At 70.9% G+C, this 56,679-nt stretch carries 47 protein-coding genes (2 of these 47 cut by a window edge); 22 read left to right on the top strand and 25 right to left on the bottom strand.

The genetic code is table 11. The features are described from left to right. Positions 1 to 793, bottom strand: the 5' portion of a protein-coding gene (locus ACNNMR_RS42800; RefSeq protein WP_420000170.1) for an ABC transporter permease. 155 nt of this gene lie to the left of the window's left edge; the window shows 793 of its 948 coding nt (coding positions 1-793); its start codon is at positions 791 to 793; its stop codon lies beyond the left edge, outside the window. A 4-nt stretch (positions 794 to 797) separates the two neighbouring features. After that, a complete protein-coding gene (locus ACNNMR_RS42795; protein ID WP_420000169.1) occupies positions 798 to 2,348 on the bottom strand; it encodes an ABC transporter substrate-binding protein in 1,551 nt (516 codons plus the stop codon). 187 nt (positions 2,349 to 2,535) lie between these two features. Here ACNNMR_RS42795 and ACNNMR_RS42790 point away from each other — a divergent pair, with 187 nt between their 5' ends. Next, complete coding sequence (locus tag ACNNMR_RS42790) at positions 2,536 to 3,564, top strand: LacI family DNA-binding transcriptional regulator (RefSeq protein ID WP_420000168.1); 1,029 nt, start codon at positions 2,536 to 2,538, stop codon at positions 3,562 to 3,564. Between the two features lie 29 nt (positions 3,565 to 3,593). Beyond that, on the top strand, positions 3,594 to 4,985 hold the full coding sequence (locus ACNNMR_RS42785; protein WP_420000167.1) for a sulfatase-like hydrolase/transferase: 1,392 nt from the start codon (positions 3,594 to 3,596) through the stop codon (positions 4,983 to 4,985). On the opposite strand, the gene ACNNMR_RS42780 is transcribed toward ACNNMR_RS42785, so the two are convergent. From ACNNMR_RS42780 to ACNNMR_RS42765, 4 genes are read right to left on the bottom strand one after another with little or no spacing between them, the layout of a single operon-like run. Further along, positions 4,986 to 6,995, bottom strand: coding sequence for an aldo/keto reductase (locus tag ACNNMR_RS42780; RefSeq protein WP_420000166.1), 2,010 nt, complete (start codon positions 6,993 to 6,995; stop codon positions 4,986 to 4,988). It abuts the gene before it with no gap. Between the two features lie 38 nt (positions 6,996 to 7,033). Next, positions 7,034 to 7,870, bottom strand: coding sequence for a carbohydrate ABC transporter permease (locus ACNNMR_RS42775; protein ID WP_420000165.1), 837 nt, complete (start codon positions 7,868 to 7,870; stop codon positions 7,034 to 7,036). Beyond that, entirely contained in the window at positions 7,860 to 8,879 is a 1,020-nt protein-coding gene (locus tag ACNNMR_RS42770) for a carbohydrate ABC transporter permease (RefSeq protein WP_420000164.1), read from the bottom strand. Before ACNNMR_RS42770 ends, ACNNMR_RS42775 begins: the two co-directional genes overlap by 11 nt. Further along, complete coding sequence (locus ACNNMR_RS42765) at positions 8,880 to 10,160, bottom strand: ABC transporter substrate-binding protein (protein WP_420000163.1); 1,281 nt, start codon at positions 10,158 to 10,160, stop codon at positions 8,880 to 8,882. A gap of 230 nt (positions 10,161 to 10,390) precedes the next feature. Between ACNNMR_RS42765 and ACNNMR_RS42760 the strand changes: the two genes are divergently transcribed. Next, positions 10,391 to 11,431, top strand: a complete 1,041-nt coding sequence (locus ACNNMR_RS42760) for a LacI family DNA-binding transcriptional regulator (RefSeq protein WP_420000162.1) — start codon at positions 10,391 to 10,393, stop codon at positions 11,429 to 11,431. Positions 11,432 to 11,526: 95 nt separating this feature from the next. Continuing rightward, complete coding sequence (locus ACNNMR_RS42755) at positions 11,527 to 12,705, top strand: DUF6777 domain-containing protein (protein ID WP_420000161.1); 1,179 nt, start codon at positions 11,527 to 11,529, stop codon at positions 12,703 to 12,705. A gap of 3 nt (positions 12,706 to 12,708) precedes the next feature. Here ACNNMR_RS42755 and ACNNMR_RS42750 read toward each other — a convergent pair whose 3' ends face one another. The 5 genes from ACNNMR_RS42750 to ACNNMR_RS42730 all read right to left on the bottom strand — a co-directional run bounded on the left by ACNNMR_RS42750 (position 12,709) and on the right by ACNNMR_RS42730 (position 19,551). Beyond that, on the bottom strand, positions 12,709 to 13,866 hold the full coding sequence (locus tag ACNNMR_RS42750) for an alpha/beta fold hydrolase (protein WP_420000160.1): 1,158 nt from the start codon (positions 13,864 to 13,866) through the stop codon (positions 12,709 to 12,711). A 125-nt stretch (positions 13,867 to 13,991) separates the two neighbouring features. Then, positions 13,992 to 14,843 (bottom strand): formate dehydrogenase accessory sulfurtransferase FdhD, encoded by an 852-nt coding sequence (fdhD, locus tag ACNNMR_RS42745; RefSeq protein WP_420000159.1) that lies wholly within the window; start codon positions 14,841 to 14,843, stop codon positions 13,992 to 13,994. Between the two features lie 6 nt (positions 14,844 to 14,849). Further along, a complete protein-coding gene (locus ACNNMR_RS42740; RefSeq protein ID WP_420000158.1) occupies positions 14,850 to 15,740 on the bottom strand; it encodes a 2Fe-2S iron-sulfur cluster-binding protein in 891 nt (296 codons plus the stop codon). After that, complete coding sequence (locus ACNNMR_RS42735) at positions 15,737 to 17,632, bottom strand: NAD(P)H-dependent oxidoreductase subunit E (RefSeq protein WP_420000157.1); 1,896 nt, start codon at positions 17,630 to 17,632, stop codon at positions 15,737 to 15,739. The genes ACNNMR_RS42740 and ACNNMR_RS42735 overlap by 4 nt, the downstream gene beginning before the upstream one ends. Then, the gene (locus tag ACNNMR_RS42730) at positions 17,632 to 19,551 is read right to left on the bottom strand and encodes a molybdopterin oxidoreductase family protein (protein WP_420000156.1); all 1,920 of its coding nucleotides are present in this window, start codon (positions 19,549 to 19,551) and stop codon (positions 17,632 to 17,634) included. The genes ACNNMR_RS42735 and ACNNMR_RS42730 overlap by 1 nt, the downstream gene beginning before the upstream one ends. Positions 19,552 to 19,702: 151 nt before the next feature. Here ACNNMR_RS42730 and ACNNMR_RS42725 point away from each other — a divergent pair, with 151 nt between their 5' ends. Continuing rightward, the gene (locus ACNNMR_RS42725) at positions 19,703 to 20,917 is read left to right on the top strand and encodes a molybdopterin molybdotransferase MoeA (protein WP_420000155.1); all 1,215 of its coding nucleotides are present in this window, start codon (positions 19,703 to 19,705) and stop codon (positions 20,915 to 20,917) included. A 118-nt stretch (positions 20,918 to 21,035) separates the two neighbouring features. After that, the gene (locus ACNNMR_RS42720) at positions 21,036 to 21,725 is read left to right on the top strand and encodes a GntR family transcriptional regulator (protein ID WP_420000154.1); all 690 of its coding nucleotides are present in this window, start codon (positions 21,036 to 21,038) and stop codon (positions 21,723 to 21,725) included. Positions 21,726 to 21,788: 63 nt separating this feature from the next. Here ACNNMR_RS42720 and ACNNMR_RS42715 read toward each other — a convergent pair whose 3' ends face one another. From ACNNMR_RS42715 to ACNNMR_RS42700, 4 genes are all read right to left on the bottom strand, one after another. Next, positions 21,789 to 23,180: an OFA family MFS transporter gene (locus ACNNMR_RS42715; protein WP_420000153.1), complete on the bottom strand. Its 1,392-nt coding sequence runs from the start codon at positions 23,178 to 23,180 to the stop codon at positions 21,789 to 21,791. A 120-nt stretch (positions 23,181 to 23,300) separates the two neighbouring features. Then, a complete protein-coding gene (locus ACNNMR_RS42710; protein WP_420000152.1) occupies positions 23,301 to 25,448 on the bottom strand; it encodes an acetate--CoA ligase family protein in 2,148 nt (715 codons plus the stop codon). A 4-nt stretch (positions 25,449 to 25,452) separates the two neighbouring features. After that, positions 25,453 to 26,682, bottom strand: a complete 1,230-nt coding sequence (frc, locus tag ACNNMR_RS42705; protein WP_420000151.1) for a formyl-CoA transferase — start codon at positions 26,680 to 26,682, stop codon at positions 25,453 to 25,455. Positions 26,683 to 26,693: 11 nt separating this feature from the next. After that, the gene (locus ACNNMR_RS42700; protein ID WP_420000150.1) at positions 26,694 to 28,385 is read right to left on the bottom strand and encodes a thiamine pyrophosphate-binding protein; all 1,692 of its coding nucleotides are present in this window, start codon (positions 28,383 to 28,385) and stop codon (positions 26,694 to 26,696) included. 157 nt (positions 28,386 to 28,542) lie between these two features. On the opposite strand from ACNNMR_RS42700, the gene sucC reads away from it, so the two are divergent. From sucC to ACNNMR_RS42665, 7 genes are all read left to right on the top strand, one after another. Next, positions 28,543 to 29,679, top strand: coding sequence for an ADP-forming succinate--CoA ligase subunit beta (gene sucC, locus ACNNMR_RS42695; protein WP_420000149.1), 1,137 nt, complete (start codon positions 28,543 to 28,545; stop codon positions 29,677 to 29,679). A gap of 2 nt (positions 29,680 to 29,681) precedes the next feature. Next, positions 29,682 to 30,557, top strand: coding sequence for a succinate--CoA ligase subunit alpha (gene sucD, locus ACNNMR_RS42690; RefSeq protein ID WP_420000148.1), 876 nt, complete (start codon positions 29,682 to 29,684; stop codon positions 30,555 to 30,557). Then, entirely contained in the window at positions 30,554 to 30,994 is a 441-nt protein-coding gene (locus ACNNMR_RS42685) for a carbonic anhydrase (RefSeq protein WP_420000147.1), read from the top strand. The genes sucD and ACNNMR_RS42685 overlap by 4 nt, the downstream gene beginning before the upstream one ends. Continuing rightward, positions 30,991 to 32,538: an aldehyde dehydrogenase family protein gene (locus tag ACNNMR_RS42680; protein WP_420000146.1), complete on the top strand. Its 1,548-nt coding sequence runs from the start codon at positions 30,991 to 30,993 to the stop codon at positions 32,536 to 32,538. The genes ACNNMR_RS42685 and ACNNMR_RS42680 overlap by 4 nt, the downstream gene beginning before the upstream one ends. Before the next feature lie 120 nt (positions 32,539 to 32,658). After that, positions 32,659 to 34,311 carry an FAD-binding oxidoreductase gene (locus ACNNMR_RS42675; RefSeq protein ID WP_420000145.1) on the top strand — a complete coding sequence of 551 codons (1,653 nt, stop codon included), beginning with the start codon at positions 32,659 to 32,661 and terminating at the stop codon, positions 34,309 to 34,311. A gap of 10 nt (positions 34,312 to 34,321) precedes the next feature. Continuing rightward, on the top strand, positions 34,322 to 34,783 hold the full coding sequence (locus ACNNMR_RS42670; protein ID WP_420000144.1) for a universal stress protein: 462 nt from the start codon (positions 34,322 to 34,324) through the stop codon (positions 34,781 to 34,783). A 54-nt stretch (positions 34,784 to 34,837) separates the two neighbouring features. After that, on the top strand, positions 34,838 to 35,056 hold the full coding sequence (locus ACNNMR_RS42665) for a dodecin (protein WP_420000143.1): 219 nt from the start codon (positions 34,838 to 34,840) through the stop codon (positions 35,054 to 35,056). 19 nt (positions 35,057 to 35,075) lie between these two features. On the opposite strand, the gene ACNNMR_RS42660 is transcribed toward ACNNMR_RS42665, so the two are convergent. Further along, entirely contained in the window at positions 35,076 to 36,131 is a 1,056-nt protein-coding gene (locus tag ACNNMR_RS42660) for a hypothetical protein (protein WP_420000142.1), read from the bottom strand. A 107-nt stretch (positions 36,132 to 36,238) separates the two neighbouring features. Further along, a complete protein-coding gene (locus ACNNMR_RS42655) occupies positions 36,239 to 39,400 on the bottom strand; it encodes a BTAD domain-containing putative transcriptional regulator (RefSeq protein ID WP_420000141.1) in 3,162 nt (1,053 codons plus the stop codon). A 130-nt stretch (positions 39,401 to 39,530) separates the two neighbouring features. On the opposite strand from ACNNMR_RS42655, the gene ACNNMR_RS42650 reads away from it, so the two are divergent. Continuing rightward, positions 39,531 to 40,280 carry an SDR family oxidoreductase gene (locus ACNNMR_RS42650; RefSeq protein WP_420000140.1) on the top strand — a complete coding sequence of 250 codons (750 nt, stop codon included), beginning with the start codon at positions 39,531 to 39,533 and terminating at the stop codon, positions 40,278 to 40,280. Positions 40,281 to 40,340: 60 nt separating this feature from the next. Further along, positions 40,341 to 40,928, top strand: a complete 588-nt coding sequence (locus ACNNMR_RS42645) for an NAD(P)H oxidoreductase (RefSeq protein WP_420000139.1) — start codon at positions 40,341 to 40,343, stop codon at positions 40,926 to 40,928. Positions 40,929 to 40,979: 51 nt separating this feature from the next. Here ACNNMR_RS42645 and ACNNMR_RS42640 read toward each other — a convergent pair whose 3' ends face one another. Together ACNNMR_RS42640 and ACNNMR_RS42635 are read right to left on the bottom strand one after the other, a co-directional pair. Further along, positions 40,980 to 41,870 (bottom strand): NAD(P)-dependent oxidoreductase, encoded by an 891-nt coding sequence (locus tag ACNNMR_RS42640; protein ID WP_420000138.1) that lies wholly within the window; start codon positions 41,868 to 41,870, stop codon positions 40,980 to 40,982. A gap of 76 nt (positions 41,871 to 41,946) precedes the next feature. Next, positions 41,947 to 42,819 (bottom strand): Fpg/Nei family DNA glycosylase, encoded by an 873-nt coding sequence (locus ACNNMR_RS42635; protein WP_420000137.1) that lies wholly within the window; start codon positions 42,817 to 42,819, stop codon positions 41,947 to 41,949. A gap of 40 nt (positions 42,820 to 42,859) precedes the next feature. Between ACNNMR_RS42635 and ACNNMR_RS42630 the strand changes: the two genes are divergently transcribed. Further along, on the top strand, positions 42,860 to 43,561 hold the full coding sequence (locus ACNNMR_RS42630; protein WP_420000658.1) for a helix-turn-helix domain-containing protein: 702 nt from the start codon (positions 42,860 to 42,862) through the stop codon (positions 43,559 to 43,561). On the opposite strand, the gene ACNNMR_RS42625 is transcribed toward ACNNMR_RS42630, so the two are convergent. Next, positions 43,543 to 43,935 (bottom strand): VOC family protein, encoded by a 393-nt coding sequence (locus tag ACNNMR_RS42625; RefSeq protein WP_420000136.1) that lies wholly within the window; start codon positions 43,933 to 43,935, stop codon positions 43,543 to 43,545. The two genes, ACNNMR_RS42630 and ACNNMR_RS42625, sit on opposite strands and share 19 nt — an antisense overlap. Before the next feature lie 9 nt (positions 43,936 to 43,944). After that, on the bottom strand, positions 43,945 to 44,904 hold the full coding sequence (locus ACNNMR_RS42620) for an NAD(P)/FAD-dependent oxidoreductase (protein ID WP_420000135.1): 960 nt from the start codon (positions 44,902 to 44,904) through the stop codon (positions 43,945 to 43,947). Positions 44,905 to 44,966: 62 nt separating this feature from the next. On the opposite strand from ACNNMR_RS42620, the gene ACNNMR_RS42615 reads away from it, so the two are divergent. From ACNNMR_RS42615 to ACNNMR_RS42600, 4 genes are all read left to right on the top strand, one after another. Continuing rightward, a complete protein-coding gene (locus ACNNMR_RS42615; protein WP_420000134.1) occupies positions 44,967 to 45,380 on the top strand; it encodes a MerR family transcriptional regulator in 414 nt (137 codons plus the stop codon). A gap of 101 nt (positions 45,381 to 45,481) precedes the next feature. Continuing rightward, a complete protein-coding gene (locus ACNNMR_RS42610) occupies positions 45,482 to 46,627 on the top strand; it encodes an NAD(P) transhydrogenase subunit alpha (protein WP_420000133.1) in 1,146 nt (381 codons plus the stop codon). Further along, positions 46,624 to 46,914, top strand: a complete 291-nt coding sequence (locus ACNNMR_RS42605) for an NAD(P) transhydrogenase subunit alpha (RefSeq protein ID WP_420000132.1) — start codon at positions 46,624 to 46,626, stop codon at positions 46,912 to 46,914. The genes ACNNMR_RS42610 and ACNNMR_RS42605 overlap by 4 nt, the downstream gene beginning before the upstream one ends. Continuing rightward, positions 46,911 to 48,323, top strand: coding sequence for an NAD(P)(+) transhydrogenase (Re/Si-specific) subunit beta (locus ACNNMR_RS42600; protein ID WP_420000131.1), 1,413 nt, complete (start codon positions 46,911 to 46,913; stop codon positions 48,321 to 48,323). The genes ACNNMR_RS42605 and ACNNMR_RS42600 overlap by 4 nt, the downstream gene beginning before the upstream one ends. Positions 48,324 to 48,341: 18 nt before the next feature. On the opposite strand, the gene ACNNMR_RS42595 is transcribed toward ACNNMR_RS42600, so the two are convergent. After that, positions 48,342 to 48,578 carry a hypothetical protein gene (locus ACNNMR_RS42595; protein ID WP_420000657.1) on the bottom strand — a complete coding sequence of 79 codons (237 nt, stop codon included), beginning with the start codon at positions 48,576 to 48,578 and terminating at the stop codon, positions 48,342 to 48,344. Between the two features lie 255 nt (positions 48,579 to 48,833). Between ACNNMR_RS42595 and ACNNMR_RS42590 the strand changes: the two genes are divergently transcribed. Next, on the top strand, positions 48,834 to 49,427 hold the full coding sequence (locus ACNNMR_RS42590; RefSeq protein ID WP_420000130.1) for a TetR/AcrR family transcriptional regulator: 594 nt from the start codon (positions 48,834 to 48,836) through the stop codon (positions 49,425 to 49,427). Between the two features lie 129 nt (positions 49,428 to 49,556). Continuing rightward, positions 49,557 to 51,794 (top strand): MMPL family transporter, encoded by a 2,238-nt coding sequence (locus ACNNMR_RS42585; RefSeq protein WP_420000129.1) that lies wholly within the window; start codon positions 49,557 to 49,559, stop codon positions 51,792 to 51,794. Positions 51,795 to 51,890: 96 nt separating this feature from the next. On the opposite strand, the gene ACNNMR_RS42580 is transcribed toward ACNNMR_RS42585, so the two are convergent. The 3 genes from ACNNMR_RS42580 to ACNNMR_RS42570 all read right to left on the bottom strand — a co-directional run. Then, a complete protein-coding gene (locus ACNNMR_RS42580; RefSeq protein WP_420000128.1) occupies positions 51,891 to 54,392 on the bottom strand; it encodes a S8 family serine peptidase in 2,502 nt (833 codons plus the stop codon). Between the two features lie 117 nt (positions 54,393 to 54,509). Beyond that, the gene (locus ACNNMR_RS42575) at positions 54,510 to 56,051 is read right to left on the bottom strand and encodes a PQQ-dependent sugar dehydrogenase (RefSeq protein WP_420000127.1); all 1,542 of its coding nucleotides are present in this window, start codon (positions 56,049 to 56,051) and stop codon (positions 54,510 to 54,512) included. A gap of 144 nt (positions 56,052 to 56,195) precedes the next feature. After that, positions 56,196 to 56,679, bottom strand: partial view of an ROK family protein gene (locus ACNNMR_RS42570; RefSeq protein WP_420000126.1) — the end only. Its footprint extends 677 nt past the window's final position; only the last 484 of its 1,161 coding nucleotides appear in the window; its start codon lies beyond the right edge, outside the window — the gene reads right to left on this strand; it ends in the stop codon at positions 56,196 to 56,198.

The following is a 56,679-nucleotide window of genomic DNA, read 5'->3' as shown; positions in this document are numbered from 1 at the left end:
CCGGCCAGGCGAAGATGGACTCGACGATGACGGCGCCGCCGAGCAGGTGCCCGATCTGGATGCCTAGCACGGTGACGACGGGGCCGACGGCGTTCGGCAGCCCGTGCCGCAGGACCAGGCGCTTCGCCGACAGGCCGCGCATCCGCGACGCGAAGTAGTGCTCCTCGTGGAAGACCCGCTGCAGTGAGGCGGTGAGGAAGCGGGCCAGCACGGCGGCCGCGGGCAGCGCCAGGCAGATCGAGGGCAGCAGCAGGAACTGGACGCCCGCCACCGGGTCGTCGAACACCGAGACATAGCCGCCGGGTGGCAGCAGCCGCAGGCCGACCGAGAAGACGAGCACCAGGATCACGCCGGTGACGTACGGCGGCACGGACAGCATGACGACGTTGATCCCGTTGAGGAGGGTCCGTACCCGGCCCGTACGGGCGAGCGCCTGGGCGAGGCCGAGCGGGAAGGCGAGGAGGACGGCGAGCAGGAGCGCGCAGACGGTGAGGGTGCCGGTGTTGCCGAGGCCGCGCATCACCAGGTCCGAGACCGGGACCTTGCTGACGAAGGACGTCGCGAAGTCGCCCCGGAGCGCGTCACCGAGCCAGGAGAAGTACTGGACCGTGAGCGACCGGTCGAGCCCCATCTCATGCCGGACTCCCGCGATCACCTCGGGTCCGGCGTCCGGCCCGGCGACGGTGGCGGCCGGGTCGCCCGGGGCGAGCCGCAGCACGGCGAAGACCGGGATGGTGGCGAGCAGCAGCACGATCACCGCGGAGGGCAGCCTGCGCAGCACGTAGCGGAGCATGCGATCAGCTCCCCGCCAGGTAGGCGTCGTCCAGGATCAGGTCGTTGAACATGTTGTAGCGGTAGCCCTTCAGTGACCGGCTCATCGCGTACGTGCCCGAGCTGCTGACCAGGTCGATGACGAACTGCTGGTCCAGGAGCAGGTCGGTGACCTCGCGGTGGACCGCCGCGGCCGCGTCGGCGTCGGTGGCCTTCCAGGCGCGCTGGGCGAGGTCGCGGTAGCGGGGGTCGGTGAAGTTGGAGGCGTTCTTCTCGGCGTTGAAGGGATACGCGCCGTTGAGGAGGGTGGCCGGGTTGAGCTGGCCGAAGCCGTGGCCGTTGATCCACAGGCCGGGAAATGAGGCGGTGTTCAGGCGCTGCTGGAACTCGGCCGGCTGCAGCGGCTCGATGCGGGTCTCCAGGCCGATCTCACGCAGCCCGTCCTGCACGATCTCGGCGATCGAGCGCGGGCCGCCGGGTTCGTTGCCGTTGATGGTGAGCTGCAGGCGGGCGCCCCGGGCCCCGGCGTCGGCGATGAGTCGGCGGGCGCGTTCGAGGTCGCGGTGGTAGTGGCCGGCGGCGCGGCGGTCGTACGCGGGCGAGGTCGGCGTCCAGGGGATGGAGGTAATGACGCCAACGCCGGCGGTGCCCATGTCGCGGATGCGGTCGCGGTCGACGGACCAGGCGATGGCCTGGCGCACCCGCTTGTCGTCCAGCGGCTTCCGCTTCACATTGCAGCCGATGTACTGGCCGTTGTCGCGGGTGGCGACCTCGACCAGGCGGAGCCGGTCGTCGGCCTTCACATTGCGGCCGTTGCTGGGGTTGAGGGCGTACGCGAGATGGGTCTGGCCGCTCTGCAGGGAGGCGACGATGGCCTGCTGCTGGGTGATGATGCGCAGCTCGACGTCGTCCAGGTATGGGCGGCCTGGGCGCCAGTAGCGGGGGTTGCGGGTGAAGCGGGCGGCGACGCCCGGGTCGTAGCCGGCGAAGCGGAAGGCGCCGGTGCCGTTGAGCTCCTTGCCCGCTTCGAGTTCGGGGAGCGACTCGTGATCGAAGATCAGCATGATTTCGCACAGGTCGAAGAAGTTGCTGATGCCGTGGGCGAGCCGGAGCGTGATCTCGTGCCGCCCGGTGACCTCGGCGTCCTTGATGACGGCGGCGGCGGAGGCGAGCTGGCCCGGCACGCCCTTCTTGCTCGCCTGGTACGCGATGTTCTCGGCGACGTCCTCAGGGCCGAAGGGCCGGCCGGAGTGGAAGCGGACGTCGTCGCGCAGCCGCAGCACGATCGTGCGGCCGCCGTCGGATATCTCCCAGTCGGTGGCGAGCTGGGGGCGCGGCTTCAGGGTCTTGTGGTCGTACTCGGTGAGCGTGTTGAAGACCAGCCGGGGCCAGGCGATGTTCGGGGTGTTCTGCTGCCGCAAAGTCGGCAGGTTGAAGTCCTGGACCTGCGCCATCTTCAGGCTGCCGCCGCGATGGCGGGTGCCGCCGCCGCTGCTTCCGACCTGCCGGGCGACGGGCGTGCATCCGGCCACGGCCGCCGCGGCGGCGCCCAGGAGCAGACGTCGCGAAGGCTGCATGAGGCCTCCTCCACCTCGGTGTGAGCGAGCTTCGAACACCAAAGCAGCGGGGTGGTTTTGCTGGCAATACCCGTGAAGGTAATCGATTAACTTCGCAGCCGTTCTGAGGCCGAAATCCCTGGTTTTGAGGGGGTACGTACTATGCGAACTCTTGACGGCTCGGGTCGTCGTCGGTTAAACGAATAAGGTGCACAAGCCAGTTAAGCGGGCCCGACCCACCGCGCGGGACGTCGCGGAGCTCGCCGGGGTCTCCGTCGCCACCGTCTCGCATGTCGTCAACGGCCGTGGTGGCCGCTTCGGCGACGCCACTCGCGACCGCGTCCTGGCCGCCGTGAGCGAGCTCGGTTACGCGCCCAACAGCTCGGCCCGCGGCCTGCGCAGGCAGCGCACCGACCAGGTCGCGCTGCTCGTCGGCTCGATCGGGGTGCCCGCGAACGACCGCCTGGCCGCCCAGCTCCACGAGGCCGCGGACGCCGCCGGATACGGCGTGCTGACGCTGCTGGTCGACTCCGAGCTGCGCGCCCGGCACGCCCTGGACCTGCTGCACCGCGGCATCGCTGACGGCGCCGTGATCTCCGACCCGTACCACTGCCTGGACGGCGACCGGTTGCCCGCCCTCGCCCGCAGCCACCTCTCCATGGTCGTCATGGACAACACCGTCACGCCCGACGGCTTCGACGTGCTGCGCATGCGTGAGCTGGAGGCCTGCGCGGAAGGCCTCGACCAGCTGATCGGCGGCCGCCGGCGGCGGGTCGCCTTCATCGGCCACCAGTCCGACCTGCGCGACACCGGCCGCCCCACCGAGCGTTACGCCGCCTACGCCCAGGCGCTGGAGCGGCACGGCCTGGAACCGGACGAGCGGCTCGTCGTGTCCGGCGCCGACGACCGCTCGCAGAGCTACTGGGCGATGACCGGCCTGCTGCAGCTCGCCCACCCGCCCGACGCGGTCTTCTGCGCCTCCGACCGGGCGGCGGTGTCGGCGATCTGGGCCGTACGGGACGCGGGCCTGTCCGTGCCGACGGATGTCGCCGTGCTCGGCGCCGGAAACATCAAAGAGGGCCTGATCACCCGCCCCGCACTGTCCACCGTCGGCCTGCCGCAGCTCGACTTCGGCGAGGTGCTGCGGCTGCTCTTCGAGCGGCTGGCGGCGCCGGAGCCGCTGCCCGGCCGCGAGGTGGTGCAGGAGTGGGCGTTCATACCCCGAGGTTCTACGTAACACCACGCAACACCACGAAAGGACACCGCATGCCGTCCAGGCGCCCGAACGTCATCGTCGTCTTCACCGACCAGCAGCGCTGGGACACGACGGGGGCGCACGGCAATCCGCTCGGCCTGACCCCGGAGTTCGACCGGATGGCCCGTACCGGCACGCACGCGGTGCAGGCCTGCACGCCGCAGCCCGTGTGCGCGCCCGCGCGGGCGGCGCTGCAGACGGGCCAGTACCCGACGACGAACGGCGTCTTCCGCAACGGGATCACCCTGTCCGAGGACTCCCGCACCCTCGCCCACCACTTCGGCGACGCGGGCTACGCCACCGGCTACATCGGCAAGTGGCACCTCGCGGACGGCGACCCGGTGCCGGCCGATCAGCGCGGCGGCTACGACCACTGGCTGGGCGCCAACACCCTCGAGTTCACCTCGGACGCGTACAAGACGGTGATGTACGACGAGGACGGCGAGCCGGTGCGGCTGCCCGGCTATCGCTCGGACGCCGTCTTCGACGCGGCGATACGTTTCGCCGCCGATCATCACGAGGAGCCGTACTACCTCTTCTGCTCGCTGATCGAGCCCCACCACCAGAATGAGGTCGACTCCTACCCGGCGCCCGACGGCTACGCCGACCGCTACCAGGGCCGCTGGATGCCGCCGGACCTCGGCACGCTCTCCGCCGAGGGCGGCACCGCGCACCGCCACATGGGCGGCTACCTCGGCCAGATCCGCCGGGTGGACGAGGGCCTGGGCCGGCTCTTCGACGCGCTGCGCAGCATGGACCTCCTCGACGACACGATCGTGGCCTTCACCTCCGACCACGGCAGCCACTTCAAGACCCGCAACTCCGAGTACAAGCGCTCCTGCCACGACGGCTCGGTCCGGGTGCCTCTGGCGGTCCGCGGCCCCGGCTTCGAGGGCGGCCGGGCGATCGACACACCGGTGTCGACGGTCGACCTGCCACCGACGCTGCTGGACGCGGCCGGCCTTGGGGTGCCGGAGGAGATGCAGGGCCGCTCCTTCCTGCCGCTGGTCCGCGACCCGGGCGCCGAGTGGCCGGACGACGTGCTGATCCAGGTGAGCGAGTCGGAGTGCGGCCGGGCGCTGCGGACCGGGCGGTGGAAGTACTACGTCAGCGCCCCCGGCGTGGACCCCTGGGAGGAGTCCGCGGCCGGGAGCTACCGGGAGGCGGCGCTGTACGACCTGGCGCACGACCCGTACGAGCTGGACAACCTCGCAGGCCTCGCCTCCCACCGCGAGCTCGCGGACGGGCTGCGGGACCGCCTCGTCGCCCGGATGGTCGCGGCGGGCGAGGCGGCGCCGGAGATCGAGCCCGCGCCCGTACGGACGCATCCGCAGCGCCTGGTGGACCCGACCGTGCACTCCTTCAAGCTCGACGGGGTGCGCTTCGGGCACCAGGCGCGCTGACTAGTCGCCGCCGCGGTCCAGCCAGGTCACCTCCCGCGGGGAGAGGCGGACGCCGAGGCCTGCCATCGACGTGCGGGTCTCGGAGATCTGGCGCGGGCCGATCAGCGGGAAGACCTGGTAGGGCTGGTGCAGCAGCCAGGCGAGGGCGATCGCGGTCGGGTGGACGCCGTGGTCGCGGGCGAGCTTGCGGGCGCGGTCGAGGCGCGCGAAGTTGGCGTCCGAGTAGAAGCAGCGGACCAGCTCGGCGTCGCTGGTGTCGTCGGGGCGGGCCCGGCCGGTGAAGAAGCCGCGGGCCTGGCTGGACCACGGGAAGAGTGCGATGTCGCGCTCGCGCAGCCACTGCTGCGCGTCCGGGTCGCCGACGTGCTTGCAGCCCGCCCAGGGGAGTTCCTGGGCGCGGGCGAGGCTGAGGTGGTTGCTGAGCACGGTGAAGGGGCGGCGGCCGTTGGCCTGCGCCCATTCGTTGGCCTCGTCGACGCGTTCGGTGCTCCAGTTGGAGCCGCCGTAAACGCTGATGCGGCCGGCCCGGTGGTGCGCGTCGAGGACGTCCACGAACTCCCCCGCCGGGATGTCGGGGTTGTCGCGGTGCATCATGTAGATGTCGACATGGTCGGTGCCCAGCCGCTCCAGGCTGGTCTCCAGCTGGCGGCTCAGCGACTCGGGATCGCAGTGCGGCGTGTGGGCGCCCTTGCCGATGACGACGGCCTCGTCCCGTACGCCGCGGTCCCGCAGCCAGCGGCCGAGCTGCCCTTCCAACTGCCCGTTGCCGTAGATGAAGGCGGTGTCGAAGGCGGTGCCGCCGCGCTCGAAGAAGTCATCGAAGATGACGGAGGCGTGCACCCGGTCGGTCTGGTTGTCGACGCCCATGACCAGGCGGGAGATGTCCTTGTCCACGCCCTTGATACGGCCGTGCGGCATGGCGGCGTCGGCGCGGCGGGCGAGCGGGCGGCCGGAGGCGGTGGGCACCTTGGCCTCCGGGGCTTCGCTCTCGTAGCGCTGGCCGATGGCTGCCCGCCAGGCGTCCTGGACGGCGAGGTTGCCGAGGGTGTCGTCCCAGCTCATCTGCGGCGACTGGCGGTCGGCGAGGTGGGCGGCGACGGTGTCGGCCTCGGCGGCGTAGATGTGCGCGGGCTCGACCTCGATGCGCTGCGGCTCCTCGCCGACGCGGTGCAGCAGCAGCTCGGTGGGCTCGCCGTCGCCGCAGAACCAGGGGTCAGGGACCTCAAGATAGCCGCGCGATCCGTAGATCCGGACGCGGTTGGCGTCGGTGAGCCGGACGCCGGTGGTGACCTGGGCGGTGAGCCCGGCGGCGAAGTGCAGGGTGGCGACGGCCCATTCGTCCACGCCGGTCTCGCCGACGGTGCCGGCGCCGGTGACCCGCTCGGGCTCGGCGAAGGGAGCGCCGGTGGCGGCGCCTGCGAGCAGCCTGGCCATGGACACCGGATAGCCGCCGACGTCGAGAATGCCGCCGCCGGCCAGGGCCTGGGACAGCGTCCGGCTCTCCGGGGCGAAGGCGGCGCCGCCGAAGGAGAACTGCGCCTGGATGTGGTGCGGTTCGCCGACCGCGCCGTCGCGTACGAGCTGCGCGACCTTGGCGGTCTGCGGGGTGCAGCGGTACATGTACGCCTCCATCAGGAAGACGTCGCTGCGTATCGCCGCTTCGAGGACGGCGGTCGCCCAGGCGCGGTTGATGGCCAGGGGCTTCTCCACGAGCAGGTGCTTGCCGGCCTCGGCGGCCCGTATCGCCCACTCGACGTGCTGTGGGTGGGGGGTGGCGATGTAGACGGCGTCCACGGTGTCGTCGTCGAGGAGTTCTTGGTACGAGCCGTGCGCCCGCGTCGCGCCGAAGCGGTCCGCGAAGGCGCGGGCGGAGTCGGGGGTGCGGCTGCCGACGGCCGCCAGGGTGCCGGTGTGGGAGTGCGGCAGCTGCCCGGCGAAGCGGGCGGCGATGTTGCCGGTGCCCAGGATGCCCCAGGCGACCTGGGCGGTGGCGTCAGTGCTGTCAGGCATGGAGCGGGAACCTCTCTGGTGGTGCGGGTGTTTCAGCTTCAGAACTTCATGGCGCCGGCGGCCAGGTTGGCGATGAAGTGGCGGGCGCCGATCAGGAAGACGCCGATGAGGGGGATGACGGACATGAAGGCGCCTGCGATCACCATGGACTGGTCGGAGGTGTAGATGCCGTTGAGCTGCTGCACGGCGACCTGGAGGGTCAGCTTGCCGGGGTCGGTCATCACGATCAGCGGCCACAGGTAGTCGTTCCAGATGGTGAAGAAGGTGAAGATCCCCAGGAAGGCGAGCCCGGGGCGCAGGACGGGGAGCCCGACGGTCCACCACTGGCGGAAGAAGCCGGCGCCGTCGACCTTTGCGGCATGGATGAGCTCGTCGGCGATCGCCCCTTGTGCGTACTGGCGCATCCAGAAGATGCCGAACGCATTGGCCGCGCCGGGGATGATAAGCGCCTTGAGCGAGCCGACCCAGCCCAGCCAGGCGAGGGTGACGAACTGCGGCACCAGCGCCAGCTGCATCGGGATCATGAAGGTGGCCAGCACGATCCAGAAGAGCACGGTCCGGCCCGGGAACTGATACTTGGCGAAGGCGAAGGCGGCGAGCGAGTCGAAGAACAGCACCAGGAAGGTGGTGGCGACGGCGGCCACGATGGTGATGCCCATCGAGCCCCAGAAGTCGGTCCCGTCGAACACCTTGTTCATGTTCTCCCAGAGGTGGGAGCCGGGGATCAGCTTGGGCGGGTAGGCGAAGATGTCGCCGGTGGTGTTCGAGGCCATCACGAACATCCAGTAGAACGGGAAGACCGTGATCAGCACGCCGAACATCAGCACGGCGTGGCCCAGCACCATCCGGACCTTGGCAGCTCTTTCAGCTTGCACGGGACTTCCCCTTCCTCTTGCGGCCGGTGCCCATCGCGTCCTCACCCCGGCCGCCGATCAGCCGCCAGTTGATGACAGAGAAGATGGCGATGAGGATGAACAGCGCCCAGCCGATCGCTGCGCCGTAGCCGAACCGGTTGAAGATAAAGGCCTGCTGGTAGAGGTAGAGCACGATGGTGGTGGCCTCGCCGCCGGGACCGCCGACGTTGCCGCTGTTGTCGGGGAAGAGCACCTGCGGCTCGGTGAAGAGCTGCAGGCCGCCGATGGTGGAGGTGATGGCCACGAAGAGGATCACCGGGCGGAGCATCGGAATGGTGATCCGGAAGAAGGTCTGCCGGTTGTTTGCGCCGTCGACCCTCGCGGCCTCGTAGATGTCGCTGGAGATGGCCTGGAGACCGGCCAGGCAGATGATGGCGTTGTAGCCGACCCAGCGCCAGGTGGTGATCGCCGCGACCGATACCTTCATCGCCCATGGGTCGGAGAGCCAGCCGACCTCGCCGGCGCTGATCGCCCGCAGCATGCCGTTGAGCAGCCCGGAGCTGCCGCTGAAGATCGACCCGAGGACGAGGGTCATGGCGACGATCGAGGTGATGTTCGGGATGAAATAGGCGATCCGGTAGAACGCCTTGAACCGTACGGCGGTGTGCAGCGCATAGGCGATGACCAGCGCCAGGAAGATCATGGGGACCGTGGCGAGGACCCAGATGATGAGTGTGTTGGTGATCGAGTGCCAGAAGTCGCTGTCCGTCACCAGGTAGGAGTAGTTCTCCCAGCCGATCGAATGCATCGGCCCGATGCCGTCCCACGACATGAACGACAGGTAGATGGAGTAGCCGACGGGGAAGACCCCGAATACGGCGAAGATGATGAAGAACGGCGACACCGCTGCGTACATCGGCCAGTAGCGGCGCCAGCCCGGCAGCGGCTTCGATCCGTCCTGCTGCTTCCCGGCAGTGCTACGGCCACCCGGCTTGCCGGCCCGGGAGCGGAGAGGTTCGGCGACCGTCATTCAGAGCACCCCCTCGCGGGTGAGTTCGCGCTCGATCTGGTCCTGGGCGTCCTTCCAGGCACTGGCGACGCTCTTGCCGGACTGGAGGTTGGTCATTTCGGCCTGGAAGATGGGGGTGAGGATCCGGTCGTACGGGCTCTTGTACACGGTCTTGACCTGCTCGGCCGACCTGCCGAAGACGTCCGTGGTGCGCTGTCCGTCGTAGAACGGCCGCGGCTCGCGCATGGCCGGTTCCTTGAATGCCTGCGGTGAGGAGGGGAAGAGCGACATCTCCGTGTAGGCCTTGACCTGGTTCGAAGGCGACTGCAGCCAGGAGATGAACCGGAAGGCCGCCTCCGGGTCCTTGGAGTATTTGGTGATCGCCAGAAAGGACCCGCCGACATTGCCGGCGCCACCGGGCGGGTCGGCCACCCGCCACTTGCCCTTGGTCTTGGGCGCGGCCGACTCGGGGTACGCCAGGCCCCACCACACCGCGGCGATCGCGACCGGCTGGCGCCCGCTGGTGACCACGCCCGGCACGTCGGTGGAGCCGTCGAGGGCGCCGGCGGAGAGACCGTCTTTTGCGATCCGGTAGCCGAGCTCGAAGATCTCACGTAGCTCGTCGCGGTCCCCGATGTACTTGTCATCCCGGGTCATATAGCGCTTGGGCAACTGGCCCACCCGGATGTCCCAGACCTCCTTGAGGTTGGGGAAGAGCACCGTGCGCTCCCTGGCCTTCTGCAGCTTTCGGCCGAGCCTGAGGTGGCCGTCCCAGTCGGATACCTGCTCCGCAAGCTCCTTCGGGTCGATCGTGACCCCGGCCGCCTTGAGGATGTCGGTGCGGTAGAACAGCCCGGTCGGCCCGGTGTCCATGGGGAATGCGATCATCTTGCCCTCGGGCGTGATGCATTCATTCCACTTCCAGTCCAGGTAGCGGTCCTTCAGCTCCGCGGCCCCGAAGTCGTTCAGGTCGACGAACTCGTCCTGGTTGGGGAAGTAAGTCGCCACGTCCGAGTTGATTCCGATGATGTCCGGCACCATCGATTTGCCGGCCAGCGTGGTGCGGACCTTGGTGTTGTAGTTGCCGCCGATGTTCGTACGGGCAAGGCGCAGCCCCTTGGCGCCGGGGATGCCCTTGGTCTCCGCCTCGCCGACGAGCTTGTTGCTCACCGACCGGTCCCAGGTCCACAGCGTGATCTCGTCCTTCGCGCCCAGCGAGCGCTGCGAGCCGCAGCCCGTGAGCCCGAGCGCCCCGGTGGCGGCGGCACCCGCGCCGAGCGCCAGGAGCCGTCTGCGTGACACAGCCATCAGGTATGCACCGCCTCTGACTTTGCGAAAAATGTTTCGGTCGGGCGTGGTGGTGCTGGACCATAGGACTGCCCCAGGACGCCGTCAATGCGTTGCGCAAGCCGTTGACTTGGACGAATGTGCGGCGAGTTGGACGAATGCGCGGCGGCATCGCCGATCGGTGCTTGCGACATTCTTTTCGACGGCGGCCGCCGGTACCCTGTGCCCGGGGAGAAGGGGGAGCCATGCCGTCAGGGCCAAGCCGCGTCACACTCGCAACGGTCGCCGCATCCGCCGGAGTGTCCGTCCCCACGGTGTCCAAGGTCGTCAACGGGCGGCCCGACGTCTCGCCCGCCACCCGCGCCCGCGTGCTGGAGCTGCTGCGTCGCCACGACTACGGCGGCAATCGCGACGACCTGCGCGGCCACCCCACGGTCGAGCTGTTCTTCGGCAAGTGGCGGCTGACCGCGTATTCGGTGGAGGTAATCCAGGGCGTGATCGCCGCCGGCGCCCGCTCGGGCGTCGCCATCGTCGTCGGCAGCCAGGTGAACCTCGACCCCTCCCCCACACCCGCCGACTGGGCTCGGAGCCTCGTATCTGCTGGGCGCCGCGCGGTCGTCGCGATGGCGAACACCCTGCCCGGGGACATGATTGACGCGCTGGGCCAGGTCGAGCTGCCCCTGGTGGTGATCGACCCGCTGCGGCTTACCGAGTCGTCGGTGCCGAGCGTGGGCTCCACCAACTTCGCCGGCGGCCACGCGGCCACCCACCACCTGCTCACCCTGGGGCACCGCCGCATCGCGTACCTCGGCAGCTACCCCGACGTCGCCTGCAACCTGGCCCGGCTGCACGGCTTCCGCAGCGCGATGGAGACGGCGGAAGCGCCGGTGCCGGCCGAGCGGGTCCACCATGCGGGCGAGTTCAGTTACGAGTGCGGGATCAGCGGCGGCGGCAAGCTGCTCGACCTCCCGGACCGCCCCACGGCGGTCTTCGCCGCGAGCGACGAGCTGGCCGCCGGGCTGGTCGAGGCCGCGCGCGGCAGAGGGCTGCGGGTGCCGGAGGACCTCAGCGTCGCCGGCTTCGACGACACCCAGGTCGCCGAGAACTGCGCGCCGCCGCTGACCACCGTGCACCAGCCGCTCCAGGAGATGGGCGCGGTCGCGCTGCGCACCGCGCTGCGGCTGGCCGCGGGCGAGGAGATCGACTCCCGCCACGTCGAGCTCGCCACCCACCTGGTCGTACGGGCCTCCACCGCGCCGCCGCCGGCCGCGCCTGGAGCGCCGTAGCGACGCCGATGGGGGTCCAGAAGTTGCGGCGGGTGCGCACCCCACCGGGAGAATTACGGGCATAAGCCGTCAATCCCGCTCGGGAGGTAGCACCCGTGGCACACATAGTCAGGGCCGCGGCAGTGGCGCTCATGGTCACGTTCTCATCGTCCGCGTGTGCCATGGATGTCATCAGCGGCGGCGAGGCACAAGCCGAGCCAGGCCCGCCGGAGGCCCTCTACCTGCAGAAAACCGCGGATGACGGCCCGGACCCGTTCACCGGGTCGACGGCGAGCGAGACGCCGGAGGAGGCCACGACCCCGGCGCAGCCGGGCGGCAAGCGGATCTACGTCGGCTCCACGGCCGGCCTGTACGGCGGGACGAAGTACAAGGCCAGCTGCGATGTGAACAAGCAGATCGAGTTCCTCGCCGCCCACCCGGACAAGCAGGCGGCCTTCGCGAAGGTGCTGGGCCTGTCCGCGGCCGACGTGCCCGGCTATCTGAAGTCCCTGACCTCGGTCCTCGTACGCGCCGACACCCGGGTCACCAACCACGGCTTCAAGAACGGCGAGGCCACCCGCTTCTCGTCCGTCCTGCAGGCGGGCACGGCGGTGCTCGTCGACTCCCGCGGCGTCCCCCGGGTGCGCTGCGCCTGCGGCAATCCGCTCACCCGGACCTCCTCGCTGCAGGACAAGGCCGACTACCGCGGCACCCCGTGGAAGGGCTTCCGCCCGAGCCGTACGGTCATCATCACCCCGGCGCCGCAGCCGATCGTGAACATCGTGATCGTGGACGTCACGAACAACATCTGGATCGAACGCCCGGTGGAGGGCGGCGACCAGAAGGACGAGGTCCTGCCCGATCCGCCGCCGGATCCGTACGATCCGGATGCCGATCCGGATGAGTCGGAGAGCACGGATCCAGACGAGTCGGACAGCCCCGACCCGGACGAGTCGGACAGCCCGGACCCTGACGAATCGGAGTCCGAGGACACCCCGAGCCCGGAGTCGCCGTCCCCGACGGAGCCGACCCCGGCCCCCTCGGAGCCCACGCCGACGGAGGAGAACCCGGCCCCCGACGCCCCGGACGACACCGACGCCCCGGACCAGCCGGACGCCCCCGAGCAGCCGGACGCGCCGCAGGAGCCGCCCGCCGAAGGCCCGACCGAGGAGCTCCCGCCCGAGGAAGGCCCGCCGGACCAGCCGCCCGGCGAGGCCCCGCCCGACCTGGGCGGCGAGCCCGGCATGGGCGACACCACCGAGCCCGCCGGAGGCGGCGGCGACTGGGGCGTGTGACGGCTAGTCCGGGCGTACGGCCAGCGCGTCGACTTCGAAGAGCAGGTCGTCGCGCACCAGGCCCGCGACCTTGACCGCACTGCTCGCCGGGAGGTTCGCGGCGTCGATGAACTCGTCGCGGACCACCCGGATCGCGGGCATGGACTCGATGTCCGTGACGTGGAGCGTGATTTTGAAGACGTCGGAGAAGGTCAGCCCCTCGGAGGCGAGCGCCTTTCCGAGGTTGCGGAAGACCTGCCGGGCCTGGGCGGCGGGATCGCCCGGGCCGACCAGCTCGCCGTCCGCGTCGAGCGCGATCTGACCGGAGATGGCGACGAGCTCGCCGCGCGCGGGCACCGCATGACGGTAGCCGTTCACCGGCGGCAGCGTCACGCGCGCCAGAAAGGCCCCGAGCGCCGCATTGAAGTCGGCCGCCCGCTCCAGATTCGGCATGTGCGCGGCGCCCTCGATGACGCGCAGCGTGGCGTCCGGCGCCAGCTCGTGCATCAGCTCGGCGTCGGCCACCGGCGTGTACGGGTCGTCGGCGCCGGTCACGACGAGCACCGGGACGCGCAGGTCGCGCAGCGTGTCGCAGTAGTCGGGGCGGCCCGCGCGGGCGCGGTGGGCGAGGGCTGCGCCCGCGGCCGGGGCGCCGTGCATCATGCGGCGGACGTGGGCGGCGACGTCGGGCAGCGCCTCGATGTTGTACGGGGCGACCATCTTGTCAAGCACCTCGTCGGACCACGGCGCCATGCCCTCGGCGAGCAGCCGGTCCGCCATCGCGTGGCGCCGCTTCACGCCCTCGTCGTCCTCGGCCTTGGGGAAGGTGTCGGCCAGGACCACCGCCCGTACCCGCTCCGGGAAGAGCCGGCAGAAGTCCATGACGATCTGGCCGCCCATGGAGAGGCCGCCGATCACGACCCGCCGCAGCCCCAGGTGGTCGAGGAGCGCCGCCAGGTCGCGGGCGAAGTCGGAGAAGTCGGTGGCGCCGGGCGCCCCGCTCGTACCCCCGAAGCCGCGCAGATCGGGGGTGATCACGCGATAGCCCCGCGCGGCGAATTCCGCGGCCTGCGGGGTCCACATCGAGCGGTCGAAAGGGTGGCCGTGGACGAGGAGGAGGGCGTCGCCCGTGCCCTCGTCGTCGTACGCGACCGATATGCCGTTCACCAGTGCGGTTGCCATGCCCCGAGCCTAAGCGGCGGCGCCGGGAACGGCCGATGGGATTTCCCGGCAGCGGGGACCGGCCGGCGCAGGGGGCGCACCCAGCCGGCCGGTCCCCGGCCCGCGTACGGCCGGACGGGGCCGTGTCAGACCCCCGCGGCAGCTCGGCGCGAGGTGACGACGCGGTGCTCGCCGGCGTACACGTTCATGGAGGTGCCGCGCAGGAAGCCGATGAGCGTCATGCCGGCCTCGGCGGCGAGGTCGACGGCCAGCGACGACGGGGCGGAGACGGCGGCGAGGACGGGGATGCCCGCCATCACGGCCTTCTGTGCGAGCTCGAAGGAGGCCCGGCCGGAGACCATCAGCACCGTGCCCGACAGCGGCAGCCGGTCCTCGCGCAGCGCCCGGCCGACGACCTTGTCGACGGCGTTGTGGCGGCCCACGTCCTCGCGGACGTCGAGCAGTTCGCCGCGGTCGGTGAAGAGCGCGGCCGCGTGCAGCCCCCCGGTCCGCTCGAAGACCCGCTGATGCTCACGCAACCGGTCGGGGAGCTGGGCGAGCAGGTCCGTGTCGAGGCGGACCGGGGGGTGGTCGGTGAGGGGGAAGCGGGTCTGGGTGCGGACGGCGTCGAGGCTGGCCTTGCCGCAGAGGCCGCAGGAGGAGGTGGTGTAGACGTTCCGCTCGAGGGTGATGTCGGGGACGGTGACTCCCGGGGCCAGCCGGACGTCCACCACGTTGTACGTATTACTGCCGTCTTCCGTGGCGCCCGCGCAGTAGACGATGCTCGTCAGTTCCTCCGCCGCGCCGATCACGCCCTCGCTCACCAGGAAGCCGGCGGCGAGGGCGAAGTCGTCGCCCGGGGTGCGCATGGTGATGGCGAGGGGCTTGCCGTTCAGCCGGATCTCCAGGGGCTCCTCGGCGACCAGGGTGTCGGCGCGGCTGCTCGCGCCGGTGGCGCGGATGCGCAGGACGCGGCGGCGTTCGGTGACCCGTCCCATGTGCGGTTACTCCTTGGTCTGGACGTGCTGGTAGCCGAAGCGGCCCTTGATGCAGAGGTTGCCGCGGGTGATCGGGTTGTCGTGGGGGGACGACACCTTGACGATCTCGTTGTCCTGGACGTGCAGGGTCAGGTTGCAGCCGACGCCGCAGTACGCGCAGACGGTGGTGGTCTCGGTCTGGGCTTCCTCGTCCCAGGTGCCTTCGGCGCGCATGTCGTACTCGGACTTGAAGCTGAGCGCGCCGGTCGGGCAGACCTCGATGCAATTGCCGCAGTACACGCAGGCGGAGTCGGGCAGCGGGCCGTCGTGCTCGACGGCGATGGTGGTGTCGAAGCCGCGGCCGGCGACGGCGATGGCGAAGGTGTTCTGCCACTGGTCGCCGCAGGCGTCGACGCACTTGTAGCACATGATGCACTTGGCGTAGTCGCGCACGTATAGGTCGTTGTCGACCTTTGCGGGGCGGTCGGCGACGGTGGCGGCGTCCGGGCCGAAGCGGTCGGGGTCCGCGCCGTATTCCCTTATCCATCCGGCGACATGTGGTGTTGTCGACAAGTCGGTTGAGGACGCTAGGAGTTCGAGGACCAGCTTGCGGCTGTGCCGGGCGCGGTCGGTGTCCGTACGCACCTTCATGCCCGGCTCGGCCTTGCGTGAGCAGGCGGGGGCCAGGGTGCGGGCGCCCTCGACCTCGACCACGCAAACCCGGCACGCGTTCTTGGGCGTGAGCGTATCGCCGTAGCAGAGGGTCGGGATGTCCTTGCCCGCGTCGCGGCAGGCGTCGAGGAGGGTGGCGCCCTCGGGGACGCGGACCTGGTCGCCGTCGAGGTCGAATTCGATCAGGCGGCGGGGCAGGCCGAGGGAGACCGGCGTTGTCTGAGTCCGCTCGGGTGTGGTGGTCATTCGTACGCTCCCAGGCGGTCGATGGCGGACTCCACGGCGTTCCATGCGGTCTGGCCGAGGCCGCAGATCGACGCGTCGCGCATGGCCTGGCCGACCTCCCGCATCAGCGCGATGTCGGTGGCGGCCGCGGCGCCGGTCTTGTCGGCGATGCGGTGCAGGGCCTCTTCCTGGCGGACGGTGCCGACGCGGCAGGGCACGCACTGGCCGCAGGACTCGTCGCGGAAGAACTCGGCGATGCGCAGGAGGACTCGGGGCAGGTCGACCGTGTCGTCGATGGCCAGGACGACGCCCGAGCCGAGGGTGGCGCCTGCGGCGCGGGCGCCCTCGATGGTGAGCGGGATGTCGAGTTCGTCGGCGCGGACGAAGCCGCCGGCGGCGCCGCCGAGGAGGACGGCGCGCAGGTCGCGCGGGACGCCGCCGGCGAGATCGAGGAGGTCGCGGAGGGTGGTGTTCTCGTTGAACGGGACCTCGTAGACGCCGGGGCGCTCCAGCGTGCCGCTGACGCAGAAGAGCTTGGTGGCGTCGGTGCGGTACGCCTCGGCGCCGCGGGTGAGGATGGGGAGGACGTTGGCCAGGGTCTCGACGTTGTTGACCGCTGTCGGCTTGCCGAACAGGCCCTTCTCTACCGGGAAGGGGGGCTTGCTGCGGGGCTCGCCGCGCAGGCCCTCGATGGAGTTGAAGATCGCGGTTTCCTCGCCGCAGATGTAGGCGCCGGCGCCGCGGCGGATCTCTATGTCGAACGCGTAGTCGTGGCCGAGGACGCGGTCGCCGAGGAGGCCTCGGGTGCGGGCCTGGTCGATGGCGTGCTGGAGGCGGGCGTACGCGCGGGGGTACTCGCCGCGGAGGTAGAGGTAGCCGTGGTGGGCGCCGATCGCGTAGCCCGCGATCGTCATCGCTTCGATGACGGCGTACGGGTCGCCTTCCATCAGGACGCGGTCCTTGAAGGTGCCTGGCTCGGATTCGTCGGCGTTGCAGACGAGGTAGTGGGGGTGGTCGGGTTGGGAGGCGGTGGCCTGCCACTTGCGGCCGGTGGGGAAGGCGGCGCCGCCTCGGCCCATGAGGCCGGAGTCGGTGACTTCGCGGATTACGGCGGCTGGGCCGATGGAGAGGGCGTTACGGAGGGCGGTGTAGCCGCCAGTGGCGCGGTAGGCGTCTAGGTCGGTGGGGTCGACGGTGCCCACTCGGGACAGCAGCGTCAGTGCCGGGTCGCCGGCTTGGACTTGCGGGACGGCTGCCAGTTCCTCGGCCTCGGGTGGGGCGGCTTCCGGGGCGGTGGCTACCGCCAGCGCGGCTTCGGCTGTGGCCGGGGCGATGACGGCCGTTGCGTTGCGTCGTGGTGCATCGGCGCTTCGCGCCTCGGCCTCAAACGCCGGCCGGGCTGTAGGTGGGCTGTTGCTTCCCGCTTGGATCGCCAGTGCCGCCGGCGCCCGTTCGCACAGGCCCAGGCACGGGCTCTCCTGCCACACCACCCCGTCCTTCGGCTCGCCCGCCTTGCCCAGGCGGTCCTCCAAAGCCGCGCACAACGCGCCCGAGCCCTTCGCCGCGCACGCGATGTCCGTGCAGACGTGCAGCACCTTCGCGGGGCGCGGCTTCAGCGAGAACATGGCGTAAAACGTCGCCACCCCGTACGCCTCCGCCGGCGGGATCGTCAGCCGGCGGCAGATGTAGTCCAGCGCGCCCTCGCTGATCCAGCCGATGCGGTCATTCACCGCGTGCAGTGCCGGGAGGAGCTGGTCGCGGCGGTCGCGGGCCTCGTGGCCGCCCTTGGCCCAGCGGAGGTCCACGTCGTCCCTCGCGCCGCCTTCCCAGCCGGACGGGGCCGGGCCGAGGAGGTCGTCGACCGCATCGCGCTCCTCGTCGGTGGGCTTTGCGTCGGTGTACTTCAGGTCCACTACGCCACCTTCTCGATCCGGATGGCCGAGGCCTTGAACTCCGCGGTGCCCGCGATCGGGCAGTTGGCCTCGATGGTGAGCTGGTTGGTGTCGACCTCGTCCGGGAAGTGGAAGGTCATGAAGGCGAGGCCGGGGCGCAGGCCCGGGTCCACCCATACCGGTGCCAGCACGGTGCCGCGGCGGGACGTGACCCGGACTTCCTCCTCGACCGACACGCCGTAGGCGGCGGCGTCCTCCGGGCACAGCTCGATGTATTCGCCGCGCCGCAGCGGCGAGGCGAAGCTGCCGCTCTGCACGCCGGTGTTGTACGAGTCGAGGCGGCGGCCCGTCGTCAGGCGGAGCGGGTAGTCGTCGTCCGTCAGGTCGACCGGCGGGTCGTGCTCCACCAGGCCGAAGGGGGCTCGCCTGCCGCGCTTGGCCGGGTCGGTCTCCCAAAGGCGGGCGTGCAGGTAGCTCGACGGCAGCTTGTCCTCGTCGGGGCAGGGCCACTGCAGGCCGTGGTGCTCGTCGAGGCGGTCGTACGTCATGCCCCAGTGGTCGGGCGACAGGGCGCGGAGCTCGTTCCAGACCGCCTCCGAGTCGGCGAACTTCCAGTCGTGGCCGAGGCGCGCCGCCATGTCGCAGAGGATGTCGATGTCGTCGCGGGCCTCGCCCGGCGGGGTGAGGGCGGCCCGTACGCGCTGCACGCGGCGCTCGCTGTTGGTCGTCGTGCCGTCGGCCTCCGCCCAGGAGGCGGTCGCGGGCAGCACCACATCTGCCAGCTCCGCGGTCTTCGTCAGGAAGATGTCCTGTACGACCAGGTGGTCCAGGGCCGCGAGGCGGCGCAGTGCCTGTTCGCTGTCGGCCTCGGACTGGGCCGGGTTCTCGCCGATGCAGTAGACGGCGCGGAGGGTGCCCTCCTCCATGGCCTCGAACATGTCCGTCAGCGTCATGCCGTAGCTCGGCTGGATCACCGTGTCCCAGGCGGTCTCGAACTTCGCGCGGTGGCCGTCGTCGAGGATGTCCTGGAAGCCGGGGAGGCGGTTGGGGATGGCGCCCATGTCGCCGCCGCCCTGGACGTTGTTCTGGCCGCGGAGCGGCTGGACGCCGGAGCCGTACCGGCCTACGTGGCCGGTCAGCAGCGACAGGTTGATCAGGGCGCGGACGTTGTCCGTGCCGTTGTGGTGCTCGGTGATGCCGAGGGTCCAGCAGAGCTGGGCGCGTTCGGCCGTCGCGTAGACGTGGGCCAGCTCACGGATCGCCTCCGCGGGCACCCCCGTCACCTGCTCCGCCGTCTCCAGCGTCCACGGCTCGACCAGCGCCACGTACTCCGCGAAGCCGCTCGTGGCCCGCTCGATGAAGGCCTTGTTGTGCAGGCCCTCCTGGATGATCTCGCGGCCGATGGCATGCGCCAGGGCGATGTCGGTGCCGACGTTCAGGCCCAGCCAGCGGTCCGACCACTCCGCCGTGGAGGTGCGGCGCGGGTCGACGGCGAACATCCGGGCGCCGCCCCGGATGCCCTTCAGGACGTGCTGGAAGAAGATCGGGTGCGCGAAGCGGGCGTTGGAGCCCCACATCACGATCACGTCGGTGTCCTCGACCTCCCCGTACGAGGAGGTGCCGCCGCCGGAGCCGAAGGCCGCGGAGAGGCCGGCGACGCTCGGCGCGTGGCAGGTGCGGTTGCAGGAGTCGACGTTGTTGGTGCCCATCACCACGCGGGTGAATTTCTGCGCCACATAGTTCATTTCGTTGGTGGCGCGGGCGCAGGACAGCATCGCGAAGGAGTCGGGGCCGTGGGCCTCACGGGTCCTGCGGAATCCCCCGGCGGCGCGGTCGAGGGCCTCGTCCCAGGTGGCGCGGCGGAACGGTTCGTCGCGGGAGTCCCGGACCAGAGGGTGGGTGATCCTGGGGTAGGTCTTGCGTCCTTTGCGGTCCTTCATTGCGCGCTCCCTTGCGTGCTGCTCGCTATCGCGGGGGCTCTTTCGAAGTCGACAGAATATTGTCTACAGTATCCGTTCGACGGCGGTCAAGGCTCGTGCACGGGCCTCAACCCGCCTGCCGGAATGGCTGGTTGGCAGAAAGGCGGCGCGCATGACCACGCTCGACGAACGGCCCCTCGCCCGGCACCACGACTCCCACGCCTCCCCCACCCCCTGGCCACAAGCCCGCCGCATCGCGGCCGAGGCCGCCCAGCCACTCCCCGCCCGCGACGCGCCCCTGCGCCGCTGCCGCGGCCGCGCCCTCGCCGAACCACTCGTCGCCGGCCTCCCGCTGCCCGCCTTCGACACCGCCGCCATGGACGGGTACGCGGTGGCGGGCCCGGCGCCATGGCGCGTGGTGGGCCGCGTCCTCGCCGGCCGGGAGGCGGTCATCGACCGCATCGCCCCGGGCGAGGCCGTGGAGATCGCCACCGGCGCGCTCGTCCCCGCGGGCGCGAGCGCGGTCCTCCCGTACGAACACGCCGCCCACGGCACCGAGACGATCACGGGTGAGGTCAAGCACGGACGTCACATCCGCCGCCGCGGCGAGGAGTGCGCACAGGGGCGCGAGGTGCTGCCCGCCGGCACCGTCGTCTCCCCCGCCGCGCTCGGCCTCGCCGCGAGCCTCGGCTGCGACCGGCTCGCCGTCCACCGGCGCCCGCAGGTCGCGGTGCTGGTGACCGGCGACGAGGTCGTCAGGCGCGGCACTCCCCCGCCGGGCCGGGTGCGGGACGCCATCGGCCCGCTGCTGCCCGGCCTGGTCGAGTGGGCGGGCGGCGAGCCGCTGCCGACGACGTACGTGCCCGATGGGCGCACCCCGCTCGCCGAGGGTCTCGTACGGGCGGCACGCGCCACCGATGTGATCGCGGCGTGCGGGGCGTCGTCCCGCGGGCCCGCCGATCACCTGCGCGGCACGCTGCGCGAGTTGGGCGCCGAGTTTCTGGTGGACGGCGTGGCCTGCCGTCCCGGGCATCCGCAGCTGCTCGCCCGGCTGCCCTGCGGCACACTCGTCGCGGGGCTGCCCGGCAATCCGTACGCCGCCTACGCCGCCGGACTCACCCTCCTCGCCCCGCTGCTGGGCCGGCTCGCCGGGCGCGCCCCGTCCGGCCCGCGCTACGCTGCCCTGACCGCACCACCCGCGCACGTCGTCCCGCACGCCAGGGACACCCGCCTGGTCCCGGTCACCGTCGACACCGCCGGCGCCACCCCCGTCGGCCACGACCGCCCCGGGCTGCTGTGGGGAGCCGCCTCGGCCGACGCCCTGGCCGTGCTGCCGCCGGGCACCGAACTGCCCGCGCGTGTCGAGCTGTTGGAAATGCCGAGGTGACACGCAAACCCGCGCCACCCTCCGTGTGAAGAGGATCACGATCTGCCGATCGGGTGGCTGGCGGCGGGCAGTACTCCGTAGACTGTAGACAAAAGCCAATCGAGGCCGGGGGGAAGCGATGCTCTCCACAGGACTGCCACAGGGGGCCATGCCCAAGCTGGAGCGCCCTGGACCGCTCCGCGAGCGCGTGTACGAGGCGCTGCTCGACCTGATCATCACGCGCGCCCTCAGCCCCGGGCAGCACCTGGTCGAGACCGAGCTCGCCGGCCACCTCGGCGTATCGCGGCAGCCCGTACGGGAGGCGCTGCAGCGGCTGAACACCGAGGGCTGGGTCGATCTGCGCCCCGCCCAGGGCGCGTTCGTGCACGAGCCGACCGAGCAGGAGGCCGACCAGCTCCTCGTCGTCCGCGCGCTGCTGGAGACGGAGGCCGCCCGGCTGGCCGCGGCCAACGCGACCGGCGCCGGAGTGAAGGAGCTGGAGCGGCTGTGCACCGTCGGCGAGGCCGCGGTCGAGGCCGACAATGTCGACGAGGTCGTGGCCGCCAACGCCGCCTTCCACGCGTACGTCATGGAGCTCGCCGGCAATGCGGTGCTGAAGGAGCTCGCCGGCCAGGTGGACCGCCGCGTCCGCTGGTACTACACCCCCGTCGCCCGGCAGCGCGGCGCCCAGTCCTGGATCGAGCACCGCGAGCTGATCGCCGCCATAAAGGGCCGCGACGAGGCCGAGGCGCAGGCCGTGATGCGTACGCACACGGAGCACACCCGCACCTCGTACCACCAGCGGCAGAAGGAAGAGGGCAAGGGCTGACGCACGTGGGGCCCGCCGCGGGGAGCGGGCGGGCCCTGAACGTGCGCGGGGACGGGCTGGGGGCTACTCGGCCTCCCTGCTGATCGGCTTCGGGTTGGGGCTGACGACCAGCCGGCCCCGGTAGTCGCGCCCCGGCGCCTTGAGGAAGAGCGCGATGAAGAACGCCAGCAAGGACAGGGAGCCGGCCAGGGTGAAGGCCCCGTTGAGGCCCCAGGCGGTCACCGCTACGGAGCCCATTCCGGCGCCCAGGCCGGAAACGAGCTTGGAGCTGTAGACCATGCCGTAGTTGGAGGCGTTGTTGTTCTCGCCGAAGTAGTCGGCGGTCATGGCCGCGAACATCGGGAAGATCGCGCCGCCGCCGAATCCGGAGATGGCGGAGAAGACCAGGAACAGCGGCAGGTTCTTGATGTCGGCCGACCAGATGATGCCGAACTGCGAGAGGCCCAGGACGATACAGACGAAGAGCAGGCATTCCTTGCGTCCGTACCGGTCGGAGAGCCAGCCGATGACACCACGGCCGGTGCCGTTCACGATGGCCTTCAGGGACATGGCCGTCGCCACGATCCCGGCGGCGAAGCCGGCCTCCTCGCCGATGTCGACCTGGAACGAGATGCCGAAGATATTGACGCCCGAGGTGAAGGCGAGGCAGACCCACATCACCGCGACCCGGCCGGTCTTCCAGGCCTCCTTGGGCGAGTACTGCTGGATCGCCGGCGGGTTCTTCTGCAGCGAACGGGCCGCCCGCGGGTCCTTCGGCGGGTTGAGCGGGTCGATCGCCTCGGGCCACCAGTTCTTCGGCGGGTCCTTGAAGAAGAATCCCGCGTACGCCACTGCGGCGGCGAGGAACAGCCCTGCCGAGACCAGCACCCACTGGTAGTTACTCGCGTTCATGTAGCCGTGGAAAATGAAGACGAAGGGCACCGAACCGTAGGCGAAACCGCCGTTCACAAAGCCGGTCTTGCCGCCCTTGCGCTCCGGATACCACTTGCCGACCATGTTGACGCAGGTGGCGTACACCATGCCCGCGCCCATGCCGCTGAACACGCCGAAGCCGATGACGGCCAGCATGACGTGCGGTGCGTAGGCCAGCGAGAGATAACCGATGAAGGTGCCCGCCGCGCCGAGCATCATCGCCCAGCGGGCCGGCAGTTTCCCGGACTCGCGCAGCTTGCCCGCCGGGAAGGCGACCGCGGCCTGGCAGAACACCCAGGCGGTCAGCATCCAGTAGATGCTGGTGCTGGACCAGGCGTGCGCCTCATGCAGTGTGTCCTCGGCGGACGCGAACGCGTACTCCGCCGAGGAAATGCCCATCATGCCGATCCACGGCAGGATGACCATCCACTTGCGCTTGCGGCCCATGATGTCGATGTCGGACTCACCCAGCCTGTAGGTGCGTCCATTGGAGTCGGTCACCTCCCGGTACGAGGCGACCTTTGGAAAGTCAGTTGTTGTCACGGCTGTTGCACCCCTTGCGTGGAGAGATTCCGGACAGCGCCCCCTGCCTGATCTCTTGCTGTGCTGTGGTGCACCGGGCCCCGCCCCGCCTGACCGGGCGGGACCCGGGGTGCTGCGGTGTTACGTGAGCAGACCCGCGGCCCGGGCCCAGCGGTACTTCGCGCCCAGCACCGCGACCGGCTTCTCGGTCGTGTACGGGTACGCAACAACTCCGCGCTCGAAGAGGTACTGGCACGCCTCCTCGACCTCCGTGTCGCCCGCGAGGGACGCCACGACGGGCTTGACGTTGCCCTTGGCCCGCTCCTCCGCCACCACGCGGGCGGCGAGCTCGGCGAAGACCATGGGCGGGGTGACGATCGTGTGCCAGTAGCCGAGGACCAGGGAGTGGATGCGCGGGTCCCTGAGCCCGAGGCGGATCGTCGCCTCGTACGTGGACGGCGGTTCGCCGCCGGTGATGTCGATCGGGTTGCCCGCCGCGCCGAAGGGCGGGATGTACTTCATGAACGCCTCGTTGAGGTCCTCCGGGATGTCCATGAGGTGCATGCCGTTGTCGACGATGGCGTCGGAGAGCAGCACGCCCGAGCCGCCGGCGCCCGTGATGATCACGACATTGTCGCCCTGCGGCGTGGGCAGGACGGGCAGCGCCCGCGCGTACTCGAGCATCTCGTTGAGGCCCGGCGCCCGGATGACGCCCGCCTGCTTGAGGATGTCGTCGTACACGGCGTCGTCACCGGCGAGCGCGCCGGTGTGCGAGCCCGCGGCCTTGGCCCCCGCGGACGTACGCCCCGCCTTGAGGACGACCACCGGCTTCTTCGGCACGGTCTGGCGGGCGGCCTCCACGAAGGCGCGGCCGTCCTTGAGGTCCTCCAGGTGCATCGCGACGACCTCGGTGTTCTCGTCCTCGCCGAAGTACGTCAGCAGGTCGTCCTCGTCCACGTCCGACTTGTTGCCCAGGCCGACGATCGCGGAGACGCCGGTCTTGGTCGTACGGGCAAAGCCGAGGATCGCCATGCCGATGCCGCCCGACTGGGAGGTCAGCGCCACGCCGCCCTTGACGTCGTACGGGGTGCAGAAGGTGGCGCAGAGGTCCTGCCAGGTGGAGTAGTAGCCGTAGATGTTCGGGCCGAGGATGCGGATGTTGTGCTCGGCCGCGATGTCCACGATCTTCTGCTGCAGCTCGTGCTCGCCGGTCTCGGCGAAGCCGGAGGGGATGAGGACCGCGTTGGGGATGTTCTTGCGGCCCACGTCCTCCAGCGTGGAGGGCACGAACTTCGCCGGGATGGCGAAGACCGCGACGTCCACCTCGCCGGGCACGTCCGAGATCGACTTGTAGGCCTTGCGGCCCAGGATGTCGTCGGCCTTCGGGTTGACCGGGTGGATGTCGCCGGCGAAGCCCCCGTTGATGAGGTTCTTCATCACCGAATTGCCGATCTTGCCTTCCTCGTTCGAGGCGCCGATGACGGCGACCGAACGCGGCTTCATCAGCCGGTTCATGGAGGCGAGGATCTCGTCGCGGGAGAAGGTGCGGCGGGCCGGCTGCGCGCCGTCGGCGAGGATGATCCGCAGGTCCGCTGCCAGGGCCCCCTCGGGGGTGGCGATGACCGGGTTGAGGTCCACCTCGGCGATCTCCGGGAAGTCGGTGACCAGCTCCGAGACCCGGCGGATCTGCTCGGCGACCGCCCAGCGGTCCACCGCCTCTCCCCCGCGCACGCCGCGCAGGATCTCGGCGGCTCCGATGGAGTCCAGCATCCCGGCGGCGGTGTCCGCGTCGACCGGCGCCAGCCGGAAGGTGACGTCCTTGAGCACCTCCACCAGCACCCCGCCGAGCCCGAAGGCGACGACCTTGCCGAAGGTGGGGTCGGTGACCGCGCCGACGATGACCTCGTGCGCGTCGGGCCCCGAGGGCAGCATCTGCTGCACCTGCACGCCCTCGATCTTCGCCTCCGGGTTGTACGCGCCCGCGTTCTCGATGATGCGGTGGAAGGAGGCCCGTACCTCGGCGGCCCCCTCGATGCCGACCTCCACTCCCCCGGCGTCGGTCTTGTGCAGGATGTCGGGCGAGACGATCTTCAGGACGACCTTGCCGTCGAAGCGGGCGGCCGCGGCCACCGCCGCGTCGACGTCCTTCGCCAGCTCCTCGCCGGGGGCGGCGATTCCGTACGCGTCGGCGACCTGCTTCGCCTCCGGTGCGGTCAGTGCGGTGCGGCCGTCGGCGGCGACCTGCTTCAGCAGCGCCTTGACGGACTCGCGGGCCTGGGGCTCGACCATGGGCTCAGATCACTCCGTTCGTCTTGAGGTCGGCCAGCTCCGCGGCTGTGAGACCCAGTTCGCGTTCGTAGATGTCGGTGTTGTGCTCCCCCAGCAGCGGGGAGCGCCGGACGTCGACGGCAGAGTCGGAGAGCTTCAGCGGGCTGCCCACGGTGACGTACGTGCCGCGCTCGGGGTGCTCGACCTCGACCACGATCTCGTTGTCCCGCAGGCTGGCGTCCTCGACGATTTCCTTGGTGGAGAGGATGGGGCCGCAGGGGATGTTGTGGGCATTGAGCTTCTCCAGGACCTGCCATTTCGGCAAGGTGCTGGACCATTCCTCGATCAGCTGGAACATCTTGCCGAGCTTCGGCAGCCGCGACTCGGGCGTGTTCCACTCCGGGTCGTCGGCGAGCTCGGGCCGGCCGATCAGCTCGGTGATGGGCTGCCAGCCGACGGGCTGCACGATCACGTACACGTAGTCGTTCGGCCCGCCGGGCGCGCACTTGACCGCCCAGCCGGGCTGGCCGCCGCCGGAGGCGTTGCCGGAGCGCGGCACCTCGTCGCCGAAGTCCTCGTTCGGGTACTCGGCGAGCGGGCCGTGCGCGAGCCGCTGCTGGTCGCGGAGCTTGACGCGGCAGAGGTTGAGCACGGCGTGCTGCATGGCCACGTTGACGCGCTGGCCGCGCCCGGTGCTGCCGCGCTGGTAGAGCGCGGCCAGGATGCCGGCGACCGCGTGCATGCCCGTACCGGAGTCGCCGATCTGCGCGCCGGTGGCGAGCGGCGGGCCGTCCTCGAAGCCGGTGGTCGACATCGACCCGCCCATGGCCTGGGCCACGACCTCGTACGCCTTGAAGTTGGTGTACGGGCCGTCGCCGAAGCCCTTGATGGACGCGTAGACGATGCGCGGGTTGATCTCCTGGATCCGCTCCCAGGAGAAGCCCATGCGGTCGATGGCGCCGGGGCCGAAGTTCTCCACCATCACGTCGCTGCGCTTGATCAGCTCGGTGAGGAGCTCCTTGCCGCGCGGCGTCTTGGTGTTGAGGGTGATGCTGCGCTTGTTGCCGTTCAGCATCGTGAAGTACAGGCTGTCCACGTCCGGCAGATCACGCAGCTGCTTGCGCGTGATGTCTCCGGTCGGCGCCTCCAGCTTCACGACGTCGGCGCCGAGCCAGGCGAGGATCTGGGTGGCGGAGGGGCCGGACTGAACATGCGTCATGTCCAGGACGCGCACCCCGTCGAGGGCTTTCGTCACTTCTCGTCACCTCACTTGTACATCGTCTGGTTCATGGTTCCGGGGGCGTACGCGTCCGGGTCGACCCAGACGTTGATCAGCGACGGCTTGCCCGACTCGCGGGCCCGCTGCAGCGCGGGCGCGATGTCGGCCGGGTCGCGGACCTCCTCGCCGTAGCCGCCGAGCATCTTGGCGAACTGGTCGTACGGCACATCCCCGAGCGTGTTGCCGACCCGCTCCCGCTCCAGGCCGTACTTGGCGGCCTGGCCGTAGCGGATCTGGTTCATCGAGGAGTTGTTGCCGACGATGCCGACGAAGGGGAGGTTGTAGCGGACGAGGGTCTCGAAGTCCCAGCCCGTCAGGGAGAAGGCGCCGTCGCCGAAGAGCGCGACGACCTCCTTGTCGGGGCGCGCCTGCTTGGCCGCCAGGACGAAGGGGACGCCGACGCCGAGGGTGCCGAGCGGGCCCGGGTCCATCCAGTGACCGGGCGTGCGCGGCTGGACGACCTGGCCGGAGAAGGTGACGATGTCGCCGCCGTCGCCGATGTAGATCGAGTCCTCGGTGAGGAAGTCGTTGATCTCGCTGACCAGGCGGTACGGGTGGATCGGCGAGTCGTTCTTCTTCAGGTTCGGCAGCCGCTTCTCCAGGGCCTTCTGCTCGACGCCGCGCAGCTCCTCCAGCCAGTCCTTGCGCTTGGCGGCGCCGCCGTTGAGGCGTCCGGAGGCGGCCTGGGTCACGGCGGCGAGGACCTGGGAGGCGTCGCCGACGATGCCGAGGTCGATGTCGCGGTTCCGGCCGACGGTGCGGTAGTCCAGGTCGATCTGGACGACCGTGGCGGTCGGGGAGAGCCGCTTGCCGTAGCCCATCCGGAAGTCGAAGGGCGTGCCGACGATGATGATGAGGTCGGCCTCGGTGAAGGCGTAGCGGCGGGAGAGCTGGAAGTGGTGCGGGTCGCCGGGCGGCAGGGTGCCGCGGCCGGCTCCGTTCATGTACGCGGGCACGTTCAAGGTGCGTACGAGCTCGATCGCGGAGTCGGTGGCGCGGGTCGTCCAGACCTGGCTGCCGAGGAGGATGGCCGGCTTCTCGGAGTGGGCGAGGAGGTCGGCGAGCTTCTCGATGGCCTCGGGGTCGCCGGCGTTGCGCGTGGAGGCGCGGTAGTGCCCGGCTTTGGGTACGCGGGCCTTCTCCACCGGGACCTTTGCGTCGAGCACGTCGCGCGGTATCTCCAGGAAGGACGGTCCGGGCGCGCCGTGGAAGCACTCCCGGAAGGCCATGGAAACCATGTCCGCCGCCCGCGCGGTGTCGGGCACGGTGGCGGCGAACTTGGTGATCGGCGACATCATGTCGACGTGCGGGAGGTCCTGGAGAGACCCCATCTTGTGCTGGGTGAGCGCCCCCTGGCCGCCGATGAGCAGCATGGGGCTTTCGGCGCGGAAGGCGTTCGCCACGCCGGTGACGGCGTCGGTGGTGCCCGGTCCCGCGGTGACGACCGCGCAGCCCGGCTTGCCCGTGATGCGGGCGTAGCCGTCGGCGGCGTGCGCGGCCACCTGTTCATGCCGTACGTCGACCACTTCGATGCCTTCATCGACGCAGCCGTCGTAGATGTCGATGATGTGGCCGCCGCAGAGCGTGTAGATGACGTCGACGCCTTCGGCCTTGAGGGCCTTTGCGACGAGGTGGCCGCCGGATACCTGGTCTGAGGTGCCGGAAGTGCCGTCAGCCATGGCGAGTTCAGTCCCTTCGGAGCACGACTCTGTACATTGCATACAGGACACGAATACTGTATGCAGACGGTTATCCCGCATCGTCCAGTCGATGTCCAGGGGGCGTGCACCGGAAATCTCTACAGTCGAACCCGACCCAGGGCAGGTGCAGTTGACGATGGATCTGTTCGAGTACCAGGCGCGGGAGTTGTTCGCGCTCCACGGCGTTCCCGTGCTGGACGCGGCCGTCGTGTCGGACCCCGAATCGGCCCAGGTGGCCGCCGAGTTGCTGGGCGGCCGGGTGGTCGTCAAGGCGCAGGTGAAGACGGGCGGCCGCGGCAAGGCGGGCGGCGTGAAGCTCGCCGCGAATCCCGGCGAGGCGGTGGCCGCCGCCCAGGCCATCCTCGGGATGGACATCAAGGGCCACACGGTGGGCAAGGTGATGCTCGCCCGGACCGCGGACATCGCCGAGGAGTTCTACGCCTCCTACCTGCTGGACCGCACCAACCGCAGCTGGCTGGCGATGGCGTCGGCCGAGGGCGGCATGGACATCGAGGAGGTCGCGGCGACCAAGCCGGAGGCCCTGGCCCGGATCGCGATCGACCCGGTCGAGGGTGTGACGGAGGCGGTGGCCGGCGACATCGCGGCCGCGGCCGGGCTGCCGCCCGAGGCGGCGCCCGCGCTGGTCGCCCTCTGGGACGTCTTCACCACCGAGGACGCGGTGCTGGTGGAGGTCAATCCGCTCGTCCGCACCAAGGACGGCCGCATCCTCGCCATCGACGGCAAGGTGACCCTCGACGACAACGCCCGCGGCCGGCACCCGCGGCACGACACGTACGACACCCCGGGCGAGGGCGGCGACCTGGAGTCGCGGGCCCGCGCCAAGGGCCTCAACTACGTGAAGCTCGACGGCAGCGTCGGCATCATCGGCAATGGCGCGGGCCTGGTGATGTCCACCCTGGACGTGGTCGCCCGTAACGGCGCCCGGCCCGCCAACTTCCTGGACATCGGCGGCGGCGCGTCGGCGCAGGTCATGGCCGACGGCCTCGGCGTGATCCTCTCCGATACGGACGTGCGGTCCGTCTTCGTGAACGTCTTCGGCGGCATCACGGCCTGCGACGCCGTCGCCAACGGCATCGTGCAGGCGCTCGGCCAGGTCGAGCTGACCAAGCCCCTGGTCGTACGCCTCGACGGCAACAACGCGGCCGCCGGGCGGGAGATCCTCGACGCCGCCGCGCACCCCCTCGTCACCCGACTCGACACGATGGACGGCGCCGCCGCACGCGCCGCCGGGCTCGCACTGGCAGGGAGCTGACCATGGCCATCTACCTCACAGCGCACAGCAAGGTCGTCGTCCAGGGCATGACCGGCGCCGAGGGCCGCAAGCACACGGCCCGGATGCTCGCCGCCGGCACCAACGTGGTCGGCGGCGTGAACCCGCGCAAGGCGGGCCAGAAGGTCGACTTCGACGGCGTCGAAGTGCCGGTCTTCGGCTCCGTGAAAGAGGCCATCGACGTCACCGGCGCCGACGTCTCCGTCGTCTTCGTCCCGCCGCCCTTCGTCAAGGACGCCGTCGACGAGGCCACCGACGCCGGGATCGGCCTCGCCGTCGTCATCACCGAGGGCGTGCCCGTACACGACACGGTCGCCTTCCGCGCCCGGGCGGCCGCCGCGGGGACCCGCATCGTCGGGCCCAACTGCCCGGGCCTGATCACCCCGGGCGAGTCCAACGCCGGGATCATCCCCGCCGACATCACCAAGCCGGGCCGCATCGGCCTGGTCTCCAAGTCCGGCACGCTGACGTACCAGCTCATGTACGAGCTGCGCGACATCGGCTTCTCCACCTGCGTCGGCATCGGCGGCGACCCGGTGATCGGCACCACCCACATCGACTGTCTGCGCGCCTTCGAGGAGGACCCGGACACCGATCTGATCGTGATGATCGGGGAGATCGGCGGGGACGCGGAGGAGCGGGCGGCCGACTTCGTACGCGCGAGCGTCAGCAAGCCGGTGGTCGGGTACGTCGCGGGCTTCACCGCGCCCGAAGGCAAGACCATGGGCCACGCGGGCGCCATCGTCTCTGGCTCGTCCGGCACGGCACAGGCCAAAAAGGAAGCGCTCGAAGCGGCCGGGGTACGGGTCGGCGAGACGCCTTCCGAGACCGCCAGGATCGCCAGGGAGGTGCTCGGGTGACGCAGGGAGCCGAAGGACTGCTGCGGCGACGGGAGCTGCGGGGTGTGGAGTTCGTCCCACTCGACGAACGGGCAAAGCGACCGCTCAGCGGAGTCGCTATCGTCGCCTGCATGGATGCCCGGCTGGGGATCGAAACGATCTTCGGCCTGCAGCCGGGCGACGCCCATGTGATCAGAAATGCGGGCGGATGCGTCACACCCGACGCCCTCCGCTCGCTGAAGCTGAGCCAAGAGCGGGGCGGCACCAGCGAGATCCTGCTGGTGCACCACGAGGACTGCGCGGCGCTGAGCGACCCGGCCGGCGACCTTGCGCAGTGCATCGACCGCCTCCGTACGAGCACCGAGCTGCCCCACAACGGCGTGGTCCGCGGCTTCCTTTACACGCGCAGTGGTGCGCTGCGCGAGATCCGCCCCCGACGAGCGGAGAAGCTCCCATGACCCTCAACCCCCTTATTCTGAAGCCCGGCACCTCCTGGGCCGACGCCTGGCGGCGCTGCGGCGAGGTGGCCCCCGAGGCCTTCCGCGACGACCGCGTGCTCAACCTGCACAGCGGCGGCTGGCAGGCCGACGGCAGCGTGCTGCCCACCGTCTCCCCCGTCGACGGCAGCCAGCTGGCCGGCCTGCCCCGCCTCGACGCCGCCACCGCCCACCAGGCCGTACGGGCCGCGGCCGGCACCCACGCCGAGTGGGGCCGCAAGCCCCTCGCCGAGCGCAAGGCGCGCGTCAGCGCCGCGCTCGACGCGCTGACCGAGCACCGCGAGCTGCTCGCGCTGCTGCTCGTATGGGAGATCGGCAAGCCCTGGAAGCAGGCCCAGCAGGACGTGGACCGGGCGATCGACGGCGTCCGCTGGTACGTCGAGGAGATCGACTCGATGGTCGACGGCCGGGTGCCGCTGCCTGGCCCGGTCTCCAACATCGCCTCCTGGAACTACCCGATGAGCGTGCTGATGCACGCCATGCTGGTCCAGGCCCTGGCCGGCAACGCCGTCATAGCCAAGACGCCCACCGACGGCGGCCTCGCCTGCCTCACCCTCGCCTGCGCCCTCGCCGTCCGCGAGGAGCTGCCGCTCACCCTTGTCAGCGGCAGCGGCGGCGCCCTGTCGGAGGCGCTTGTACGGGCCCCCGAGATCGGCTGCGTCTCCTTCGTCGGCGGCCGGGACACCGGCGGCCAGGTCGCCACCGCCGTCGCCGACCTCGGCAAGCCGCACATCCTGGAGCAGGAGGGTCTCAACTGCTGGGGCGTGTGGGACTACTCCGACTGGGACACCCTGGCCGCGCAGATCCGTAAGACCTTCGACTACGCCAAGCAGCGCTGCACCGCGTATCCGCGCTTTGTCGTGCAGCGGTCGCGCTTCGCGGACTTCCTCCAGGCCTATCTGCCCGCGGTGAGGTCGGTCCGCTTCGGCCACCCCCTGGCCGTCGAGAACCCCGGCGACGACCTCCCCCAGCTGGACTTCGGCCCGCTGATCAACGCCGCCAAGGCCAAGGAGCTCGGCGACCTGGTCAACGAGGCCGTCAGCCGGGGCGCGGTGCCGCTGTTCCAGGGATCCCTGGACGACGCCCGGCTGCTGCCCGGCCAGGACACGTCGGCGTACCTGCCGCCGGTCACCCTCCTCAACCCGCCGCCCAGCTCCCCGCTGCACCACGCCGAGCCCTTCGGCCCCGTCGACACGATCGTCCCCGTCGACACCGAGGCGGAGCTGCTGGCCGCCATGAACGCCTCCAACGGCGCCCTCGTGGCCTCGCTGTCCTGCGACGACGAGGACACCTTCGACCGCCTCGCCCCGCAGATCCGGGCCTTCAAGACCGGCCACGGCAAGCCCCGCTCGCGCGGCGACCGGGCCGAGCTCTTCGGCGGCTTCGGCGCGTCCTGGCGCGGCGCGTTCGTCGGCGGCGAGCTGCTGGTACGGGCCGTCACCGAGGGCGCGGCGGACGAGCGGGCGCCGGGGAACTTCCCGGAGTACCAGCTCATGCCCGCCTAGCGCCGCCGAGTATCCGACAAACGCATATCTCCATCCCCAACTGGGCCTTCAGCGGCCGCAGTTGCGGGCCCATTATCGGCCAGATCCACTGACGCCCATCCTTCCGACGGGAGTTACGCCATGGCCGATAGGGACGATATGTCACGCCGGAAGGTGCTGCTGGGAGGAGCGGCGCTCGGGGGTGCGGCGGCGGTCGGCCTCGGCGGACCCGTCACACCCGCGAGCGCCAGGACCAACCGCCCCGTCGCCGCCGCGGCCTCGAGCCCGGCGGCGACGGTGACACCCGGCGACGCCCGCTACCGCGACATGATCTCCGGCAGCAACGGCCGCTGGAAGGCCGCCCCCCAGGCCATCCGCGTGCCCCGCACCACCGCGCAGGTCGTCGACGCGGTCCAGGAGGCGGTACGGGCGGGCAAGCGCATCGCCGTACGCAGCGGCGGGCATTGCTACGAGGCCTTCGTCTACCACTCGGACGTCGAGGTCATCATCGACCTGTCGGCCATGAATGACGTCGACTACGACACCGAGCGCGGCGCCTTCGCCGTCGAGGCGGGCTGCACGCTCTGGGAGGTCTACCTGGAGCTGTACCGCACCTGGGGCGTCACGATCCCGGGCGGCACCTGCGGCTCGGTCGGCGCCGGCGGGCATGTGGCGGGCGGTGGCTACGGCGCGCTGTGCCGCCAGGCCGGGCTGACCGTCGACCACCTCCACGCCGTCGAGGTCGTCGTGGTGGACGCCGACGGCCGGGCCCGTGCCGTCCTCGCCACCAGCGACGCGGACGACCCGCACCGCGACCTGTGGTGGGCGCACACCGGCGGTGGCGGCGGCAGCTTCGGCATCGTCACCCGCTATTTCTTCCGCACCCCCGGCACCGGCCGCCTCGCCCCCGAGAAGCAGCTGCCGAGGCCGCCCGGCGAGGTGTACTCACACGCGCAGTCCTGGCCTTGGAGCGACATCACCGAGGACCGCTTCGCCACGCTGCTGCGCAACTACGGCACCTTCTTCGAGAAGCACAGTGCCCCCGACTCCCCGTACACGGGCCTCTTCAGCATGCTGGTACTCAGCTCGCGGGCCAGCGGCGAGATATCGCTGTCCACACAGATGGACGCCACCCGGCCGGACGCGGCAAAGCTGCTCGACGACTTCCTCGCCGCCGTCGGCCGCGGGCTCGGCAAGACGCAGCCGATGACCAAGCGCGCGGGCGAGGTGCAGGCGCGGCCCGAGCTCTTCGCGCGGCAGAAGCGGTCCTGGCTGGAGGCGACCAGAGCCTTCGCCGGCGGCGGCTGGGGCGGCCTGGGCGACTACAAGTCGGCGTACCTGCGCAAGGGCTTCCCCGACGACCAGATCGCGGCCCTGTACAAGCACCTCACCGAGACCGACCTGACCGGGGTCATGCTCGCCGTCGACTCGTACGGCGGCCGGGTCAACGCGGTCGCGCCGGACGCGACCGCGGTGGCGCAGCGCGACTCGATCCTCAAGCTGCAGTACCAGGCCTACTGGGACGAGCCGGCCGAGGAGGCCGCGAAGCTCGCCTGGATCCGCGGCGTCTACCGCGACGTGTACGCGGACACGGGCGGCGTCCCGGTGCCCGGCGAGGTCACCGACGGCACGTACATCAACTACCCGGACATCGACCTCGCCGACCCCGAATGGAACACCTCCGGCGTTCCCTGGCACGACCTGTACTTCAAGGCGGGCTACCGCCGACTGCAGCAGGTCAAGCGCCGCTACGATCCGCGCGACGAGTTCCGCCACCCCCACTCGATCAGATAGCTTTCCCTACGTGACCGATGGCCTGCACACCCAGTTCGAACGCGGCACCGACGGCCCGAAGGTGATCGTCGTCGGCGTCGACGGCTCCGACAGCTCCTGGCGCGCCGCCGCCTACGCCGGCGGCCTCGCGCGGCGGCAGAACGCCCTCCTCGCCATCGTCTACGTCCAGCCGCCGCTGGCCGGCGCGGCCGCCTTCGGCGCGAACGTGGCGGAGGCGACGGAGGGCGTCGCCGACGAGCTGGTCAAGGAGATCCGCGACACGGCGGAGAAGCTGCGCGGCACCTTCGACGTCCGCTGGGAGTTCCACACCCTGCACGGCGACCCGTACAGCGGTCTGGTGAAGGCGGCCGACGACCTGACCGCGGACGCGGTGGTCGTCGGCTCCTCCGAGCAGGCCGGGCACCGCTTCGTCGGCTCGGTGGCGGTACGGCTGGTGAAGGCGGGCCGCTGGCCCGTCACCGTGGTGCCGTAACGGAGGCTGCGCCTCACCTCGCGCGGCACGGGCCGCTGCGGCACCTTGGTGCGTATGAGTAACCACACCTACCGAGTGACAGAGATCGTCGGCACCTCGCACGAGGGGCTCGACGCCGCCATCAGGAACGGCGTCTCCCGGGCCGGGCAGACGCTGCGCAACCTCGACTGGTTCGAGGTCACGCAGATCCGCGGGCAGCTCACCGATGAGGGCGTCGAGCACTGGCAGGTCGGCATGAAGGTCGGCTTCCGGCTCGAGGACGCCGACGGGTGAGTCAGCAGCCAGGCGCGAGTCAGTAGCCGACCCGTGCCCCCACCGCCCGGTGGTCGGAGTAGTCCAGGTCGCTCCGGTCGTCGCCGGTGAGTGCCTTGTCCGCGGCGTCGCCCTCGTCGAAGCCCGGGATCACCGTGTTGGTCATGGCGGGCGGGGCGCCGGAGTCGCGGCGGGCGAGGAGGAAGTCGATGCGGCGGTGGTCGCCGTCGTCGTTGATGTGCGTCCAGTCCTTGGCCAGGCAGTCCGGGATCGAGCCGCCGCCTGCCGCGCACTTGGCGTAGCCGGCGTCGCGGAAGCGGTGCTTGCCGCCGACGTCGGCGTTGGCGGCCGCGTACCAGTCGGTCCAGCCGCCCGCGGACTTCCGGTCTCCGTGGTTGGTGTCGCCACCCGCGACGTACAGGTCGGCGACGCCGTAGCCGTCCTCGGTGAGCTCATTGCTGAGCTCGCCCGCGTTGGACGGGGCGCACTTCATGCCGCCGTGGCTGATCGTCGGCCAGTGGAAGGACGCCGCCGTGACGTCCTTGCCGGACGCCTTGTCGTGCAGCAGCGCCTTGACGCCCTTGGAGCGGGCCTGGTTGTTGGCGATGCACTCGTCCTGGTTCGCCGGGTTCTCGCGCTGGGCCTGCCAGCGGTTCTTCGGCGAGGCGGAGAGCTTGAGGGAGAGCCGGTCGGTGCGCCAGATGACGGCGTTGGTCTGGATCGCCTTCTCGGCGCCGCAGCTGCCCCCGCCCGGGTCCGGATTCGCCTCGGCCACCACCCCGGCGTAGCTCTCGCCGAAGTGCTCCTTCATCCGCGTCAGCAGCGTCTTGAGCTGCTCCTGGCCGCCCACCTGCTGCACGAGGTAGATGTCGGGCCGGTACTTCTGCAGCCGCATGTAGTACATGAGGTCATGCCAGTCGCCGGGGCATTTGGCCTCCGTGCTGACCGGCAGATTCTCCACGTTCGCGTCGTAGACCTGCAGAAACGACGGGTCGTTGTTCGGCACCGCCTCGGCCGGCGCGGCAGGCGCCGACGGCGTGACGAGCAGCGGTGCGGCCAGCGCGGCGACGCCGGCGAGCAGCCGTGATGTGCGCATGTTCCCATCCCCCGTATGCGGTAGTTCGCGTCCGGGGGATTCTGCCGGGCGGTACGGGCCCGCGACCGGAGTTTGCACCGCAACGCAAACCGCGGCCGCGGGACCGGCTACCGGGCCGTAGCCGCCGCTACCCCGTCCGAGTCGAGACCGGCGGCCTCGCCGCGCCGGTACGCGGCCGTGAAGGCCGCGTCCCCCAGTGCCCGCCGTGCCCGGCCGGCCGTACGGTCCACATCGCCGCGCTCCGCGGGGGGCAGCGGGGCCCCGGTGGCGGCGCGGGCGGCGGCAGCGGCGCCCAGCAGCAGGGCCGCCGGCTCCGCCCGCCCGGCAAGGGCAGAGGCGGCGGCGAGGCCCTCGAGGCCGAGGGCGATCGCGCGCGGGTCGCCGGTGGTGCGGGCCGCCTCGTATCCCTGGTCGTGCAGCGTCCACGCTTCGGCGGCGTCGCCGCGCAGTTCGGCGATGAAGCCGAGCTCGGCCAGCAGCAGCGCGTTGGCGCCGTCGAGGCCGACGTCCTGGTGCCACGCCAGCACCGCCCGCAGATGCGCCTCCGCCTCGTCGAGGCGTCCCTCGCGGCGGGCGCCAAGCCCCAGCCCGAGCCGGGCGTTGAACTCACCCGCACGGAAGCCGAGTTCGGCGGCGGTGCGCAGCGACTTCTCGTGATAGTCCCGGGCGGCGGCGAAGTCGCCGGTCAGCAGCGCGATCCGGCCGAGTCCGGAGAGCAGGTCGGCGGCCTGCGTGGAGATGCCGAACTCCCGCGCGGTCGTCAGCGCGTCCTGGTGCAGCTCGGTCGCACGCGCGTAGTCGCCGTGGATCTCGGCGACCGCCGCCTGCGGATACACCGACCACAGCCGCCCACAGGCGTCGCCGACCGCTTCGAAGAGCCGTACGCTGCGGGCCGCGTCCCGCTCGGTGCCCGCCAGGTCGCCGTGCAGCAGCCGCTGCATCGACCGGTCGGCGAGCGCAGCCGCCTCGCCCCACCGGTCGCCGAGCTCCACGAATCCGGCCAGCGCCCGCTCGGTGAGCTCATCGCCCTCGGAGAGTCCGCCGGTGCCGCACAGCGCGTGCGCCAGGAACCAGCGCGCCCAGGCCTGCCCGGCCGCGTCGGCCACCGCGCCGTACTCCTTGAGCGCCGCCTCGCTGCGCGCGGCGCGGTCCTCGCCGTCGCCGCCGAGGATGGCCAGGCCGACCAGCCAGACGCGCATTCGTGCGCGCGGCTCGGCGTCGCCGCCGGGCAGGTCGAGCGCGGCGGTCGCCGAGCGGCGGGCCTCGGTCAGCCGGCCGCGCATGAACCAGTACCACGCCAGGGCGTCGACGAGGCGGAGCGCGAGGGCCGCGTCGCCGTGCTCCACCGCCGCGTCCAGCGCCCGGCGCAGGTTGGCGCTCTCGGCGTCCAGCACGGCCAGCCACTCGCGCTGCCCGGGGGCGCGCAGCCGCGGCTCCGCGGACTCGGCCAGGCCGGTGTAGTACGCCAGGTGGCGTTCGCGTATGTCCGCGAGCTCACCCGCCTCGGCCATCCGCTCGACGCAGTACGCCGCCACCGACTCCAGCAGCCGGTAGCGCTCCCCCGCCACGACCACCAGCGAGCGGTCCACCAGCCGGGCCAGGACGTCGAGTACGTCGTCGCCGGCCACGCCCGCACCGCCGCACACCGCCTCGGCGGCCTGCAGCGTGCAGCCGTCGGCGTGCGCGGCGAGCCGCCGCAGCACCGTGCGCTCAGTGTCGTCCAGCAGCTCCCAGCTCCAGTCGATCACCGCCCGCAGCGTCTGCTGCCGGGCGGGGGCGCCGCGCTGCCCGGCGCGCAGCAGCCGGAACCGGTCGTCGAGACGCTCCAGCAGCTGGTGCACGCCCAGCGCCCGCACCCGGGTGGCGGCCAGCTCCAGGGCGAGCGGAATCCCGTCCAGGCGGCGGCAGATCGCCGCCACCGCATCCCGGTTGCCGTCGTCGCATACGAAGCCGGGGGCAGCGGCCGCGGCCCGTGCCGCGAACAGTTCGACGGCGCCCTCGGGCGTCAGTGGCGGCACCGCCCACAGCGTCTCGCCGGCCAGTGCGAGGGGCTCCTGGCTCGTGGTCATCACCACCAGCCCGGGTGCGGTGCGCAGCAGCAGCTCGACCAGCGTCGCGGCCTGGTCCACGACGTGCTCGCAGTTGTCGAGCACCAGCAGCATCCGTTTGCCGCGCAGCACCTCGGCGAGCCGGCCCGCGGCGTCAGGTGCCGTGCCGCCCTCCGGCCTGACGCCCCAGGCCCCGTCGTCACGCAGCCCCATGGCGGCGGCGACGACCTCGGCCAGGTCGGATCCGGTTCCCGCGCCGACGAGTTCGACCAGCCACTCGCCGTCCGGGTAGGTGCCCTCCAGACTTTCCGCGACGGCCAGGGCGAGCCGGGTCTTGCCGACCCCGCCGGGCCCGGTCAGCGTGACCAGCCGACGCCCGGCGAGGATCCCCGCCACCTCGGCGACGGCCTCGTCGCGGGCGATGAGCTCGCTGAGCGGTGCGAGGATGTTGCCGCGCGGGACAGTGGCGGCCGGTGCGGCCGGCTCCTGCCGCAGCAGCGCCCCGTGCAGTTCGGCCAGCTCCGGGCTCGGGTCGATGCCCAGCTCGTCCGCGAGCCGGGCCCGCAGGTCCTCGTAACCGGTGAGCGCCTCGCTCTGCCGGCCGGCCCGCTGCAGGGCCCGCAGCTGTACGGCGCGCAGCCGCTCGCGCAGCGGGTACCGGTCCACCAGACCGGTCAGCTCGCCGACCAGCTGCGCGTGCTCGCCCGCCTCCAGCCGCGCCTCGGCCTGCTCCTCCAGTACGGCCAGCCGGTCCTCCTCCAGCCGGTCGATCGCGGCGCGTGCGAAGGCGTGCCCGTCGAAATCGGCGAACGCGGGACCCCGCCACAGCGCCAGCGCCTCGCCCAGCAGCCCGGCGCGCTTTCCGGCATCGGGTGCGCTCCTGGCCCGCGCGGCGAGGGCGGCGAAGCGGTGTGCGTCCAGCGCCCCTTCGGCCACGGACAGCTGGTAGCCGGGCGCGCGGGAGACGACGAGGCCGCGGCCACCCGGCTCGGCCTCGTCCAGGGCACGGCGCAGCTGGGAGACCTTCGCCTGCAGCGCCCGCGCCGGGTTGCCGGGCGGCTCCTCGCCCCACAGGTCGTCGATCAGCCGGTGCGCGGCGACGGGCCGGCCCGGGTCCACCAGCAGCGAGGCGAGCAGCGTACGGACCTTGAGCTCCGGGATCCGGACCTGCTCCCCGTCGTCGGTCCAGACAGCCGTCTCCCCCAGCACCCCGAATCGCATGCGGCCCACCGTAGCCCGGCCGTCCGACCAGCCCGGAACCGGGCCGAAACCGCAGCCGAGCCGGACCCGAACAGCTGGGCGGCACTGTTCCTTCCGTCAGCACGGCACACCGGAACTCAAGGAGCAGATCATGGGACGCAACACCGGCAAGACGGCACTGGTCACCGGCGGCAGCCGCGGCATCGGCCGGGCCATCGCCCTGCGGCTCGCCGCGGACGGCGCCCGCGTCGGCGTGCACTACGCGGCCAACGAGACGGCCGCTAAGGAGACCGTCGCCGCCATCGAGGCCGCGGGCGGCAGCGCCTTCTCCTTCCGTACGGAACTGGGCGTGCCCGGCGACGCCGACGCGCTGTGGCAGGCCTTCGACCAGCACGCCGACGGACTCGACATCCTGGTCAACAACGCGGGCACGGCAGGGCCCGGCACCATCCACGACGTCACCGAGGCCGACTACGACAAGGTCTTCGCGGTCAACGCCAAGGCACCCTTCTTCGTCATCCAGAAGGGCCTGGACCGGCTCCGCGACGGCGGCCGCATCATCAACATCTCCTCCGGCGTCACCAAGGTCGCCTTCCCCGGCATGACCGCGTACGCCGCCAGCAAGGGCGCGGTGGAGGTGCTGACGCTGACCCTCGCGCAGACCCTGGGCGCCCGCGGCATCACCGTCAACGCCGTCTCCCCCGGCACCATCGAGACCGACATCCACCCGTGGATGGCAGACCCCGACGCCAGGGCGCACGCCGCCGCGTTCTCCGTCTTCGACCGCGTCGGCCAGCCCGACGACGTCGCCGACGTCGTCGCCTTCCTCGCCTCCCCCGACGCCCGCTGGGTCACCGGTCAGAACATCGACGCCAGCGGCGGATCCGGCCTGGGCATCTGACGGCCCCGGCTCCCGATCGGTCCACGCCCGCTGAAGTACGCCTGCCGAAGAAGGACAGCCATGCCGCACACCCTCCTCGTCGTCGCCCACCCCCGTCCCGACTCGCTCACGGCGCAGGTCGCCGCCCGGCTGCACGCGGCGGTCAAGGACCGCGGCGACAGCGTCGACGTACTCGACCTGCATGCCGAGAAGTTCGACCCGCGCCTGACCGAGCCCGACGAGCCGGACTGGGAGGATCGCGAGAAGCACTACTCGCCCGAGGTGCACGCCCATATGGAGCGCATCACCGCGGCCGACGAGATCATCGTCGTCTTCCCCGTGTGGTGGTGGGGTCTGCCCGCCATCGCCAAGGGCTGGATCGACCGGGTGTGGAACTACGGCTTCGCATACGGCCGCAGCAAGCCACGGCTGCGCGGCAAGCGGATGCGGTGGCTGGCCCTGGCCGGCGGGACCGAGCAGGACTACGCGGGCAGCGGCCTGGATACCGCGATGGATGTCCAACTGCGGGTCGGGATCTCCGAGTTCTGCGGCATCGACGACGCGGCAGTCCGTCTCGTCCACGGCACCGAGCTCTCCGGCATCCCCCTGGACGCCCGCCCCGCCCACGTGCACCGCATCCTCGACTCCGCGGAGGCGGCGATCTCGTGACGTGCGCACGTTTCCTACGAGCCGCGGACGGCGCTTTGCACGACAGCGCAATCAGCCGTCGGCAGGCTCCCGGAACGTCTCCCCCACGCTCGCGATCCCGTCCGCGCCATGCCCGGCCGCCGCCGCCCGCGCCAGCAGCCGCAGCGCCAGCTCCGGCACATCGGTGCGCAGCCCCGCCTGCCGGCTGCCGTCGGCCAGGTGCTCCATCGCCGCCGCGTGTACGGCCACGGTGCCGTCGTCGTCGGGGTACCGGCGCTCGGCGAGCTGGCGGCCGTGCTCGGCCATCAGCGAGGTCACGAACGGCATGTGGTCCGCCGCGACGGCCGCGAACTCCTCCGGCGCGACCCCCGCCGCGGCCGCCAGCGCGGTCGCGTGGTGGAACCCGGCGAGTGCGCCCCAGGCGAGGCCGAACAGCGCGGTGTCGTAGACGGAGGCGAGCCCGGGTTCGGCGCCGAGCTGGACGACGTTGCCGAGGCCGGCAAGCGTGCCGCGGTGTTCCGCGGCGGCCGCCTCGGAGCCGCTCATCACGAACAGCGCCTCGGGGCTGCCGACCAGGCGGGTGCCGCTCATGGCCGCCCCGTCGAGGTAAGCCGCGCCGTATCGGGCGGTTTCCGCGGCCAGTTCCCGCGCCTCGTCCGGGGTGCCGGAGGTGAGGTTCACCAGGGTGCGGCCGCGCAGACCGGCCGACGCCGGCTCGATGAGCTTCCGTACGGTCGCGTAGTCCGGCAGGCACACCACCACCAGCGGACTCGCCGCGATGGCGGCCGCGGGGCTCGCCGCGGTCTCCGCGCCTTCCGCGGCCAGCGGGACGGCTTTGGCGGGGGTGCGATTCCACACGGTGGTGTGATGGCCGGCGGCGAGGAATGCCTGGGCCAGGCGGGTGCCCATCTGGCCGAGGCCGAGGACGGTTACGGAGCTCTGCATGCCGTTGTTGTCAACCATGCATAGAAACTCGTGCAGTTGCGGCTGGCGATCAACGCCGAAGTGCTCTGCGTTCCCTTAGCGGAGCTAAAGGTGGTCACTTGAGCAGCTTGGACATCCTGCGGTCGGCGAGGGGCTTGCCGCCCGTCTGGCAGGTGGGGCAGTACTGCAGGGCCGAGTCGCTGAAGGAGACCTCGCGGATGGTGTCGCCGCAGACCGGGCAGGCCTCGCCCTTGCGGCCGTGCACCCGCAGGCCGCTCTTCTTCTCCGCCTTCAGCCTGCCCGCGGCCACCCCGCGGGAGCGCTCCACCGCGTCGCGGAGGGTGTCGCCGATGGCGCTGTAGAGGACGGACGCCTCGTCGTCCGACAGCTTGGCGGCGATCTTGAACGGGGACAGCTTGGCCACGTGCAGGATCTCGTCGGAGTAGGCGTTCCCGATCCCTGCGATCGTGGACTGGTCGCGCAGCACGCCCTTGATCTGCCGCCGCTCCGCCGCGAGGAGCTTCCGGAAGGCGTCCTCGGTGAAATCGTCGTCCAGCGGCTCCGGCCCGAGCCTGGCGATGCCCGTGACCTCGGCCGGGTCCCGTACGACATAGACGGCGAGCTTCTTCTGGGTCCCCATCTCGGTGAGGTCGAAACCGCCGGTCTCCGGCTCCGCCAGCTTTACGCGCAGGGCGAGCGGGCTCTTGCCGCCGGGCCGCGGCGGCGTGGCCGGGAAGGTGTCCTTCCACTGCAGCCAGCCGGCCCTGGCCAGGTGCACGCACAGGTGCAGCTCGTCCCCGACCGCCATGTCGAGGAACTTGCCGCGCCGGCGCACCCCGGTCACCGTCTGCCCTTCCAGGGCGGTGACGGGCGGGTCGTACGTCTTCAGCGTATTGATCGTCAGCGGCAGCACGCGCGCGATCTCGCGGCCGACCAGGTGCTCGCCGAGGAAATCGGCGAGCGCTTCCACCTCAGGCAGCTCGGGCATGGGTTCAGTGTTACGCACCCGGCGGGTGCATGCTGGAGACATGTACGAGGAGCGGCCGGCCGCAGGGCTTCCGGGCGCCGTGGTGTGGACCCGCAGCGGCCCGCAGACCGGCGGCGAGTACCGGGTGCTGCCGGATGGCTGCACGGACATCATCTGGGCGGACGGCAGCCTGCTCGTCGCCGGCCCGGACACCCGCGCCTTCGTGGCCCGCGGGGCGCCCTGCGCGGAGTACGCCGCGATCCGCTTCGCCCCTGGTCAGGGGCCGACCGTGCTCGGCGTCGAGGCGCATGAGCTGCGCAATCAGCGGGTGCCGCTGGAGGCGCTGTGGCCGGGCGCCGAGGCCCGTCGGCTGGCCGAGCAGGTGGCCGAGGCGGCGGACCGGGGCGCGGCCCTGGAGGCGGTCGCCGCCCGGCGGCTGCGCGAGGCCACACCGCCCCCCGCGTTCCTGGGCCCGGTCGTCGCGGCCCTGCGGGCCGGCCGTACGGTCGCCGAGGTCGCGGAGCGTACGGGCCTGGGCGAGCGGACCCTGCACCGCCGCTCGCTGGCCGCCTTCGGCTACGGCCCCAAGACCCTGGCCCGGGTACTGCGCCTGAACCGCGCCCTGGACCTGGCCCGCGCCGGCCTCCCGTACGCCGAGGTGGCGGCGGCCACCGGCTACGCGGACCAGGCGCACCTCGCCCGCGAGGTGAAGTCCCTCGCGGGCGTGGCGCTGGGCGAACTGCTTCAGGGCAGCCGCGCGTAGAGGCTGACGCCGTTGCCGTCCGGGTCCTGGATGATGGCGTAGCGCTGGCCCCAGTCGGCGTCCCAGGGGGCCTTGTCGCCCTGGTGTCCTGCGGCGGTGAGGGCCGCGTACGTCTTGTCGACCTCGGCGGGGTTGTCGAACTCGAAGCAGATCCCGATCCGCCCGGCGCTCGCCGGCGGCTCGTACTCCGGGGCGAAGGAGCGGATGGTCTCCTCCGAGTCCCACATGAGCTTGACGCCGCCGCCGAGGTCGACCTCCACGTGCGGCGCCGTGTCCGCCTCCGCCGGGATGTCGAGCCCCAGCGCGCGGTAGAACGCGAGGGTCGCGGGGAGGTCGATGGCGATCATTCCGATGGCATTCATTCGTGCGCTCATGCGGCCACGTTAGGCATCGGCCGGCGCCGCCGTCTTGAAGCTTTCGGACAGCCGCGCCCCGACCTCGGCCCGCAGCAGCTCCTGGTCCAGCATCGCGCCCGCGACCAGCCCGGATGCCGCCGCGGGCCCGACGGCGGCGAAGGGCATCGGCAGCGCCGCCCGGTGCGCCATGTCCCCGGCCGCGTACACGCCCGCCACGGTGGTCCGCTCAAAGTCGTCCACCTCGACACCGCCACCGGGAAGCAGCCCGCACCCGAGCCGCTCGGCCAGCGGCGACCGCTGCCTGAGCACCGGCCCGACGAACACCGCATCCCGCTCCAGCGCCGCCCCGCCCTCGAAGGCGATCCGCTCCAGCTGCCCGCCCGTCCCCTCGAAGCGCGTGACGGCCTCGCACCGTACGACCACGCCCCGCTCGGCGAGCAGCGCGGCCGCCGCATCCGGCAGCGCCACGCCGTCCGTCACCAGCGCCACCTCGTCGCTGAACCGCCGCAGCTGCAGCGCCAGCCGCGCATGCTCCTCCCCCGCCCCGTGCACGGCGACCCGCTTCCCGCTGACCTCGAAGCCATGGCAGTACGGGCAGTGGAACGCCGACTTCCCCCACAGCTCGGCCAGCCCGCTGACCTGCGGAATCTCATCCCGTACGCCGGTCGCGAGCAGCAGCCTGCGGCCCTGCACGGTCCCGCCGCCCGCCGGCACCAGCCCGAAGCCCGTGCCGCCCAGGTCCCGCGCGGACTCCGCGGCGGCGTCGCGCACCTCGACCTCCGGATACGCGGCCAGCTGCGCGCGGCCGATGCGGCGCAGCTCGGCGGGCGGGGTGCCGTCGTGTCCGAGGAAGTTGTGCACGGCCTCCGCGGGGGCGTTACGGCCCGGTCCCGCGTCCAGCAGCAGGGTGCTGCGGCGGGCCCGGCCCAGGGTCAGGGCGGCGCCGAGGCCGGCCGGGCCGCCGCCCACGATGATCACGTCGTACATGAGGGTCCTCTCACTTGACCTGGACCCTCACTCTGCAAGTTAATGTCAACATGAAGTCAAGCATGACCATCGGACAGCTCGCGGAGCGCTTCGGTCTCGCCTCGCACGTGCTGCGGCACTGGGAAGCCATGGGTCTGCTCACCCCGGCCGAGCGCGTGAACGGGCGGCGGCGCTATGGCGAGGAGCACATCACCCGGGTCGCGATGATCGTCGGCGGCAAGCAGGGTGGGCTGAGTCTGGAGCAGTTGCGGGGGCTGTTCGCCGCCGGGTCGCCCGCCGAGCGGCATCAGTTGCTCGACGAGCAGCGCGCCGAGCTCGACCGGCGCATCCGCGAGATCGAGGCGTCGAAGGCGATGATCGACCACGCGCTGGACTGCGAGGCGCACGACTTCACGCAGTGTCCCAACTTCCGGCGGATGGTGGCCGAGCTGGCCGGGGGCGCGCGGATCGAGGACGTGACCGGCCGGCGGTTCTGATGATCCATCAGGTGACGTCCGGCACCTCCCTGGCGGGACGGCGTTTCCGCTAGCGTGCGGCGGGCACCACCCAGGCGAACCGCACCAAGGGAGAGCAATAGATGGCTACAGCCGTCATCGCCGGGGTGCTCAGGGAACGGGCGCCGGACGAGCGCCGCGTCGCCCTGATCCCCGACGCCGTAAGCCGCCTCAAAAGGGCGGGAGTCGAGATTCTGGTGGAGACGGGCGCGGGCGCGGCCGCCTGGTTCTCCGACGCCGACTACACCGCCGCGGGCGCCGAGGTCGTCCCGGCGGACGAACTGCTGCGCCGCGCCGAAGTGGTGCTGTGCGTGGGCCCGCCGGACGCCGAGGCCGCGGGCGCGCTGCGCGAAGGACAGACCGTGATCGGGATGCTGGAGCCCTTCCGGCACCAGGACCTCGTCGCCGAACTGGCCGAACGCGGCGTCACGCTGGTCAGCCTCGACCTGCTGCCGCGCACCCTCAGCCGCGCGCAGTCCATGGACGCACTGACGTCCCAGGCCAGCGTCGCGGGCTACAAGGCGGCGCTGCTGGCCGCCGATTCGTACGACCGCTACTTCCCGATGCTCACCACCGCCGCCGGCACCTCCAAGCCGGCGGTCGTGCTGGTGCTGGGCGCCGGCGTCGCGGGGCTGCAGGCGATCGCGACCGCGCGGCGGCTCGGCGCGGTGGTGTCGGGGTATGACGTACGGCCCGCGGCGAAGGGCGAGATCGAGTCGCTGGGCGCGAAATACCTGGAGCTGGAGGGCATCGCCGACGCGGCCACCGAGGGGGGCTACGCGCGTCAGCTCACCGACGACGAGCAGCAGGCGCTGCTGCGCGCGCTGGAGGACCACATCGCCCGCGCCGACGTCGTCATCACCACGGCCCGGGTGCCGGGCCGGAAGCCGCCGCCGCTGGTGACCGAGCGGGCGGTGCAGCGGATGCGCTCCGGCTCCGTCGTCGTCGACATGGCGGCGAGCGACCTCGGCGGCAATGTCGAGGGCTCCGAGCCGGACAAGACGGCGGTGCTGGACAACGGCGTCACGCTGATCGGCGCGGGGAATCTCCCCTCCGTGATGGCGACCGCCGCCTCCACCGCGTACGCCCGCAACATCGGCGCGCTGCTCACGCACCTCCTCCACGAGGGCGCCGTACGTATCGACACCGGCGACGAAATCCAGGCGGGCGTCGTCGTCGCCCACGCGGGCGAAGTCCTCAACACCACCGTCGCCGGAGGCGCCAAGTGACGCTCGACCTCCTCACCGCCGTGACCATCTTCGTGCTGAGCGTCCTCGTCGGCTTCGAGGTCATCAGCAAGGTCCCGGCCACCCTGCACACGCCGCTGATGTCCGGCGCCAACTCCATCCACGGCATCGTCCTGATCGGCGCCATGCTGGTCACCGCGTCCGCCGACACCACCCTCGGGTACGTCCTCGCCTTCGTCGCGGTCGCCTTCGGCGCGATGAACGTGGTCGGCGGCTATGCGGTCACCGACCGGATGCTGGAGATGTTCAAGAAGGGACCGGCCGCGTGAGCGATCTCGAGACCACGATCCGGTACGTGCTGCTGGCCGCCGCGGCGTGCTTCGTACTGGGCCTGCGGCTGATGAACTCCCCCGCCACCGCGCGCCGCGGCAACACGCTCTCCGCGGGCGCGATGGGCGTCGCCATCCTCGCGACCGGCGTGCTGCTGGCCGAGGACGGCTCGATCACCGCCACCGGGTGGATCGTGCTGCTCGCCGCCGTGCTGGTCGGCTCCGCGGCCGGGCTCTATGCGGCGCGCAGCGTGCAGATGACGGCGATGCCGCAGCTGGTGAGCCTGTTCAACGCGGTGGGCGGCGGGGCGGCCGCGCTGCTGGCGATCGGGCATGTGCTGCAGCACGAGCACGCGTCGGAGCTGCCCGCGCGGATCATGGTGCCGGGCGCGATCGATATCCTGATCGGGGCGGTCACCTTCTCCGGGTCGCTGATCGCGGCGGGCAAGCTGCAGGGCATCGTCCCGGGCCGCCCGATCGTCTTCCCGGGCGCGCGGGCGCTGAACGTCCTCCTCGCGCTGGCCTTCACCGCCTCGGCCGTCTGGCTGATCGCCGACCCGGCCTCCGGCCCCGCGCTGTGGCTGCTGACGGTGGCCGGGCTCGCCTTCGGCGTGACCATGGTGCTGCCGATCGGCGGCGCCGACATGCCCGTGGTGATCTCGCTGCTCAACGCCTTCACCGGCACGGCCGTCGGCATGTCCGGGTTCGTCATCGGCGAGCCCGCCCTGATCATCGCGGGCGCCCTGGTCGGCGCCTCCGGCACCATCCTGACCAAGCTGATGGCCGATGCCATGAACCGTTCCATCCCGGCGATCATCATCGGCGGCTTCGGTACGGGCGACGACACCGCGGGCGGCGCGGCCGGCGGCGACACCCATGTGCACACGGTCACCTCCGACGACGTCGCCATCCAGCTGGCGTACGCCCAGAAGGTCATCATCGTGCCCGGCTACGGCCTCGCCGCCGCCCAGGCGCAGCACGAGCTCGGCGACCTCGCGGCGCTGCTCACGGAGCGTGGCGTGGAGGTGTCGTACGCGATCCACCCGGTCGCGGGCCGGATGCCGGGGCACATGAACGTGCTGCTCGCCGAGGCGAACGTCCCGTATCCGCAGCTCAAGGAGATGGAGGACGTGAATCCGGAGTTCGCCCAGGCGGATGTGGCGCTGGTGATCGGCGCGAACGACGTGACGAACCCGGCCGCCAGGCGGCCGGGCAACGCCATCTCCGGTATGCCGATCCTGGACGTCGACCAGGCGAGGAGCATCGTGGTGATCAAACGCTCCATGGGCCACGGCTACGCCGGCATCGACAACGAGCTCTACACCGACCCCAAGACCGGGATGCTCTTCACGGACGCCAAACAGGGCGTCGCTGATCTGAAGGCGGCGGTACGGGAGTTCGTCGCCTGAAGTCTTGAATCCAGGCTCTCAGTCGATGCCCGGCAGAATGTGCGGCTCCGCCAGGTCGTCCTCATAGCCGGCCAGGCGGATGGGCGCCGAGTGCGCCCAGACGTCGTACGAGCGCAGGTCGTCGCGTCCGCTGAGCTGGTCGAATTCCGGGGATTCGGCTCGGTCGGGAATCTCGTTCACTTCTACTCTCCTCCGTGTCACGAGAACTGGGAGACGTGGCACTGTCAGTTCTGTCGGACGCGGTGGCGCCGGCATCGACGGGCCCGAGGGTGTCGGTGCGTCCCGCATAGAGGGCTTTCCGTCACTTTCAGATTAGCCAGGGTGAGCGGATCCCGCGCGGCAATATCACTGGACCCCAGCATGCGCCGACGCGATCCGGACACCTGGGGTTGCCCCGCTCCCCCGTGATCGATCGCACACACGAAACGGCATCGTTTCGATCCCCGTACAGCGTATGATCGTGTCCGGAGTACGAAACCGTTTCGTTCGACGTGCAGAGGGAGGCAGCGGATGGCCATCACGCAGGAACCCGTCCGCCGCAGCCGGCTCAGCAGCGAGCGCGAGCACGAGCTTTTCGAAGCCGTCCTCGACCTGCTGCGCGAGTCCGGCTACGAGAGCCTCACGATGGACGCCATCGCGGCTCGTACGCACGCCAGCAAAGCCACCCTCTACCGCCAGTGGAAGGGCAAGCCGCAGCTGGTGGCCACGGCGCTGAAGCACGCCAAGCCGACGCGCTGGGAGGACGTCGACACCGGCAGCCTGCGGGGCGACCTGCTGGAGCTGTACCGGTGCGGGGTCGATGAAGCCGACCGGGACCGCTCACTGATGCGCGGGCTGAGCCAGGCGGTGCACTCCCACCCGGAGCTCCACGAGGCGCTGCGCGAGCTGCTGATCCATCCGGAGATGGAGAAGCTCGGGGCCGTCGTGCAGCGAGCCGTGGACCGCGGCGAGGTCGCTCCCGACGCACCCGCCAGGGAATTCCTGGTGCACATGCTCATGGGAGCCGTCACCGCCCGCGACCTGGTCGAGGCCGCTCCCATCGATCTCGACTACCTCATCCGCTACACGGACGCCGTCGTGCTCCCCGCACTGCGCGCCACGTAGCACCCTCCCCACCTGGGCAACGATGCCCGCCGACAACCGAATATGTCTCCACCTGACGCGACCGCTCTCGTCGTCGGGCTGGATCACCCGTGACCCAAACCCAGACGATCAAGACGGAGTGTTTCGCACGTGGCTACGTTCCTTTACAAACTGGGGCGCCTGTCGTTCAGGCGCCGCTGGTGGACGGCCCTGATATGGCTGGCCGTCTTCGTCCTCGCCGGCCTTGGTGCCTCGTCCGCGGGCACCCCGCCGGAGGACGACTTCAAGCTGCCGGGCACCGAGGCGCAGAAGACCTTCGACCTGCTCGATGAGCGCTTCCCCGGCACCGCCGCGGACGCCGCGTCCGCCCGCATCGTGTTCAAGGCGCCGGACGGCCAGAAGATCACCGCCGCCGAGAACAAGGCCGCGGTCGAGGACGTCATCGGCGACCTGTCCGGCGGCAAGCAGGCCGGCGCGGTCGCCGACCCGTTCAAGACCCCGGGCGCGGTGAGCAAGGACGGCACGACCGCCTACACCACCGCGAACTACAAGGTCTCCGCGATGGAGATCACCGACGGCACCCGTGACGGCATCGACAAGGCGATGGAGTCCGGCCGGGACGCTGGCCTGACCGTGGAGGGCGGCGGCGATGCCCTCATGGTCGAGCCCGACATGGGTCACGGCGAGATCATCGGTGTCGGCATCGCCCTGATCGTGCTGCTGATCACCTTCGGCTCCATGGTGGCGGCCGGACTGCCGATCCTCACCGCCCTCATCGGCGTCGGCATCGGCATGTCCGCGATCACCGCCTTGTCGACGACGATCGGCCTTTCGGCCTCCACCGGCACCCTCGCGATGATGATCGGCCTCGCGGTCGGCATCGACTACGCCCTGTTCATCGCCTCCCGCTACCGGGCGGAGCTGAGCGAGGGCCACTCCCGCGAGGAGGCGGCGGGCCGCGCGGTCGGCACCGCGGGCTCCGCGGTGGTCTTCGCCGGTCTTACGGTCGTCATCGCCCTCGCGGGCCTGGCCGTGGTGAACATCCCGATCCTCACCAAGATGGGTATGGCCGCGGCCGGCACGGTCGTGATCGCCGTCCTCATCGCCCTCACCCTGGTCCCGGCCGCGCTGGGCATCGTCGGCAAGCGCATCTTCGGCCGCCGGGTCCGCAAGGCCAACCCGGAGACCGGCGCGCCCGCGGCGCACCACCACGGCAAGCAGAACATGGGCACCCGCTGGTCGAAGCTCGTGCTGCGCCGCCCCGTAATGGTGCTGCTCGCGGCCGTCATCGGCCTCGGCGCGCTGGCCGCCCCGGTGGCGAGCATGGAGCTCGGCCTGCCGGACGAGGGCAACTCGCCGAAGACCTCCACCCAGTACAAGGCGTACAACCTGCTGTCCGACGGCTTCGGTCCGGGCTTCAACGGTCCGCTGATGGGTGTGGTCGACGCGAAGGGCGCCGACGATCCGAAGCAGGCGGCCGACGAGGTCGTCAAGCAGGTCGAGGGCCTCGACGGCGTCGTGGCGGTCGGCAAGCCGGTCTTCAACAAGGACGGCGACACCGCGACGATCTCGATCGTCCCGGACAGCGGCCCGTCGGACGTCAAGACCGAGTCGCTGGTGCACGACATCCGCGACCTGGCCCCCGGCATCGACAAGGACACCGGCGCGGACCTGCTGGTCTCCGGCACGACGGCGGTCAACATCGACTTCTCGCAGGTGCTGAACGACGCCCTGGTGCCGTACCTGGCGCTGGTGGTCGGCCTGGCCTTCCTGCTGCTGATGCTGGTCTTCCGCTCGGTGCTGGTCCCACTCAAGGCGGCGCTCGGCTTCCTGCTCTCCGTGCTGGCTGCGCTCGGCTCCGTCGTCGCGGTCTTCCAGTGGGGCTGGGCGGCGAGTCTGCTCGGCGTGGAGAACACCGGCCCGATCATGTCGATGATGCCGATCTTCATGATCGGCGTGGTCTTCGGCCTCGCGATGGACTACGAGGTGTTCCTCGTGACCCGGATGCGGGAGGCATACGTCCACGGCGAGGACCCGCGACAGGCGATCACGACGGGCTTCAAGTACGGCGCCCGGGTGGTCACCGCCGCCGCGATCATCATGATCAGCGTCTTCGCCGGCTTCATCGGCGCGGGCGACTCCATGATCAAGATGATGGGCTTCGGCCTCGCGGTCGCGGTCCTGCTGGACGCCTTCGTGGTCCGCATGACCATCGTCCCGGCGGTGCTGGCCCTGCTCGGCAAGTCGGCCTGGTGGCTGCCGAAGTGGCTGGACAAGCTGCTCCCGAACGTCGACGTCGAGGGCGAAAAGCTGCAGAAGCAGCTGACGCTCGACAAGAAGGCGTCGTCGGCGGGCGACGACGAGCGCGAGCTGGAGCCGGTCGGCTGACCGTGAGCTAGCGATGGGCGAGGGCCCGTGCGGGTGTTACGCAACACCCGCACGGGCCTTTCGCTTTGCCGCATCGCGCCAGGAGCCGGTTGGCAGCTATCGCACGACGGTCAGCGTCACATCGCCATCCCGGTAGGACACCCGGAACATGTGGCGGCCCGCCTTCAGAATCCGCCGTTCCGGCAGGCCGTGGAAGTGGCCCCGGGCCGAGTCGCCGCTCATGATCGTCAGCACCGTGCCCCGCTTGAGGGACGTACGGACATCCAGGGCGAGTTCGCCGCGCAGCACCAGGTCACCCTCGGTCCGCACGCTCGTGTAGTCGCGGTCGCCGGAAATGGTGATGTCGAGGCGCCCCGCCCTGCCGACCGTCACGTCGCCGCCGGCCTTCAGGACGTTGCCGGGCGCGACCTCGGTGAGGTTGACGGACAGCGCGGACGCCGCCTCCTTGGCCGACAGGCCGGGCTCCAGCACGCCCCTGTCGACGTCGATGCCGCCTGCCACGAAACCGGTGCCGCCGAGCTTGCCGCCATTGACGTCGATCGAGCTCGCGTGCGAGCCGGTGATCGAAAGCTTGCCGCCTTCAACCGTTGTGCCGCCCTTGTAGGTGTTGTCGCCCGTCATGATCAGCGTCCCGCGGCCCCGCTTGGTCAACGAAGCGGTGTAGCGCTTGTTGTCGATGTTGTCCTGAATGTAGGCCGCGCGCTTGCCCATCCATTCCTTGCGCCACTTGACGGCGTCCTCATGGGATATCTTGTCGTACAACTCGGGGTGACCGTCAGTGATTTCCTGCACCTGCGGATCGGCCAGAATGCCCTGCAGCACAAAGGCCCGCTCGTCGAGCTTGCCGTCCGGCTTCAGCACGTTGGGGCTGAATTCACCGGCGTAGGCAATGCCTTGCTCCTTGTAGCGCGCCAGCCACTCCCGGTCTTCCCTCTCCCGTTCCTTGATCGCGATCTGGCCGATGTCGTTCGACCAGACATCCAGGGGCGCTTTATTCATGGTGTACGTCATGGGGCCCAGGAGCTGGCCAGGCCCGTACATACCCTTGGCCAGATCCGGAATCCCCCAGCCCCAACGCTCGTCCGGGAGGCCGTCGGGAGCGGTCCAGGCGATGGATTTCCCCGTGGGGGAGGTTTGCCCGGTACCGAGGAATCGCACGCCGTCGGACATCTTGTTGTTCGCCGTGGTGAGCATCAGCTCACGCACCTGCTTGGCATCCATGTTCGGATAGCGGGAGAGCAGCACCCCCATCACCGCGGTCGCGACAGGCGTTGCCGGTGACGTGCCGCTCGAGTTCGAGTAGTTGGTGTCACCGCCGCTGTTCGAGGTCCGAACGCTGTTTGAGGGGGTGGACACCGTCCACCATTTGGCGAGCCCCGCCTCGTTGTACCCGAACTGCTTTGTGTATTCGGGATTGGCCGCAGTGGGCGGCTGCACCCCGCCCACGGCTATCCACTGCCGTTCCGCCGAGGGATTGAAGAAAGGATACGCCGGGCGATAGTACGGATTGCTCCAGTCGTTGTTGCCGGACGATCTTACGTTGACGGTGCCGCTGTCCTTGATGGCGTCCCAGATGGCGTCCATAAAGGAGCGCCCGGGATGGTCCGGATTGTACTGAATGCCATCTTTCGAATAGCTCTTCTTGAAGAAGAAGTACTGGTACTCCAGATCCTTCAGGAACTCGTTGGGGATAATGGTCGCCATGGCCGTGGCGCTGGCGCTGTCTTTGCCGGGAAGCTGGTAGGCGTTGGCCAGGTTGCCGTTGGCCCCGAGGTCGTTCCCGCGGCCGTCGAAGCGGGTTCGGTCAATAGTCTGGACGTAAGAGCCCCAACTGCTGTTGATGACCTGGGCGCCCGCGTCCACCAGGGCCTTATTAGCCGTATACCAGTACACGTAATCGTGGAAAGGACCGTGGGACTGGGTATCGGAACCACCGGTCTGGGCAACATACATCTTCGACCCGAAGGCTATGCCGTGCTGCTCTTTGCCATCGCGGATGCCGGAGGTAACCCCGAGCATGCCGGTCCCATGCCCGTAGTCACTCGTTCTCGCCCGATCGCCATCGACTATGAACCGCGCGCCCGCAGTAAACGGGTTCGCCGGGGTTGCCGCATTGCGATAGCCGAAGCCGGACGTGCCGTAGACGCCCTCCGCTCGCACCGGAGCGATGAGCCTGGTCTGAAATGCTTCGTGGGTTACCCGATAGCCCGAATCCATCATGCCCAGCTCGACGCCGCGCCCGCAGTACCCCAGCGCGTAGGCGGTGGACGCGTTCACCGCGGCGAGCTGCCATGGGGAATTGATCTCGGTGCCAGGAGTAGCGGGATTGTGGCCGGTGTAGTAGCCGTATTCCGGCGTTTCCCAACTGGCTTTTGCGGCCTCCAGTTCCTCTGGACGCCTGGCGACAAAGCCGGGGTCGCCCGGGTACGAACATTGCGCGCAGCCTTCCGGATACGCGGGGCCGCTGCCCGTAGCAGGACCGTTCTTGGACGATGCGGAGGCGAATCCGCTCGGAAGGAACGCAATGCCTACTCCGGCACCAAGGGTGCCGCCCAGCTGCTGCAAGAACTGCCGCCGATTCGCGGGTCTCATGCTCATCTCCGGTTCCTTCCGTCCCCACCCGACATGATCAGATGATTAGACTGCGACGGAAGTACCTCGTCAAGAGGTCAACACCTGTCCACCAGCGGCGATTTGAGCGGCCGCCAGCGCCGGTCACCCGGCGGTGCAGGCCTGTCCGTTGAGGGTGTAACGCTTCGGAGCCGAAGTGTCCCCCGCGTGCTCCGCCAGGTAGCCGATCTCGACGCTCTCGCCCGGCGCGATCGTGCCGTTGTGTGCGGCGTTGGCCGCGGTGACCATGTCGCCGTTCTGGACGAGGTCGGTGTTCCAGTCCGAGATGACCGTCTGGCCGAGGGGCAGCGGGAAGACGAGCTTCCAGCCGGAGATGGGAGTGATGCCGGTGTTGGTGAGGGTGAGCTTCGCGGTCAGGCCGCCGCCCCACGCATGCGTGCTGTGGGTGATCCGGCAGGGCGGTGTGACCCGCTCGAACGACACCCGGTGCAGGCCCCCCGGCAGGTCGTTGACGACATAGAGCTCGCCCTCCGGTGTGGCGCCGAACGCCGTGACCTGGGTCGGCGTCTTCCCGATCTCGGCCTGCAGATAGCCGCCCGCACCGTCATCGCGCAGCGCCCAGACGGCGGACGAGCAGTAGTCGGTCGCGATGTACGTGCCCCCGACCAGGTCGGCGAACTGCTTGCCGCGGTACACCTGCCCACCGATGACCGCGCAGCTGCCGGTGCGCGGCGAGTACGTGAAGACCGGGTCGGTGAGCTCGCCGCCACCCCCGCACTGCCCCTCGTCGAACGCTACTAGGCCTTCCCTGCAGGACCAGCCGAGGTTCGCCCCGGGCTGCTCCGCGGGGCGCAGCCGGTCGACCTCCTCCCAGCTGCCCTGACCGACGTCGCCGATCCACAGCGAGCCGTCGGCGTGGTCGAAGGAGAACCGCCAGGGGTTGCGCAGCCCGTACATCCAGATCTCCGGGCGGGCGCCCGCGACGCCGGCGAACGGATTGTCCTTGGGCACGCAGTACGCGAGGTCCCCGCAGCTCCGGCTCACGTCGATGCGCAGGATCTTCCCCAGCAGGGTGTCCACCCGCTGCCCGGAGTCGAAGGGATCTCCGGCGTCGCCGCCGTCGCCGATGCTCCAGTACAGGTATCCGTCGGGGCCGAAGGCGAGCTGGCCGCCGTTGTGATTGCTGTACGTGGCGTGCGCCTGGGACAGCAACGGCTCAAGGCGCGCGTCGTCGAGGTCGTACCGGGCCACGGTGACCGCTCCGTCGGGCAGCGCGGTGTACGCCAGATACAGTTCGCCGCTGTCGCGGAAGTCGGGCGCCGCGGTGATCCCGAGCAGCCCGCGCTCATTGCCGGACTCGTCGATCGCGGCCGTGATGTCGACGAGCGGGCTCTGCGCGAGGCCCGTATCGGGGTGGTACACCCGGACAGTGCCGCGCTTCTCGGCGATGAACAGCCGGCCCGAGCCGTCGTCGGGTGCGGCGATGGCGGTGGGGCGCTTCAGGCCGGAGGCGACCTGGGTGGTGCGGGCGGCGACCTCCGGGAGCGGTACGGACGACTGCGCGTCGGCGGAGGCCGCCGGAAGGGGCGGCAGGGACAGCAGTGAGGCAATCAGCAGTGCGTATAGGGCGGATAAGCTGCCGAAGCGCAGCCGCTTCCGGCTGAGGCCGACGGATCCGATCGCCATGTGGGGGATCTCCTCTGCTGATCACTGATCACGACAGTGCCATGGGAGCGCTCCCACACCTTAGTACTCAGCAGCCCATCCGTGAATCCCCCGTCACCCCTCCTTCAGGCCCAAGGGCCGCACGCCACCACCTGGTTGCCGCTATTACCGAGCCGGCGCGATCCCCCCGGGCGTCAGCCCGAAGTGCTTCGCGTCGAGCCGCGTCACCGCCCTCCGCACCGCGCCCACGGCGACGCACTCCTCCCCCAGCGTCGACGCCCGCAGCTCCGGCATGCGCAGGCACACCGCCTCCAGGCGGCTGCGCAGCCGGGGCAGCAGCACGTCGCCCGCCGGTGAGAACCCGCCGCCCAGCACCACCAGCTCCGGGTCCAGGGTCATCACCATCACCGAGACGCCGACGGCCAGCTCCTCGCAGTAGCTGTCCACCGCCGCCAGCGCGGCGGCGTCGCCGTCCCGGGCGGCGGCGAATGTGTAGCGGGCCGCGTCGCGTGAGGGGACTCCCGTCGGCACCGAAGGGCAGTCGTGGATGTGGCCGGCCGAGCGCTCCCAGTGCGCCACGGGATGCAGACCCACCTCGCCCGCCGCCCCGCCGAAGCCGCGGTGCACCTCGCCGCCGATGACGAGCGCC

The sequence above is a fragment of the Streptomyces boninensis genome, from assembly GCF_048572725.1.
In the GTDB taxonomy this organism is placed as follows: domain Bacteria; phylum Actinomycetota; class Actinomycetes; order Streptomycetales; family Streptomycetaceae; genus Streptomyces; species Streptomyces boninensis.
This window is presented reverse-complemented; position numbering and strand designations above follow the sequence as displayed.

What these genes read in the sequence shown, in the direction of transcription:
- ACNNMR_RS42750 (WP_420000160.1), bottom strand. Translation starts at nt 13,866, where the DNA reads ATGGCAACCGCACTGGTGAACGGCATATCGGTCGCGTACGACGACGAG.
- ACNNMR_RS42595 (WP_420000657.1), bottom strand. Translation starts at nt 48,578, where the DNA reads ATGCCGGCGCCACCGCGTCCGACAGAACTGACAGTGCCACGTCTCCCA.
- ACNNMR_RS42645 (WP_420000139.1), top strand. Translation starts at nt 40,341, where the DNA reads ATGCCGCACACCCTCCTCGTCGTCGCCCACCCCCGTCCCGACTCGCTC.
- ACNNMR_RS42655 (WP_420000141.1), bottom strand. Translation starts at nt 39,400, where the DNA reads ATGCGATTCGGGGTGCTGGGGGAGACGGCTGTCTGGACCGACGACGGG.
- ACNNMR_RS42635 (WP_420000137.1), bottom strand. Translation starts at nt 42,819, where the DNA reads ATGCCCGAGCTGCCTGAGGTGGAAGCGCTCGCCGATTTCCTCGGCGAG.
- ACNNMR_RS42630 (WP_420000658.1), top strand. Translation starts at nt 42,860, where the DNA reads ATGTACGAGGAGCGGCCGGCCGCAGGGCTTCCGGGCGCCGTGGTGTGG.
- ACNNMR_RS42625 (WP_420000136.1), bottom strand. Translation starts at nt 43,935, where the DNA reads ATGAGCGCACGAATGAATGCCATCGGAATGATCGCCATCGACCTCCCC.
- ACNNMR_RS42780 (WP_420000166.1), bottom strand. Translation starts at nt 6,995, where the DNA reads ATGCCTGACAGCACTGACGCCACCGCCCAGGTCGCCTGGGGCATCCTG.
- ACNNMR_RS42590 (WP_420000130.1), top strand. Translation starts at nt 48,834, where the DNA reads ATGGCCATCACGCAGGAACCCGTCCGCCGCAGCCGGCTCAGCAGCGAG.
- ACNNMR_RS42610 (WP_420000133.1), top strand. Translation starts at nt 45,482, where the DNA reads ATGGCTACAGCCGTCATCGCCGGGGTGCTCAGGGAACGGGCGCCGGAC.
- ACNNMR_RS42795 (WP_420000169.1), bottom strand. Translation starts at nt 2,348, where the DNA reads ATGCAGCCTTCGCGACGTCTGCTCCTGGGCGCCGCCGCGGCGGCCGTG.
- ACNNMR_RS42660 (WP_420000142.1), bottom strand. Translation starts at nt 36,131, where the DNA reads ATGCGCACATCACGGCTGCTCGCCGGCGTCGCCGCGCTGGCCGCACCG.
- ACNNMR_RS42720 (WP_420000154.1), top strand. Translation starts at nt 21,036, where the DNA reads ATGCTCTCCACAGGACTGCCACAGGGGGCCATGCCCAAGCTGGAGCGC.
- ACNNMR_RS42740 (WP_420000158.1), bottom strand. Translation starts at nt 15,740, where the DNA reads ATGACCACCACACCCGAGCGGACTCAGACAACGCCGGTCTCCCTCGGC.
- sucD (WP_420000148.1), top strand. Translation starts at nt 29,682, where the DNA reads ATGGCCATCTACCTCACAGCGCACAGCAAGGTCGTCGTCCAGGGCATG.
- ACNNMR_RS42650 (WP_420000140.1), top strand. Translation starts at nt 39,531, where the DNA reads ATGGGACGCAACACCGGCAAGACGGCACTGGTCACCGGCGGCAGCCGC.
- fdhD (WP_420000159.1), bottom strand. Translation starts at nt 14,843, where the DNA reads ATGGGACGGGTCACCGAACGCCGCCGCGTCCTGCGCATCCGCGCCACC.
- ACNNMR_RS42575 (WP_420000127.1), bottom strand. Translation starts at nt 56,051, where the DNA reads ATGGCGATCGGATCCGTCGGCCTCAGCCGGAAGCGGCTGCGCTTCGGC.
- ACNNMR_RS42580 (WP_420000128.1), bottom strand. Translation starts at nt 54,392, where the DNA reads ATGAGCATGAGACCCGCGAATCGGCGGCAGTTCTTGCAGCAGCTGGGC.
- sucC (WP_420000149.1), top strand. Translation starts at nt 28,543, where the DNA reads ATGGATCTGTTCGAGTACCAGGCGCGGGAGTTGTTCGCGCTCCACGGC.
- ACNNMR_RS42620 (WP_420000135.1), bottom strand. Translation starts at nt 44,904, where the DNA reads ATGTACGACGTGATCATCGTGGGCGGCGGCCCGGCCGGCCTCGGCGCC.
- ACNNMR_RS42730 (WP_420000156.1), bottom strand. Translation starts at nt 19,551, where the DNA reads ATGAAGGACCGCAAAGGACGCAAGACCTACCCCAGGATCACCCACCCT.
- ACNNMR_RS42785 (WP_420000167.1), top strand. Translation starts at nt 3,594, where the DNA reads ATGCCGTCCAGGCGCCCGAACGTCATCGTCGTCTTCACCGACCAGCAG.
- ACNNMR_RS42675 (WP_420000145.1), top strand. Translation starts at nt 32,659, where the DNA reads ATGGCCGATAGGGACGATATGTCACGCCGGAAGGTGCTGCTGGGAGGA.
- ACNNMR_RS42680 (WP_420000146.1), top strand. Translation starts at nt 30,991, where the DNA reads ATGACCCTCAACCCCCTTATTCTGAAGCCCGGCACCTCCTGGGCCGAC.
- ACNNMR_RS42640 (WP_420000138.1), bottom strand. Translation starts at nt 41,870, where the DNA reads ATGGTTGACAACAACGGCATGCAGAGCTCCGTAACCGTCCTCGGCCTC.
- ACNNMR_RS42760 (WP_420000162.1), top strand. Translation starts at nt 10,391, where the DNA reads ATGCCGTCAGGGCCAAGCCGCGTCACACTCGCAACGGTCGCCGCATCC.
- ACNNMR_RS42770 (WP_420000164.1), bottom strand. Translation starts at nt 8,879, where the DNA reads ATGACGGTCGCCGAACCTCTCCGCTCCCGGGCCGGCAAGCCGGGTGGC.
- ACNNMR_RS42665 (WP_420000143.1), top strand. Translation starts at nt 34,838, where the DNA reads ATGAGTAACCACACCTACCGAGTGACAGAGATCGTCGGCACCTCGCAC.
- ACNNMR_RS42615 (WP_420000134.1), top strand. Translation starts at nt 44,967, where the DNA reads ATGACCATCGGACAGCTCGCGGAGCGCTTCGGTCTCGCCTCGCACGTG.
- ACNNMR_RS42710 (WP_420000152.1), bottom strand. Translation starts at nt 25,448, where the DNA reads ATGGTCGAGCCCCAGGCCCGCGAGTCCGTCAAGGCGCTGCTGAAGCAG.
- ACNNMR_RS42725 (WP_420000155.1), top strand. Translation starts at nt 19,703, where the DNA reads ATGACCACGCTCGACGAACGGCCCCTCGCCCGGCACCACGACTCCCAC.
- ACNNMR_RS42700 (WP_420000150.1), bottom strand. Translation starts at nt 28,385, where the DNA reads ATGGCTGACGGCACTTCCGGCACCTCAGACCAGGTATCCGGCGGCCAC.